Source organism: bacterium (assembly GCA_035380285.1).
In the GTDB taxonomy this organism is placed as follows: domain Bacteria; phylum Auribacterota; class Erginobacteria; order Erginobacterales; family DAOSXE01; genus DAOSXE01.
In genome coordinates this window covers 1-57,671 of record DAOSXE010000008.1, presented here as the reverse complement: position 1 = coordinate 57,671, position 57,671 = coordinate 1, and the positions used below count along the sequence as shown (strand labels likewise).

Genomic DNA, 57,671 nt, shown 5'->3' with positions numbered 1-57,671 from the left:
GCCCCAAAAAACAATTCCGGAATTCGATCCAGAGCCCGGTCCCGGATATGTCGGCGTTGGCGACGAAGGGGACGGCCAGACTGACGAAGTTGGGGACTCCCAGCGATTTTCCCGCCACCACCGTCTCCCAACCCGAGCCCGGATCGGAAACCCGCTGGGGCCGGGTCAGCCAGGAGTAGCTTTCCGCCGCGGGGAACAGAAGCGGCGCCGCCAGCAGCGCCGCCGCCGCCGCCAGCAGCGCCATCCGCCTCCAAATCCGTCCCGGCCGCGGGGCGTTTCCGGGAGCGGCGCCCGACGCCCACCCGGTCAGCCAGGCCGTCGCTCCCAGGAAAAAAGACATGGTCGGAAACCCCGCCGCCGCCAGGAGAGCGAACGAAACCGCTCCCAGACTCAAGGCGCTCCAGGAAAATCGGCGGGCGAGCCGCCGCGAGAAGAGCAGACAGAACGGGAGGAGGACCAGCGTGTTCACCTGAGGGAAGTAGGTGCCGTTGCCGACAAAAAATCCGCCCCCGGCGAACGAGACGGCGGAGACGGCGGCGCCGGCACGGCCCACACCGAACTCGCGGGCGCAGGCGAACATCCCCCAGCCCCCGATCAGGAAAAGGACCGTCATCTGGTATTGAAGGGCCAGGGCGGAATATCCCCCCAGCAGGATGACCGCCCAGTTCAGCGGCTGGTACAGCCCGGCCTGGAAATTGGAGCACCAGGGGCTGCCCCCGTATTGATAGGGGTTCCAGAGGGGGAAATATCCGGAAAGAACGGCATCCGAATCGAAGATCAGCCGCGGATACATAAAATCCTTCAAACCCCATTTGACGATGTTCCAACCGGGATAGCCTCCGTCCCGGGGAAGCAGCAGGCGGTGGTAGCAGGCGAACACGGCGGCCGCGATCAGCAGCAGCGCCAGCGCCGTCTTGACGGGCGCGCCCCGGGTCACGGTCCGGCTCCCTCCGGAATCCGGTCGGGTCGGGCGCGCTGCCCCTCCGGGAGGAGGACTCTGCGCTCCACCCGCCAACCCCGTTCCCGGGCCTTGGCCAGCATATAGTCGATCTGGCCGCCGCGCACCCACCAGAGCCGCTCCGGGTGCCGGTCGATATGCCGGCGGCCGTTCCAGCGGTCGCCGTAATACAGAGCTCCGGCGCCCTGCAGGAATACGGACCAGGCCAGAAGAACGGCGAAGAGCAGGCGAAACCCCGCCGAGCCGGAGAGAAGGCGCCAGGCCGGAACCATGAGCACGATCAGGATGGGGACGAGGTCCACCAGCATCCGGTATCCGTAGCAATGCCCCCCCCACCACATGAACCAGGCGGAGAGAAAAAGGACGTACGCCCCCGCCGCCGCCGCCAGAAAGCGGTAGAGCGTCCGGAAGGGGGAAGGCGCGCTCCAACCCCGCCAGGCCCCGTAAAAAGAAAAAACGAAGACCGGGGTGAAGAAGAGAAGCCCGCGGGCCGGCGAAAACAAGAGGCCGGCCAGGGCCCCGGGCGCGCCGGCCGGACTGAATTTTCCCAGGGCGTAGCCGATGATGGCGTTGCCGGGCGCGCCGAAATAATAGAAGTTGAACGCCAGGGTATAGCCCAAGGCGGGCAAAGACCAGAGAACGAACGGAAGCACCTGATCCCGGTATTCCAGGCAGAGGTAGAGGAAAAGAAACGCGGCCAGGGGGATGTTCATCCCCCTGACGACGGCGGCCCAGGCGAGGAAAAACCCGGAGAGGCCGGCCCGCGAGCGCCGTCCCGACGCGGAGAAGAGGCAGAGGAGAGCGGCCGTGAGCAGAAAGTGGCTGAGACCGTGCTGCCAGAGGTCCTGGGAACTCACCGACCAGACGCAGGTCCCGAAGGCGAAGACCGCGGTATAGAGAACGGCGCCCGCCGGGGGGAGGAGCCTCCAGAGGAGGAGCAGGCAGCAGGCGGCGGCCGCCGCGCTGCAAAGTGTGGCGGCACCTTTCCCCAGGTAGGCTATGTTCACCGGGGTGAAGGGGACCCCTAGCAGGTCGGCGGCGGCGAAGACGGGGACCGCGGCGATCCCGGCCACGACCGGCTGAAGCGGTATCCGGAACTTCCTCCCCCGGGTCCAGTCCCAAACCTGGAACTTCACTTCGGGAAATTCATTGAGGTCGAGGTTGCCCTCGCGCAGGATGCTGACGGGAACGTAGCGCACCGCCCAGCAGTCGCCGGCTCCCACCACCCGCATATTGGCGGAGTAGACTGCGGCGGAGACCAGAAAAAATATTCCCGCCCACACCCTGGGTTTCACGGCGCCGTGCCCTCCCCGGCATCTAAATACCGTTCCAACTCCCGGGCCAGAAACCGGGCGAGGGCCCTGCCGCCCCGGCTGGAAAGATGGGCGTGTTTGTAGAACTTGTGCCCGCGGGCCAGTTCGGCAGCGGGGTCGCATACCGGGACGCCCCGGGCGGCGAGTTCATCGAGCAGGTCGAGGTACGGGGGGCGCCGCCCGGCCTCGATCTCCTTCAGGGAAGGTTTGTCGGGGATATGCACTATCACCGGGACCGCCCCTTCCTCCCGGACCGAAGCGGCGAACGCCTCCAGGAGCGTCCGGGTGACCTCCCAACCTTCGGAGCCCTCGGCCTCGGGGAGGAGACCGGGGCCGTGGTCGTCGTCGCCGCCGGGGCGGCCGCCCGGAGCGAAGAGAGCGGAAACGATCAGGGCCGCCAGCCGGCTGCGGTAGAGCCGGCAGTCCCGGTAATGGTCCGGGCGGTACCAATATTCGTAGGCGCCCAGAGCGATCGAGGGCAGCCGCTCCAGGGCGGCGGGTACCTCTTCCAGGGGGAGGATGGGAAGGTTCACCGCCTCCAAGGTTCCGGATGACGTCAGGCGGAACCGCGGCTTGGAGAAGATCATCCCGGTGGACCGGCTGTACAGTTGCCGGAAGACGTTGACCGTCCGGCGCATGTTTTCGGGCTGAAAGCCGAACACCGCGATGTCGGGATGAAAGGCGGTACCGTCCCGGAGCCAGCGGAGATAAGCCTGCCCCACCCCGTACCCGGGAACCCCGAAATTGAGAACCTCGGCGCGGCGGCCGCTCGCGTTCAGCTCTTCTTCCAGAAACGCCCCCCAATACTTCTCCCAGGGTTCCTCGTCCCCGTGGGTGAAGGAATCCCCGAACAGCGCCACGCGGACGACGCCCGGCGGAGGGTGCGCGGCATACTCGCGGGGCGGCGAGCGCAGCCCGGCGGCGTTGGTCCGGTAGAGGCCGTCGCCACCGACGGCGTTCGGCGCCAAATCCCAGCCCAATTGGGGGTCGCGCACGATATACGCCTGATCCCGAAGCCGGAGATATCGCTCGATCGCTGCCCGGGTGGTGGCGGCGGGGAAACGGTACGGGAGCAGGGCAAACGAACCCAACCATGCCTGCCCGTCCTCGTCGGTCCGGGTCAGAAGCCGGGCGGCTCCTTCTCCCAGAAGCAGCGCGAACAGCAGCGATCCCAGCAACAACCGGAAGTTGGCGGGGAAACGGATCATTCCCCCCGCCCGGCGGTCATCCTTACGGCGCCGAGGTCGAGCCGCGCCGGAGCGCCGTCGTCCGAAAGAACTTCGAGTTCGAGACGGGCCGCGCCGACCTCGGCGGTGGCGGGCGGAACCGGAACGACCAGCTCGCGCCAATCCCCGGGACCGAGATCCACCGTCTCCAGAGGCTTCCCTTCGAGCGCGAGCGCGAGACGGGCCGCGCCCCCCCGGGGGCGGACCCGCAGGGAAACCGTCGCGCCCTCGCCCCGGAAGGGGGGAATCCTGACCGCCCCTTTCCCCGACAAGGTGCGCCACTGTTTTCCCCCCGGCTCCCGGAAAAAACCGTCGTCGAGCAGTTTCCAGTCCTCGATCCCTGAAGAAGAACCGAACGGGAGGGAGATGCTGCCGTCGGGTTCGAAACCGCGCAGAATACGGAAAGCGGGCAGGCCCCGGTCGGAGGCGAACTCGACCGCCGAACCCGCGGACGGGAATTTCAGGTAATTGTATCCGTCCAGAACCTCCCCCTCCAGGGGGGCGCCGTCGGCGGTCGCGCGGATATAGTCACGGTCTCCCGTCCACCAGGGGTAGCGGGCGTCGAAGACCGCCGCGCCGGAGGTTCCGGGTCCGGGCTGAAGAACCACCGGAACGGCGCTCCAGGGAAGCACGCGGAAGAGGGTGAGAAACTCCCGCTCCGAAAACTGGGGGTAGTCGATGTTGAGGTCGGCCGAACGCCAGCGATAGACCGGACGCAGATCGAAATAATCCCGCAACTGCTCGACGAACCGGGCCGCCTTGCGTTTTCCCTTGTTGTCGAGGGCGTAAACTTCGACGCCGTCCCGAATGAGGACACGGACCGCCTCGGCCGGAGTCAAACCGAAGGGGCTGCTGATCTGGTTGGGGTTGAGGGCCACGCAGTGGGAATATACGTCGATGTTCTGTTTCAGGTAACGGGCGCAGACGACCAGGGATCCGGGAGCGGTCCGGGCGTCGAACGCTTCCCCCAGGCGCCGGGCGTCGGAGATGGTGAAACGTTTTCCCCCGAAAACGGGGGGAACGGCCTGAACGAGCAGGGCGACGGACAACCCCGCCAGTAAAATCCCGGGCGCGACCTGAGACGGGTACGGGATCAAGACCGCGGGGACGACCGCCAGCGAGAGGGCGGCCAGCGCGGGGGAATAACCGGCGGCCAGGAAATAAACAGCGGCGCCGGCGGCGGCCAGCGCCGCCGCCAGGCGCAGCGGAACCGCGAACGCCCGGCGCTCGATCCGCCCCAGCGCGGACGGTAGAACGCGGCAGAGTTCCAGGCATCCCCAGGCGCCCAGACCGCTGAAAATGCAGTATACCGGCAGCAGGTAACGCGAGTGCTTGAACCGGAAAATCGCGAAGAGCCCCAGGTGCAGAATCAAGAGGGGGAGAAACAGCGACCAGACTTCCCGGCGGCGGATACCGAACCCGAGGCCGGCCAACACGAAGAAAATCCCCACCGGGGTATACACCCGAAGGAGAAAGTCGAAATACCAGGCGCCGCTTTCGTCCAGGTGGTCGAGGGAAAAGACTTCTCCCCGGGAATCCGAAGCGCCGACGTAGCTCCAGAGTGCCTTGGCCGTATCGAAGAGGTCGCCGGACCGGGCGAAATCCTTGACGATCACCGGCGAAAGCAGAACCAGCGCCGGAACGACCAACAGCAGAACCGCCGCCAACCACCGGGTCCAGGGCTCGCGCCGGGCCGCCAGGGAAACGCCCAGGTAAGCGCAGAAGGGGATCGCGTAGATGCAGAAGGTATATCGGATCAGGGCCGCCGCGCCGAAGGCGGCGGACGCGCCCAGCAGAACGCCCCACCGCCGCCGCGCACTCCGGGCGAACACGACCACCAGGTAGTAGGAGACGACCAGCGCGGTCAGGGGGGGGATGTCCCGCATGATCTTCATGCTCGACAGCAACACCCGGCCGGGGGGAAGCAGGAGAAAAACGAGCAGCCCCGCCAGCGCCGCCGGCCAGGCCCGGGGGTCGCCCGGCCCCACCGTGCGCCGGACGAGGAGCGCCAGAAAAACGGCCAGGACCAGGAGCAAGAGGGGGTTGACCAGGAAAACGGCGGGCAGACCGAAACCGCGGATCGCCAGGGCCAGGAGAAGAGGATAACCGACATCGATGTCGTAGAAGATCCTTCCCCCATCCATGTGGCGGTTTCCGGAGATGAGGCTGGAGCGTTCACGGGGCCAGTAGGAGCGGAAATGGGAATAGATCCCGGGATCGCCGAAGACCCCTCCTCGGGCCAGGCTCCGGGCGTAGCTTAAATACGTGTAGCTGTCGGAGTTCAGGAGCGCGTTGTAGTTGGTGGCCCCGTAGACCCCCACAACCACGACCACCGCGACCAGAAGAGCGGCGCAGATTCGGTTCATGGCAGGCGGCCGCCGTCTTCCGGAGCTCCCAGGCGGATCCAGTCCAGCATCACGCCCAATTCCCGGTCGTCGGCTCCTCCCCCGAAATCGGACGGTCGCCAGGTCGAAGATTCGAATTCCAGGACCGCCAACCGCGGGAAAAACCCGTCCGGAGAGAATGGGAACCGATACACCCCCTCCCCCGGCGGCGGCGACACCGTGCCCAGAACCCGGCCGGCGAGGCGGACCGTCACCGAAATCGGGCCCGCGGCCGGGGGGGCGAGGTTGAACGCCCGAAAACGTACTTCCCCGCCGGTTTCCATTCCCGAAAACAAGGGGACGACCAGGCGGGAAAGGCCGGAGGTCCAACGCACGGTCTCGGTCCCCAGATGACGCTCGGCCCCGTAAAACCCGGTCTCCGCGAAGGCCCAGTCGGCGTCTCCCCCGACGTCGATTTCAAATGCCGGCGCGGAAGGAACCAGCAGATACTCCGGCGAAAAGGGCACCCGGCACCCCCCCTGCCGCGAAAACGCCTCCAGAAACGCCCCGCCGCCCGGGCCGGGGGGGAGAAGGACGCGCTGAACGCCGGGGGCGGGCGCTTCCCCCAGCCGGTCGGAGTCGACGAAAAAGACGTAAGGGGGACGACAGACCGTCGCACCTTCTCCAGATTCGACCTGAAAAGCCAGAAACGAGGACTTCCCCGGGGGAAGGGCCATCCCCAACTGGAGAGGACAGCGTTCGACAACAAGACCGCCGGCCAGAAAAGCTCCTACTCTATTCTCGTCCGGAGAAATCGGGTTACCGGCGGGAACGAAGGGGGTCAATTCCAGGACCCCGCGGAGGCCGACAAGAGCCCGGGACGGAAGCGCCACCCGGTATTCCCGCCAGCCCCGGGCCAGGTCGGAAAGGTCGAGGTCCGCCACCGGGGTCCCGTTGAGGGCGACCCGGAGGAAGGCAGGCCGGGGCGCGCCGCGGACGTTGGCCAGTTTCAAGACGGCGAAGAGTTCGTATCCCGACCCTCCGGGGGTGGGAACGACGGCGCGGCCCGTCTGCCCCCACCAGAGGCGCACCGCGTCGGCGTCGCGCAAGCGGGCCTCGGAGAATCCGTCGCGGGCGTAGTCACCGGGGAAGTCGGGCTCGGCTCCCAGGTCCACCTCCCAGGGCCGATCGAGCGGCTGCAGCCGCGGGGCCAGATCCCGGGGGACGGGATCGGAAGCGTCAACCGTCAAAACCGCCTCCGGACCGGGAAGGGCGCCCCGGGGAACTACGAAAAAGTTCCGGCCGTTCTCCAGGGAGGAAGCGAGCCTCAGGCCCCCGAGGGCGACTTCGGCCCGGCGGGGGCCGGCGCGGTTGAATGCCCGCGCGTCCAGGGAAAAAAGCCACGGGCCGTCCCCCGCGGGCACCTTCAGCACCGAGCTTACGGGTCCCGGTCGCCAGGGGACCACCTCGAAGATCCGGCTCACCGGGCGCCCGAACCGTTTTTCCAGGTTATAGTCGGCGCCGCGCACGGCGCCGGCTTCCTTCAGGTCGAAGTGGTAGAGAAGAGACGGCTCGGCCTTACGGGCGTCTCGCTTCCAACCGGACGACTCGATCAGGAAAACGCCGGTGCCCCTCTCCAGGATCCGTTCGATGCCCGCCCTGGTCTCGACCCGCATCCGGGCCATCTCGAAGGGACGCAGGGAGTACGACCGGGTGAAGAGGTTGATGTATTCGGAAACCGGTTTGGTGGCGAAAATCACCGAGCCCGGGGGGACCAGGGCATCGATGTCGGCCCCCAGCCGGCGCGCCTGGGGAAGCTGAAAAGCTTCCTCGGCCTGGTCCCGGAGGACGGCGGGGTAGCGCCCCAGAAAGACGGCGGCGACGCCCGCCGCGAGAAACAGAACCCGCAGCCGCGCCCGACGCGGACGCGACGGCCAGGCGGCGGCGATCCAAAGAAAAACTCCGAAAATCAGGACCGGAGTATCCACATATTCCAGGCCGTAGGCGTGCGGAAGCCGGGAACGCGCCGCCCAATCGAGCAGGAGCACCGGGGGAAGAAGAACCACGGCCCAGCGGCGGGGCGCGGCCAGCAGGTAGCCGCACCCGGCGACGGCCAGCACCACCAGAAACGGCTGGGCGACCATCATGTACCTGATCATGAGGTGGACCCACATGCTGTAAAAAAGCACGAAGACCGCCGGGACGCCCAGACAGACGATCAGGGCGCCGGGGGAGCGGCGCAGCGCCGCCGCGCCGAGCAGGATCAGGCCCAGAAAAAAGGGGCCGTACAGACGCCAGAAGTACCCCAGGGTTTCCGGGGCGGTGGTCTTGAAGAACCCCAGCCAGAGCGGGGGGGGGTTGGTTTCTCCCTCCACCTGAACCGGGTTTCGGTCCACGATTTCGGGACGGGGGGGCTTGAGAAAATTCCCGGTCGATTCCAGATTCTGGTAGAGGGCGGGAACCAGGCCCAGGCCGAAACAGAGGACCGCCAACAAGACCGCGGCCGTTCCCCGGCGAAGCGTGCTCTTCCGCAACAGGCGCTCGAGGAGATAGACGAACGCGGGCACCGCGGCCAGGACATTGGGAAAGCGGACCGAGCCGGCGAAACCGAGACAGAAGGCCCCGGCCCCCACGGCACCCCAGCGAAGCCGCGGCGCCCGGCCCAGGCCCACGGCCCCCAGGTAAAACCCGAGAACCAGCAAGGCCAGGGCGGAAAGATCCCGGGCCGGGCGCAGAGCCAGGCCCCAGATCTTGTTGACCAGAACCATCAGGAGGATGGGAGCGATCAGGGCCAGCAGCCGATCGCCCGTAAAGTTCCGGAGGAAGGACCGGGCGAGGCCGTATTCCGCGGCCAACAGGATGACCAGCACCACCACGTTGGCGAAATATACCGATCCCGGCCCCAGTACCCGGATGAACCCGGCCAGGATGAGAGGGAACCCGATCGTGTACTTGCAGAAAAGCCGTTGCCCGTCGGCGATGTAGTTGCCGTGGAGGACGAAATGGGCTTCGCCCGGGGCCCAGTCGCGCTTGAACCAATCGTAGACGGGGAAATCGCTGAAGAGCATTCCCCTCGAGAGGTGGCCGGCGAAGTGAACGATCCCGAAAGGGTCGGAACCGAGGGCGGCGGAGTACGACGCCATCGCCCGGACGAAGACGAAGAGAAGAAACGCACCCAGGAGCAGGAGGGGGAAATAGGGGGAAGCTCCGGCCCGGGCCAGCCCCCGCAGCCAGCGATTACTCGAGAGTCTCACCAACCAGATACTCCCGTTCGTCTTCATCCCGCCCCATCGCCAGCATCTCGCCCAACAGCCCGGTGGAGATGAACTGGAATCCGATCAACATAAGCAGGATGCCGAGGAAGAGGAGCGGCCGGGTACGGATGGTTTCGCCGAACAGACTCCCGACCAGGAGCACGAAATCGATCGCGAAACCGGCGACGAAGAACATCAACCCCAACCCCCCGAAGAAATGCAGGGGTTTTTTGAAGTACCTGGTCAGGAAGAGAACGGTCACCAGATCGGCGAACCCGGCGAAAAACCGGTAGGGCCCGAATTTGCTTTCCCCATGGAGGCGGGGGTGGTGGCGGACTTTCTTCTCCGTGACCCGGAATCCGCGCCGGTGCGCAAGAACGGGGATGTAGCGGTGCAGCTCTCCGTGCACGGGAATCGACTCGATCACTTCCCGGCGGAAGGCCTTCAGGCCGCAGTTGAAGTCGTGTATCCGGATGCCGGTCAGGGTCGAAGTGGCCAGGTTATAGATCCGGGAAGTCTGCCGCTTGACGAAGCGGTCGCGCCGGTCGGCGCGCCACCCCCCGACCAGGTCGTAACCCTGGTCGAGCAGCTCCAGAAGTCCGGGAATCTCCTCGGGATCGTCCTGAAGGTCGGCATCCATGATCACCACCCGATCTCCCCGCGCCTGGCGGAAACCCGCCCTGAGGGCGGCGGACTTCCCGAAATTGCGCCGGAAGCGGACGGCTTTCAGCCCGGGACAACCGTCGCGAAGCCGACGCAGGCGCTCGAAGGACCCGTCGGTGGAACCGTCGTCGACGAAGATCACCTCCCAATCGGCGCCGAGGGAATCGAGCACCGGCCGGAGACGCCCGACCAGGGGCTCCAGGTTCTCCTCTTCGTTGTAGAGGGGGATAAGGACCGAAACCCGCGTTGACCGTTTCTCATTCATCCCGCTCTCCTGGGTCAATCCCGCCGAAAGAAACCGATCCGGCTGACGATGGACCGGGCGCTGGCGAGTACGCTTTTAAGATCATCCAGGCTGTGAATTCCGACCAGGGTGCGCAGAAGAAACGAGGGCCGGAAATAGAACTCCTTGTACGCCCGAATCCGGGCCGCCTCCACCTGATCCAGCGAGAGTTCGGGGGTTTCGATCATGCCGCGACAGGAAGAGAAATCCTCCCAGGAAGTGTACTTCAGGGAGCCGGCGGCTCGGGCGGAAGCGTACAGCTCGGTGCCGGGATGGGGGATGACCACCGCGAACTGGGCGCTGTCGGCGGGAAGCCGCTTGGCGAAGCGGATCGTTTCCTCGATCGTCTCCGCATTCTCTCCCGGAACCCCGAACAGGAAAAACGCCTGGGTCCTGATCCCCACCTTCCGGGCCAGGGCAAAGGCCCGGACGACCTGTTCGGTGGTGATCCCTTTCTTCATCAGCCGCAGCATCTTGGGCGATCCCGATTCCACGCCGAACCGGATATACCGGCAACCGGCACGCTTCATGGCCCGCAGCACTTCTTCGTCCATGCTCGAAACCCGGCATTGGGCGATCCATTCGAAACGCAGACCGCGCTCGACGATCAGGGAACATATCTTCAGCATCCGCTCCCGGTCCAGGGCCATGGAGTCGTCGTCGAAATAAACCTCGTCGATGCCGTAGCGCCGGACGCATTCCTCGAGTTCGTCCACCACGTTCCCGGCGGACCGGGCCCGGAACGTTCTCCCGTAAAGCGTTCGCGGCCAAAGGCAGTAGGTGCACCCGAAGGGGCATCCCCGGGACGTGACCACCGTGGTCGGCGTCTTCCCGCGAAAAGTCCCCTGCCGGTAATACTTGCTCGCCACCAGGTCCCGGGCGGGAAAGGGAATCTCGTCCAGATCGGCGATCAGCGGCCGCTCGGGGTTGACCCTGACGCCCCGGGGAGAACGCCAGGTGATCCCCTCGATCTCCTCCAGGCCCTTTCCCCCGGCCCGAGCCCGGGCCAGATCGCGGACGGTGAAATCGTATTCTCCCCGGCAGACGACGTCCACCTCCGGGTTCTCTTCCATGATCTCCCGGTGAAAAACGGTGGGGTGCGACCCGATCAGGACCACCATGGCCGCGGGGGCGGCGGCTTTCACGGCGGCGGCGGTCCGGAGATCGTAATCGATGGAGGGGGTGGAACATTCCAAAACGACCATATCCGGCGCCGCCGCGCCGGCCCGGCCGGCGAAATCCGCTATGGAGAGCTCCTCGAGAACGGCATCGATAAACTCGACGTCGTAGCCTTCGCCGCGGACGATCGCCACCAGATAAGCGAGGTAGATCGGGTATTCGATGAACTTGTCGCTGCGTTTGTGCGGCCACCGAACGTCGGAACGGGCCCCGAACCCTTCTCCGGGCCAGGGGGGGTTGGATATAAGCACTTTCACGGTCTCGTCGTCCTCAAGGTACGGGATAACGGGTATTGAACCATATCGCTCCGGCTTCGTCCACCTGAACTCGGACCGGGAACGCGGCCCGAAGCGAGGAACGTGACAACCGCAGCGATTTCCTGTAATCTCAAGCCAACCGGCACCTTGGAGGTCGCAATGAAGGAATACGCCCTCTGTTTTTTCTCGGGGACGGGAAACTCCCTGACCGTGGCCCGGTGGCTCGCCGAAGATCTGGGAGCCGAGGCCCCGGAGCCCATGACCGCTTTTGTCGGACCCCGAGCGACTCGCCTCAGCGCGGAAACCCTGCTTATGGTATTCCCGCTCTATTTCTGGGGCCTGCCCGAACTGGTCGCCCGGTTCGCCGCCGAGACGGACCTCGACGACGTGCGGCGGATCGTCGCCGTTTTCACCCGGGGAGGAGCCCCCGGAGGCCCCTCCGGCCAACTGCGAAAACTGCTGAACGCGCGGGGAAAATCCCTGGCCGGATGCCACCCGGTGAACATGCCCGCCAACTATACCCCCTTCTACGACATCCCCCCGGCCGCCAAACAGGAACGGATACGGGAACGGGCCCGGGCGCGCACCCGGGCCGCAGCCGCCCTGATCCGGGAGGGGAAGACGAAGATCGCCGACATCAACGCCTTTCTGAGCGTGCTCTGCCCCGCCGTCAACCGGCTCTGGCGGCGGCGGCTCCCGGACCGGGCGCGGCGGTTCCGGGTCTCCGCGGCCTGCACATCCTGCGGCCTCTGCGCGCGGATCTGCCCGGTGGAAAATATCTCCTACGAAAACGGCCGGCCGGTCTGGGGGAACCGTTGCCAAAACTGCCTGGCCTGCCTCCATTTCTGCCCGGTCGGGGCCATCGACTTCGGGGGGAAGACCGCCCGGCGCGGGCGGTACCGCTGCGCCGGGATCGGGGTCGACGATCTCGCCGTGCAGCAAACCGCCGGAAAAACTTCGGGACTTATCGACTGAGGTCCGGAGCGGATCGGGCGCGGGCGAGCGCGGCCACGCTGCGGGAGACGAACTCGTCGGCTAAACGGTCCCAGCGGTATTCTTCGCGCACCAGGCGCTGACCGGAAACCGCCAAGCGCCGGGAAAGACCGGGGTCCTCGATCAGGCGGTTGACGCAGTCCGCCATCCGTTCCGCGTCCCCGGGGGGGTAAAAAAGACCGTTCTCCTCCTCGGCAATCACCTCTTCCAGGGCCGGGAGGCGGGGAGCCACCACCGACAGACCGCAGGCCCAGTATTCGAACTCCTTGAGCGTCACCCGGCCCCGGGCGGAAAGGATATCGGGAAGAATAACCAGTCCGATGTCCCCCGCGCTCAGGTAGCGGGCGACTTCCCCCTGGGTGACCCACCCGGAAAAATAAAAACTGCCGGCGATCCCCGTCTCCCCCACCAGCTTCTTCAGCCCCGGGATGGCCGAGCCTTCGCCGATGACCCAGAATTTCGCGGACGGGTGGCGTTGGAGTACCCGCTCGGCGGCGGCGGCCAGGAGATCCGGGCCGTCCTGGGGATCGATGACGCCCTGGAACAGAACGACGGCTTCCGCTCCGGGGGCGTGGCGGGCTCGCAGGGCGGTCTCGTCGGTCTCCCGGAAAATATCGGGGTCCACCCCGTCGCAGACCACTTCGATCCGTCGCGGCGAAGCCCCGTACCCTTCGACGATCTCCTTCATGGAGTCGGAAATGGTGATGATGAGGTCCGAACCCCGAATGGCGGAGGTTTCCAGGCGCCGTCCCCCCCGCTGAACCGCCCGCAACCAACCGCCGGACCGGTAATCGTCCAGGTACTCGAACAGCACATCGGTCAGGTCGAGGACGAGAAAAGGGCGCCGGCGGGAGATCCCGGCCCCGAGGAGGGCGCCGTAACCGGCGATGGTATTATGCGAGACCACCAGGTCGGGAGCCAGCCGGCGGACGGCCCGCCCCACCCGGGCCAGGTTGACCGGGTGGGCGGTGAGATATTTCTTCATTTTCCCCGGATCGAGGCGGCTGACGCTCTTGAGCCGGACCAGCTCCCGGCAGCCCAGGTACTCCCTGACTTCCCGGTCGGAAGCGGCGAACCCTCCGGCGGCAATCACCTCGTGGCCGCCCCGGGCAAAGGCCCGGCAGAGGTTGGAGATGCGCGGCGAACCGCCCCCGCTGAGGGGATACAGTTCCTCGAAGATTGAGACCAGTACCCTCATGTCCCGGTCTCCCCCGCGGACGCGCGGGTTCCGATAACCCGGGCGGGAACCCCGACGGCGATGCTGTAGGGTGGAATGTCGCCGGTCACTACCGCCCCGGCGCCGACGATCGAGCCTTCCCCCAGGGAGACTCCTCCCAGGACCACCGCGTGGGTCCCCAACCAGCAATCCCTCCCGATCACGGTCCGGGTGGGGCGCCGTCCCTGGAAACGCATGGCCAGGTCCCGGCGGCCGTGTTCGTGGCCCCCGGTCACCACTTCCACCTGGTTGGCCAGGAGACAGTCGTCGCCGATTTCGATGTCTCCGTATCCATAGAGAAAGGACCCGGCGCCGATATTGACCCGGGACCCGACGACGACGCGGCCGTACTGGGTGCGGATGGACACATACCGGGAAACGTGGCTGTCGGACCCGATTTCGATCGACTCGCCGCCGCCGCCGACATCGAAAAACGCTCCCTCGCCGACGAAGACGCGCTCCCCCAACCGCACCCGGGAGGGGCGGTAGAAACGGATGTTCTTCTCCAGAAAGCACCCCGCCCCCACCGCACCCAGGATCAACCGGTATACCCGGGGCCGCAAGAGGCTCCCCCAGACGGTGGGGAAGCAGGAAAAAAGGGTCAGAACCGTCCCCTGGACGACGAACGAGCCCCACCCCCCCCGGCCGCAGACCCGGACCCGGTATGCTCCGGCCCGGTTCGAGCGGGGTATCGTTCCCTCTCCGTCATATCCAGCCATGGCCCTGCCTCCAGATCGCGTGCGGTTATTGTACTAAACTCGCCGAGCCTGGCCAGAGAAATACCCGACCGCCGCGGGCATTGACCGGGGGAGGGAATCGTCATATATACTGTTACCCGAGGGAGTACCTCGAAACGGCGTTTCGGAGCCGGGAAGTGCACGAATACTCGCCAAGAAAACGCTGGATATTCGCCTTCACCGCGTCCGTGCTCATACTGGTCGTGACCGTCGGCGGCGCGGGAGGGGTATATTTCTACTCGGTCTACCGGCGGGCTTACCCCCTCTATCAGTATCTCAAGAACGGAGTGCGCGGGTGGCGGGGGCGCGTCCACGCCCCCGATCAGGCGCTGGGGTTCGCCCCCCTCCCCTCTTCATCCGGCCTGCAGACCTTTTCGGAGGGGCCTCCCATTCCCACGCTCTGCGACGAAAACGGCTGCCGGATCCCCGCCGCCGCCTCCCGGTCGGCGGCGGCGACCCACCCCCTCCTGATGGCCCTGGGGTGTTCGTTCACCTACGGGGACGCCGTGGCCGAAGAGGACACCTATATCTGGAAAGCCGGGGAAATGCTCGGATGGGACACGGTCAACGCCGGGGTCTGCAGTTACGGGCTGACCCAGATGCTGCTGCGGGCCCGGACCCTGATCCCGCGCCTGAAACCGGAAGTCGTCATCGTGCAGTGGTCGCCGTGGCTGGTGGAGCGAGCCAAGCGGGCGTTGGGGCCGATCGGGTTCCTGGGAGCGGCTCCCATCCCCTATTTCTACGAAACCCCCGGGGGGCTCCGGGTTCACGGGCCGGTCTTTCAGAGCATCCTCTTCGACCTTCCCTTCGAGGAATTCCGGGAAACGGCCGCGGGCACGGCCGATTTCATCTCCTTCTTCTTCCGGGCCGGTCTCCCCCTCTATTTCCACGACGATTTGAATATGTTCCTCTTCAACCTCAAGAAACGCCTCGGCCTCGTTCCGGAACCGGGAGGGGACGACTGGGAAATAGAACGCGCCGTTTTCGGAGAAATCGCCGAACTCGCCCGGGCCAACGGCGGCCAGGCCTATATCCTCAACCTCCCCTGGGGAGAAGAACCCCAGCCCCCCCCGGACCGTTTCGCCGAATTGGGCATCCCCATCATCGACGCCCAGCCGCGGCTCCTGGAAAAGATACCCCCCCTGCCACCGCGCGGGCGCCGGGCCGCGTTCGGGAAACTCTACACCATCTACCGGGGAGAACCGCCTCACTGCGTCGACAAACATCCCAACCCGGAAGCTCACCGGCTGATCGCGGAAGAGATCGTGCGGGTTCTGCGGCGGGGCCCGGGGCCCGGCGCCGTGCCCGCGCCCCCTCCCGCAGAAGCAACGAACGGGACGGTTGCGCCCCCCGTTACCGCCCCCCCCCGACCCGGCGCGAGCCGATAACAGCCGACAGCCCCACGCAGATCAGATCGGCGATAACCGCCCAGATCCGGCAGAGAAACGCGAAAACGGCGCTGGACGAAGCGTCCAGCCCGAAAAGCGCCGGGAGCAGGAGGGCGATGGTCAGTTCGGCGATGCCCAGCCCGGCGGGGGTGAAGGGACTGACGACTCCGACGATCCAGGAGACCGCCATCACCCCCGAGAGTGAGAGCCAGGGGAGCGGGGGCACCCGGGGAAGCGGAAATATCGCCGCCAGCAGGATCCAGGTAGCGAGACCCTTGATCAGCCAGAGTCCGGTCCAATACAGGACCAAGAGCACCGTCCGGCCGTAATGCAGGTGCACGGGCGCGTCGACCCGTTCGATCCGGCGCAGGAACCAGTTGAGCACCGGATCGAAAACCCGGGGATGCAGCAGGATCAGAGCCGCCGGCAGGAGCAGGAACAACACCGGGAAAAACCCGGTGGATATGCCCGCCGCGTCCAGGGAAGGCCAGAACGGCAGGGAGAGGAGCGCAACCACCACTCCGGAAGCGGCCAGGACGATCAACATGATCCCCACGGTGGAGACGGTCACCGTTTTGGGGACCGACCACTTTTCCAGCATCACCGCCCGGCCGACCGCGGTCCAGATCTTTCCCGGAATGTATTTGGCCATCTCGCTGAGAAAGTAGATCCGGACGGCGGCGCGGTGGGGGACGAAGCTGCCCAGGGACCGCAGGATGAAACTCCACCCCCAGGCGACCAGAAGCCCCCCCAGCACGGTCAGGCCCATGGAAAGAACCAGGCCCCCGGGAGAAGCTCCCGACAGCTCCTTCCAGAACCGAGTCCAATCCAGCCGGTAAAGATAGCGGCCCAGGAAGAAGGCAACGGCCGCCAGGACCAGGATCTGAAGGGCCCGGAACAGCGGGCCGGACGGTTTCGATCTACTCCCCATCGACGTCCCCGCCCGTGATCCGGACCGTGAACGCGCCGGCGGGGAAGGCGATCTCTTTTTCGACGCGAACCTGCCGGCCGCGGACCAGCGCTCCGGGCAGGGACGCCGTCGGTTCCCCCGCGGGGCGCGCGATCAACACCCCCCGGGAATACACGGAGATTTCCGCCGCGGCTGCCCGGAGGGGTTCCGCGGACGCGCGTTCGAGGAGATCGCCGATCCGGACGCTTTGAGGGGTAAACTCCACTTTCCTCGTCAGCCCTCCCCGGGAACGGGCGCCGGACACTCGGGAAAGCTGCAGCGAAGCGCTCTTGCGCTTCCGAACCAGGTCCATCCCTTTCTTGATCAGCAGATAACCGCCCGGGACCGCGCTGATCAGGGAAACCATCATCCTCAGCCAGCGGCCGGGGAAGAAATACGAGACCTCCCGAAAGCCGGCCCGGACCCGGAACGCGGTCTCCGAGAGAACTTCCAGGCGCCCCGCCGGCGACCAGCCGCCGGTGGCCAGCGTCCGGCCGCCGGCGGTCAACCGATAACCCGCGTCCTTCCACAGTTGCGTCTCGGGGAGGGCATCGGGGTAGATCTTGACCGTGCCCCCGGCCCGGGCGGAGCAGAGTGCGTAATAAGCGCCGGTCCGCGCCGCGACCAAGCCGGCTTCGGGCCAGACCCGGATGAAGGGGGGGCCCTGACAGGGGAGCCGGGCCGCGGTCTCGTCGTAGAGACGGCACCAGCGCCGATAGTGGAGCACGGAGAGCAGCCCGTTGTAGAGATGATAGCAGGCGCTGAGGTCGTCCTGAGCGAGCTGGTCGAGAGCGTTGGAGCGGGAAGCGCCCTGGAGGAAAAGCTCCCGGGCCGCCGGTGAAAATTCGGCCATGATCGCCGCGCCCAGAAGCGACACGTAGGAATTGCCGCAGAGGTTGTATTCGCGGCCGGTGGTCAGGTCCGGCTGGACGAGGTCGAGCAGAAACCCGAGCGCCTTTTCCAGGGCCCCGGCCAGAGCCGGTGCGCGGGAGAAGGTCCAGCATTGGGCCAGGTACTCCAGGGTGAGAAACGAGTACCCGCTGTCCAGCCCCCCCAGCTCGGGGAACCAGCCTTCCCCGGTCTGGCGTTCCAGCACTTTTCGCGCCTTGTCGGAGGCGGCGGCGGCGAATCCGGGGACCTGGAGCGCCTCCCCCAGGGAGTACAGCGCGGCGGCCGCCACCGCCTCGTGGTTGAGCTTGTCCAGGTCGTCATGCCGGGAGAGCCAGGTCCCGGCGCGGGCGAAAGTTTTCTTCAGGCGTTCGCGGGAGTTCTCGTCCAGGTCCGGCTCCAACAGGCCGAAAGCGCGGGAGACGGCGAAGGCGGAAAAGGCGGTGGCGGCAAAGCCGTGTTCTCCGCGGTACCATTCGTCGAAAGAACCGTCCGGGTGCTGCAAGTCCGACCAGAAGAGCATCCCCGCGCGCGCCAGTTCGAAGATCTCCAGCCGGCCCCGCCAATCGTTTCCCGGGAATTCCTCCCGGTAGAGCAGCGCCAGGGAGTAGACCGCCTCCTGGAGGCGGGCGTTGACGTACGTCGCGGTCTTGCTCCGCCAGAAGGGATAATCGAAACAGGCGAAGGTGGGGGAGAGGGGGTCGCGGTCGGCCAGGCCCAGCAACCTCAGCGCGGCCGCCGTCATCCGCGTCTCGTAACCGTGAATTCTCCCGCAACCCTCCATCGTCTTCTTCTCCCGGCCGGCGGCCGCAATCCGCTTCCGATTCAGTTCATGTAGCCCAGGGTTTTAATCTTTTCGACCCGATCGGCGGAACTTTCCCCGTCCTCGCCCCCCGCGGCGGCGGGCCGCCCCGGGGCGCCGACCGGTTCGAAGCCGAAATACAGAATCGATGTCCAGTCCGGAGCCGGTTCCGGATAGACAAAGGCGCGGAAGACCCCCCCCTCGATCCGGCAGGGGCCCAGGTCCGCCAATCCGTCGGCCTCGTTCGCGGGATCGACGGGGACGGCCGCGGCCGGATCGTCGCGGCCGACGGCGACCCGGCAGCGGGTGAGGGCGCCGCCCCGGAAATCGGCGGCGTTCAACACCCCCATCCCCACCCGGTACTCCCCGTCGGGAACCGCGAAGGAAACCTGGAGCGGGCGGAGAAGGTCCCGGTTCCGGCCCAGGACATAGTAGCGGCCCGCGATCCGATTGTGTATCCAGACCGGTTCGGAGTCCGCCGCGGCGGCGATTTCACCGTCCGGCGAAGGGTAGCCGTAACGGCTTATCTCCAGAACCTTGGAAGCGGAGGAAAGCGTGAAGAAGTCGGCGGAGATGGCGAAGGGAAGGTTCGGCGGGGAAGTCGTGACCGCCGCCTCGTAACGCCGGCGGGAGGCGAACAGGAGCTTGGCTTTGAGAGCGGTCAGGCGCTCGACCTCGCCCGGAAGTTCCGAAGCCAGGTTCGTCTCCTCGCTCGGGTCGCGGGCGAGGTCGTACAGATGGGGGACGCCGTCGGGGTCGGTAAAGTATTTGAACCTGTCGTCGCGGAGGAAATCGCGGCCCAAAGCGCAGTCGGGGCCGGTCGAGGAGGCGAAGGCGTCTTTCCCGTCGAAGCGTTTTCCCGGGGGCACCTTCAGATTCAGAAGCCCCGCCAGCGTGGGGAGAATGTCGACCATCTCGGTGATTTTCTTCACTTCGGTTCCGGCGGGGATCCCGGCGGGGTAGCGGAGAATCAGGGGGACCCGAAGAACGGAATCCCAGGGAGGGCCGCCGTGTTCGGCCAGGCCGTGGTCCCCCAGATGCTCCCCGTGGTCGGCGGTGATCAGGAAAAGCGTGTCGTCGGCGCGGCCGCGGGCCTGCAGGAAATCGACGAGCCTCCCCACCCAGAAATCGCTGAAAGCCACGTCCCCGTCGTAGAGGGCATGAAGATAACGCCTGTCCTCCGGCCCGAAGTCGCCTGGAAGCCACCAAAGCCCCCACTTCCCCATCTCCTGGCCCCGGAAATAACCCCGCCAGTCGAACCGTTCCGGTTCCCCGGGATCCACCCCTTCCAGGAAACGTTCGGTCTCGGCGCGGCGGACGTGCGGGAAATGAGTGTCCATCATGTGAATGTAGAGGAAATAGGGACGGTGGTCCTCGCCGCGGGCGGCGATCCACTCCTCCACCCGTTTGACGACTTCGTCCGCTTCGCCGTGCGCGCTCTTCGCCCCTGAGACCCGATAAAACTCGTCGAAATCGCCGACCAGCTCGTGGCCCCTGATGAACCAGGGATGAGCCGAGAAAAGCACGGTATGGTACCCGTTGGCCTTGAAGAGGGCGGCCAGGGAGAGGGCTTGCGGGTCCAGAACCCGGAAAAGGTTCTCCGGACTTTCCAGGGGAAGCCGGCGATCGGCCGGGAAAAGCGACTTGATGTAATAACGGGAATAAAAATACGTCGGGACGGAGGCGCGGGTATAGGTCCCGTTGGCGAAGTGGTTGCGGAAAACCGCCCCCGACCGCGCCATCTCGTCCAAGCGGGGAGAGGTGCCGCCGCCGTATCCGTAGATCCCCAGGTGATCCGGGCGCAGGGCGTCGAGAAGGACGAAAACGACATCGGGCCGGCTTCCCTCCGGGGAACCGCAGGAAGACAAAACCGACACCGCCAGAAGGCAGGCGGCCGCCAAAGCTCCCGCGGAGACGATCCGTTGGTTTTTCATGCCCCTCCCCCCTCTCCCGTCAGGTCGTCGATGAGCCGGTAATATCTCCGCAAAAAGACTTCCGGCGTGTATTCCGCCCGGAACGCCGCCCGGGCCCGGTCGCCGAGCCGGCGGCGGAGATCCGGATCCCGAATCCGTTCCATGGCCTCGGTCAACTCCTCCGGGCCCTCGAACATCAGTCCGGCGCCGTGCTCGCCGACCAGTTCCGGGAGACACCCGGAGCGGGAAGCGAGCGCGGGCGTCCCGCACGAGGCCGCCTGCAGTACCGTCTGGTTGCCCATCTCCGGCCAGAGCGAGGGCGCCAGCAGAGCCGTCGCATGGGCATAGTACCATTCCAGGTCCCGGGGGGCGACATAATCGAGGAACTTCACCCTGCCGTCCGCGGCGGCCAGGGCCCGCAGCTCCCCCGCCATGCTGCCCGTCCCCACCACCACCAGTCCGACGTCGCCCGAGGTGCGCATGAAGGCTTCCACCGCCAATCGGGGCCCCTTGTAACGCTCCAGACGGGTCACGAGCAGAAAAAACGGGCCCGGCGGAGCTTCCCGCCCGGGGGCGGCATCCGCAGACGGGGCGACCGGGGCCACGAAGTAAGGAAGGCGGTCCATTCTTTCCCCGAAGCCCGCGGCGCGGTGCCGTTCCAGCATGTACCGGCAGGGCATGATCAGGGAATCGACTCCCTCCAAGAGCCGGCGCCAGCCGCCGCCCCAGCGCCAGGGAGCGGGGGGCTTGCCCGCCCGCAGCAGGCAGGAAAGACAGGACGGGCGGCGGCACGGTTCCCGGCCGTGCTTCCACAGGTAGTGAGACGGACAGAGCAGCCAGTAGGTGTGCTGGGTAAAGAGCTTGAGCCCGGAACCCCACCCCAGGGAGCGGATCCCCCCGAACAGCGAGATGTTGTGGTAATGAACGACGTCGTGCTCCCGTTCCAGCACTCCGCGCAGGGCCCGGGAAGCCTTCAACCCCCTGCCGGCCAGGTACGTGGCCAACGCTTCCCCCCTCCCCCCCTCGACTCTGACCACGCGCACCCCGGGGTGGTGGGGGTATTCGCCCGGCCGGCGTTCGGAGATTTTCACGGCGTGGGCGCCGGCCGACGCGGCCACGACCACCTCATGGCCGTCGGCGGCCAGAAGATTGGCGAGGTGGTAGACGTGGAGACCGCAGCCGCCCGGGTGGAAGGGCGGATAAAACGTGGTCACCAGGCAAAACCTGAGTTTCTTGCGGGGCACGGCTCTCCCTCTTTCCTTGTTGTAGACCGCGAAAACGCCGTATAATACTACAATAAATTTTTTTCTCGGAACATTCCCGTCGGCCGGCGGGCACAAGGCAAGATACTTATGAAACGTTCGACCGCGATCGCCGCGTTGCTTTTAGCGCTCTCGGGGCGGGGGGCACCGGCCCAAACCTGGTCCGTCGAAGTCGCCCGGGAACTTCCCGGAAACCCCGTCACCCTCCGACGCTGGGATCCGGCCGGCGCCGTCGAATACCCTTTCCCCCCCGCGGACCGTTTCGACCGCAACCACGCTCCGGCGGTGGCCGCGGCCCCCGACGGGACCGTCTGGGTGGTCTGGGCGGCCGAACAGGGAGACTCCCCCCCCGCGATCGTGGCGGCCCGGGGAGCCCCGGGAAGCTGGTCGGAACCGATGCGGGTCTCGTCCTCCCGGGGATGGGACATGACGCCGGCCCTGGGCATGGCCGGCAACGTCCCGGTCGTGGCCTGGGCTTCGGAACGGGAAACGGGGACGGGCATCTTCTGGTCGAGATGGGACGGCGACGGTTTCACCCCGGAAACCGGGATCAGCTCCAACCGGACCTCCCCCAACGTCAATCCGGCCCTGGGCGCGGATCGGGCCGGAACGATGTTCGCGGTCTGGCAGGGGTGGAACGGTTCCTTCTACCAGATTTATCGGCGCGACCCGGCAGGAGCGGCGCGGGCCGCGGCCGAAGAACCGGCGGAGACCGATCAGTTTTCCCCCTTCGTAGCCGGGGGCAGAGCGTATTGGCAAACCCGGCCCGGGAAAAGCGAACGGTCCCTCCCCGCGCCCGCGGCCTGGGGTTGGAAAGAGGGGAGCGAACCGGTTCCACCGGGAACGACCTGGATCTTCACCCCCGCGGGGGCTCTCAGGCCCTGGGCGGTCTCCCCTCCCCCGGTCGAAGCGGGCGCGGAGGGAGCGCGCCGCGGCGATCTCTCCACCACCTATATCGGCTACGGCAACAGCATCACCTACGGCACCGACGGCCCCCCCATGGGCAAGTGTTATATCCCCATCCTGGAGAACATTCTGGAAGCGCGGTTCCCCGGGTCGAACTACACCATCTACAACCACGGCTATCCCGGCTGCACCACCGCGCAGCTCCTCCACGGCGGCGGTTACCCCATCCGCTACTGTCCCGGAATCGACGACGTCCTCGACAACTACCCGGCCGCCCGCATCCTGATCATGGCGGGAACCAACGATATCAGCGACGGCGTCGGCTACGAAACCATCAGCACCAACCTGGAAGCCATGATCGATCGGTCCCGGGATAAAGGGGTCGAGCCGGTCATCGCCACCGTCATCCCCCGATGCGACGGGGACAATCTTTACGATCGGACCAAGTACCTGCGCAACTACATCATCGGGATCGCCACCACCATCAAGGACTGCGCCTACGCCGATCCCTTTCAGGCTTTCCGGGACTATGGGGACTGGGAGAGCCTTCTGGTCGAGGATTGCATCCACCCGGTCTGGACGGGAGGGTCTCAGGTGATCGCCGAAGCCTGGAACGACGGCCTGCCTTTTCCCTCCCCCTCCCCCTCTCCCTCCCCCATCCCCACGCCCGGCGCGGCGGACTACTCCCATGAAGACAGCGGCGATTTCGACGGCGACCGGACCTCCGACATCGCCGTCTTCCGCGAAAACAGCGGCCTGTGGGTGCTGCGGGGGCTGAGCCGGTTTTATTTCGGGGGCCCGGGCGCCCTCCCCGCCTGCGGCGATTTCAACGGCGACGGGACCACCGACGTCGCCGTCTTCCGCCCGGCGGATGGCCTGTGGTGGAGCCGGGGGGTGAGCCGGCTGTACTTCGGGCGCGAGGGGGATTGGCCGGTGCCGGGGGACTACAACGGCTGGGACCACGCCTGCGAGGCCGCCGTCTTCCGTCCCGACCAGGGTCTCTGGCTGATCCGGGGCCTGACCCGTTCCTTTTTCGGGCAGGCCGGGGATATTCCCGTACCGGGCTACTACCACCCCGACTACGTCGACGTCAAGTTCAGGGGAGTCTTCCGCCCCGGCTCCGGTCTGTGGGCGATCCAGGGGATCACCAAATTATATTTCGGGCGCAGGGACGACGCTCCGGTTCCTTCCAACTATTCCGGAACCGGTCTGCAGACGCCGGCGATCTTCCGCCCCTCCACCGGGCTCTGGGCCCTGGCCGACGGGGGCAAACACTATTTCGGGGCGGCCTCCGATCGGCCGGTTCCCGCGGATTTCAGCGGAAACGGCACGGGAGAGATCGGGATATTCCGGAGTTCCACGGGGTTGTGGTGGATACGGAACGTCAGCCGCTGCTACCTGGGTCGGACGGACGACATTCCCGTAACCGGACGTCTGGCCTTTAATCCTTCCGCCGCCGGTTCATGAAACCCCGCCGGGGCGCGAATCTGGCTCTGCTGGGCTTCGCCCTTATCGTCGGTTTCGGACTCTGCGAGCTGGCGGCCAGGCTGGTGACGGAAACCGATATCGACGGGCAGGCCTATTTCAAGGGCGTCCCGCTGCGGCCCTACCGTTTCCCCGCGGAACTGACCCGGGAGAAAATCCGGGTCTACGCCGAGCGGGAAAACGAAGCCTATGTGGTGGCGGATCCCCTCCTGGGCTGGACCATCGGGACTAACCGTTCCAGCCAGAACGGGCTCTACCGCTCCAACGCCCAAGGCATCCGTTCCGAGCCCCGGGAATACTCGCTCCTCAAACCCGCCGGGGTCGTGCGCATCGCCCTCTTCGGAGATTCCTTCACCCACGGGGACGAAGAACCGTTTCGGAAGACCTGGGGCCGGTTCCTGGAACAGGACCTGGCTCAAGCCGGGATCGACGCCGAAGTCCTCAATTTCGGGGTGCCGGCCTACGGGATGGGGCAGGCGTTCCTCCGCTGGCGCTTGGAAGGGAAACGGTACGGACCGGATATCGCGGTTTTCGGGTTCCAGCCGGAAAACATGCAGCGCGCGGTCAATATTTTCCGCATCTTTTACAGCCGCCGCACCGGCGTGGTCTTCTCCAAGCCCCGGTTCTACCTCGGAGAGAACGACGAACTGGAGCTCCTCAACTCCCCCGTCGTTCCTCCCGAACAAGTCGCCGATACCATCGCCGACCTTCCCTCCTCCCCGTTGGCCGCTTACGAGTTCTGGTACAACCCGGACAACTATTCCAATTCTCCGATCTACACCAGCCGTCTCCTCTGGCTTCTGCACACCGTTCTCGGCCCGAAAGCCCCCCGCCCAGGGAGCCGGCGGGACTACCGTCCCGGACGCCACTACTGGGATCCGGAAAGCGAACCCATGGCCGTTGCCCAGAAAATTCTCGAAGAGTTCGCCCGGGAGGCCCGGGAGGCCGGGGAGATCCCGATCGTGCTCCATATCCCCAAGGAGAACGACGTCGAGCTGGCGGAAGCAGGCAAGGAATTGGCACACTACCGGATTCTTCAGGCTTTGGAGAAAGAAGGCGTCATCGTGGTCGACCCCCTCCCGGCGATGAAGGGGAAAAGCCGCCTCTACAAAAAATCCCATTACTCCAGCAAGGGAGGGAGGATCGTGGCCCGGGCTCTGGCCGACCGGATTATTCGGGAGCTGAAGCCGGAACGGCCGCAGGCGCCCCTCCTTCCCGCTCCGGCACCGGGCCCTTGAAGCGGAGCAGGCGGGCGCGGCGCCCGTCGAATTCGGTTTCGTGGACCACTTCGAACTCGGGAGGGGGGGGACCCGTCAGCAGAAAGCGCAGCGAGGGGTGGATCATGTGCAGCTTATAGCTGTCGATGACCAGATACCATATGCCCCGGTCGCTCAGATACGAAACCAGCCCCGGATAATCGCCCCAGTAAAAGACGTTCCACTCGCAGCCGGCGTAGTAGCTGACGCCCAGCCGGAACATCATGACCCTCTCCCCCCCCATGTCCGGCAGGTGGCGCCGCATCCAGTCGCCGAGAAGACGGTATTCGTAGGGTATCCCCTTCTTGACCGCCTTGCGCCAGACCACGTAACCGCTTCCCCCGGCAAAGACCAGCAGACACCCGGCCAGAACCGGCGTTCCCCAACGCCGGAAACGGCCCGGCCACGCGGAAGCCAGGGGCCAGGAGAGGAGAATGAGCGCGCCGGGGATGAACGGATAGAAATACCGGTGTTCCACCTGCATGACCAAAAATACCGCCATGGGAAGAAAGACCAGGGCGAGGAAGAAGACCGCCCCCCTTCTCCGGCGCCGGACCAGCGCGTATCCCAGGATCGCCAACGGCAGCACCCCCCCGGCCCCCAGCGCCGCGAAGAAAAGCCAGGGGGGGAGCCCGAGGAACCGGGCGGTTTTCAGCGCTTCGGCGTATCCGTCCTCGAGGTTGAAACCCACGATGCGCAGGAACCGGCCGGGGTAACGGACGATCAGTTCCGCCATGCCCAGACTCTCCCGCTCCCCGCCGCCGGCGGGTTCGGGTGAGCCGGGCCCGAACAACTGTTCCATGTGCTCGAAGATGACCCGGCTTTCCGGGACCCCCCGGCCCTGCTCGTAGCGCAGCCCGAAGTCCCGGTAATGGCTGCTGCCGCTCAACTGCCATTCGCCGGTAACCCGGTGGAGGCGCGCCCAGAACGGCAGGGCGCAGGCGGCGAAGACCAGGACCATCAGCACGACGGAAAGCGCCGCCGTACCGGGACGGCGGCGCCGACAGCCCGCGGCGAAAACGTAGCCGGCAAAGAAAGGCACGAAGATGACCCCCATGGGATGGGTGAGAAAAGCCAGGGCGAAACCGGCTCCGGCTCCGGCGGCGGCGAGGAACCGACGCTCCCCCCGAGAGGCGCCCCAGGCGCCCCAGAGCCCCAGCCAGAGCATCAGGGTGTAGAGCGATTCGGAAAAGGTCTCCACGGATCCGTACACCAGCAGGGGGCAGAGAGCGGCCAGAAGCCCGGCGACGAGGCCGGCCCCGAGCCCGAACATGGACGCCGCCAGAAAAAACACGGGCACTATCAGCAGAACGCCGGCGAGGCAGGAAACGGTTTTGGCCGCGGCCGCCGGGCCCGGGACCAGGTAGCGGGCGGCGGCGATGGCCAGCGGATAGAGGGGGTGGTGGACGGTATGCGGCCGCCCGAACTCCGTGTACCCGCGCCCGGCGGAGAGGTTGTCCGCCAGGGCCAGGTAGGTTACGGAATCGCTGCCGCCCCCGGAGTCTATGAAATCGAAGGTGGCCAGGGAGACCAGCCGGGGAAAGGCCGCCGCCAGCAGCGCCGCCAGCAGGAGGAAAGCGGCCGAACGGCTGTTCATGAAAGTCCTCACCGGTTCAGCGGGGGCTGAAGAGAGGGATATCGCCCTCGACCCCGAAATAAACCCGGGTGTGGCCTTTAACCAGCCAAAGCCCGCTGGCGGCCCGGAACACCGCCACCGCGGAATAGTTCAGGCCGATGAAATTACCGGGGACGGGGACGTCCCGGGATCCTCCGAACTCCAACTCGTCCCCCCCGGCGTCGATCCAGAGGGAGGTCTCCGGGCGGTAGACCGCGGGGCCCGAAGACCCCCACCCCGAATAGTCCGCGGGAACTGGAATATCACCCGGCTGCCCGAGAAAGACCCGGGTCAGACCCCGCACCGTCCAGAGGCCTGTCCCGGGGCGGTAAACCGCGAAGTCGCTTCCTCCCCACCCGTTGTAGTCCGACGGGACCGGCAGCGCCGATTCGTCTCCGAACCAGAGACGGGTATAGCCACGGACCGCCCAGAAACCCTGGGCGCGCCGGTAGACGGCCGGATCGCAGATCCCGTCGCCGTCGTAATCCCGGGGGACCGGAATGTCCCCCGGGCGCCCGAAGGCGATTTCCCCGCCGCCGGCGAAGATCCATCTGCCCGTGGACGGACGGAAAACGACGGCCTCGGCGGAACCGTCCCCGTCGTAGTCTCCGGCAACCGGGATATCGCCGGGAAGACCCAGCTCCGTCTGCGTAATCCCCCGAACCAGCCATAACCCCAGTGCGGGCCGGAAGACCGCGAAATCGTCGGTGCCGTCGCCGTCGAAGTCGGTCGAGGCCATAACCGGGGGAGGCGTGGGCGAAGCCGAGGGGGTCGGGGAAGGCCGAGCGGCGCGGCCGTGGAGAAGAAGATCTCCGGGTTCGCCGTAAAAAAACGAGGTCGTTCCGAAGATGAGCCACCGGCTGCGGGCGGCTCGGAAGACGGCGGCCGGGGCGCAGCCGTCGCCGAGGTAGTCTCCGGGCACCGGGCTGTCCCCCGCTTCTCCGAAATACAGCGCCGGGCCGTCCCGCCTCGACCACAGCCCCGTCGCCGGTCGAAATACGGCGGGAGCCCAACCGACCCGGCCGGCACCGAAACCCGGAACCGGCACGTCCCCGGCGCTCCCGAAAAAACACCGGGTCCAACCCCGCACCGACCACCTCCCATCGCCGGGCCGGTACACGGCGAACCGTTTGGCGGCCCCGGGACCGTAGTACCCGGGGACCGGGTTCTCACCGGCGCTCCCGTAGTAGACCCGGGTAAGGCCCGCCACCGCCCAGAAAGCGCCGGCGGCGCGGTACACGGCGATCTCGCAGGTGCCGTCCCCGTCGTAATCCCCGGGAACGGGGCGATCGCCCGCGCCGCCGAAAAAACCCCGGGTCAGGCCCCGGACGAACCAGGCCCGGCTGGCGGGACGGAAAACGGCGGGATCGGTGGTGCCGTCCCCGTCGTAGTCGGCGCTGGCGGGAATATCGCCGGAACGGCCGAAGTGGAACTTGGTCACTCCCGAGATCGACCAGAGCCCCCCGTCCGGACGGAAAACTCCGGCTTCGGAAGTGCCGTCGCCGTCGTAATCGCTGGAGTCGAGAACGAGGCCCCCGGGGGAAGACGTCGGCGTCGGGGTGGCGCTGGGCCGGGGAGTCGGCGAAGGAGTGGGCGTGGGCGGCTCATACCCGATATCGAGGCGGTAAATGCGCGCGTCCTTGCCCCCCTCGACCCAGAGCTGCCCGTCGTCGTCGATGGAGAGCCCCCCGGTATCGTGGTCGTAGGTGGAGACCGGCATGTAGTAACGGCAGATTTCGTTTCCGTCCATATCGATCTTGATCAGGATCCCGGCGTCGCCGACCTCGCCGGAACGGGAGCACCAGATATAATCGCCGAGCCGGAGCACTCCCCGAACCTGAAACGAGGTATGGATCGTGCGCAGCAGCGCCCCGCTGCTCAGGGAGACCTTCTTGACCGAAGCGTCCTCGGTCCCCCCGATCCAGATCACGTCTTCTTCCAGCGGGTCGACGTAAATCCCGAAGGCATAGCCGTAGGTGGATACCTGGCGGAGGGGGCCGGCGCCGCTCTGGCTGTACTCCCAGGCCTCCTTCGCACCCTGGAGCTTCAGCCACCAGGTCCCGTTCCAGGGATCGTAGGAGATGCCCTGAATATCGGAAGGGACGTCGAAATTCTTGATCCCGGTCTGGGCGCCGGTCACGGCATCGCGGACGATGGCGTAGTTATAGGCGTCGGTGACTTCATAAATCACGCCGTCCAGCCAGCAGACGCTCCCCGACCAACCCGAAGCCGCCCGGGGAAGCTGGCGCGTGATTTCGGGGGCGGGCACGCATTCGGCCGCGGGGAGCGCCGGGACCAGGGCTCCCAGAACGGCCGCGGCCGCCAGCGCGAAGCTGCTCTTCACGAAACTTCTTCCCCTGCCGTCCATCGGCTCCGCGAACTTCAAACTCCGCCTCCGAAAGCGTACAGACCGCAACAGCGCGAACAGAGCGGGAACAGCCCATGATCCCGCAGGGCGCGCCGGAAACGGATCGCTTTTTCTCCGTTCCATAGTAATGGAAAAGAATCGGTATTGATATTGCCGATTGTGTAATCGGGAAAATCGGGGCAGAACGTGACGTCGCCGCCGGGCCGGATATCCGGGCTCAGCCAGGGCATATAGCAGGTCCGACGCCCCAGAAACGAAGCCGGGCGCGAATAATATTCTTCCACCTGCTCCGGCCGGACGGCGGGTATGAAGAACACCGGAAAACCGATCCGGGAAGCCCGGCGCATGAACTTCGCCACTTCCGCCGGATCGACCGTCCCCAGCACCCCGACGAAATCTTTCCACGACCTGGCCTCGCAGCCCAGGTGGCGGGAGAAATACCGTTCCGTCGCCCGGCCGACCTCCTCCGTGGCGAACCAACCCAGATTGAAGATGGCGGCATCGAAACCGCTGCGGGCGATTTCTTTCAGGGTTTGGTCGAGGGAGGGAAGAGAATCGGCCGTGATCACGGAGACGGCCTTGATCATCGGTTTCCGGCGGCGGCGGCGGACGACCGCTTCCACGCCTTTCATGACCCGGTCGTAGGTCCCCGGCACCCCCCTCACCCGGTCGTGGATCTCCCGGGGGCCGTCGATCGAAATATCGAGGCCGTCCACCCCCAGTTCGACGAGCCGGTCGGCGTGCCGCTCGAGCAGCACCCCGTTGGTGTTGACGACGGTGTAGAGGGAGCGGCTCTTGACGTAGCCGACGATCTCGTCGATCCGGGGATGGATCAGCGGTTCCCCCCCCCAGATATAGATCTTGGGCTTGGCGGGGGCGACGGCGTCGATCACCGGCCGCAGGGCCTCCGGCTCCAGCCGTTCCGGACGCGATCCGTCTTCGCGGCGCCATTGTCCGCACATGCGGCAGCGCAGGTTGCAGGCGTGGATCACGTTCAGGCTCAGGGTGACCGGAAGCGGGGCTTCCAGGCGCAGCGACCCGTCGGGGTCGCGGGGAAGGCGGCGGGGCGCCCGCCGGGCCCGGAACCGTTCCCCGAGCGTCTCCGGGAAGCGCAACCCCAGCCCGATCTTAGCCGGAAGGGACATCGGCGCTCTCCGGAGGTTTCCGGCAGACGAACAGGTAATCGGGGAGCGGGAGCCGACGGTGCACGGGGACGGTTTCCACCGCGAAGCCCAGACCCTGCAACAACCGGCGCCATTGCTCCCGGGTACGGAAATTCTGTCCCCTCCCCAGATTGAGGGTCCGGTCGATCAGATAATGGGAGACGAACTTCCACCGGGGGACCTCCCCGACGTCCTCGAGCAGGAGGAGCCCCCCCGGACGAACCATACGGTAACAATGCCCGAGAAAAGCCTCCTGGTCGGGATAGGTGAGGTGGTGGAGCATGTCGCTGAGAATGACGGTGTCGAAGACTTCGTCCCTCATCTCCCGGACGTCCTGGTTTCTGAAGGAGATATTGCTCCGGGAGCCGACGGTGGTCAGGGCCGCCCGGATCCGCTGGGCCTGGCGGTCGAGGCCGATCACCGAACGGGACGGGGAAGTCAGGGCCAGGTAATTGGCCAACATCCCCCGGCCGCAACCGATATCGGCGACCGATCCCGCCGCGGGGACCTGCGCGGCGATGGCACGGAACGGGCAGAGCTTCCACCGCAGCCAGATATGGGCCCGTTCCCACCAGGAAAGCCCGGCATAGAGGGCGAAGACCTCCGGCGGAATGTTCGGCAACAGCATTACAGATCCCGGGGAGAGGGGTTGTGCCCCCGGAGCAACCAGAAGCCTCCTTGGGCGATGCCGAAAACCCAGGCCATCTTGGTCAGGAACTCGAAGGGCAGCATCAGGGCGAACTTGAGCCCTTTGCTCATGCTCCAGACGGTCATGCGCAGGTGGCTGCCCAGGGCAGCGGCCAGCAAGACGCAGAAAATCCACGGGGTCCAGGGGAGGGTCGCCAGGGAAAGCACGAGCGCGGAATGAACGACGATCTTGGCGTACTCGGCCCCGGTCCCCCGCTGATCGGTGTAGCGTCCGGTGCGGCGCACGTAGAGAAACTTGTGCCGGGCGGTTTTGAAGTGGCGGCTGAGATGCTTGCCCAGGCTGTCCCGGAAATAATGCCAAACCTTGACCTCCCGGAGGATCTTGATCGTGTACCCCAGCGCCACGACCCGGTAGGCGTAGTCGACGTCTTCCACCAGGGGAAGATTTTCATCGAAGAAACCCGCCCGATCGAGCACCTCTTTCTTGATGGCGAAGCAGTACCCCCAGAAAAAATTGGGTTCGTCGAGACCGCGGGTGAAATATTCGTAGCCGCGGTAAATGAGGGAAGCCACCAGGTTATCGGGGTTGCTGATGTCCCACCACGCCATCACCACCCCGCGGCGGGGGTCGGCCGTCAGCGGTTCTACCAACCGGGAAAGAAGGTCCTTGGGCACCTTGAGGTCGGAATCGACCAGAACTATGATCTCCCCCTCGGCGGCCCGGATGGCGGCGTTGCGGGCGGCGGAGATGCCCAGGTGCCGGTTGACGATAAGCCGGACCGGATGTTTCCTGACCTCTTCCGCCGTTCCGTCGGTGCTGCCGTCGTCGACGACGATGACCTCGTAATCGGGATAATCCTGCGGGAGCAGGCTTTCCAGGCAGTCGGAGATCATCCGGGCGTTGTTGTAGATGGGCGTAACGACCGTGACCCGCGGACGGCGGGCGGAACTATTCATCGGCGGGTTCATGCGCTTGTTCGGGGACGGTTCGATCCTCGGTCCATCCCATCTCCTCCTTCATCCAGGCCCGCAACGACGGAGAAACCGTCATCGACTCCGCCGGACCCGTAACCGTCAAACCCAAAGACTCCGCGAAACTCCCCACCCGGAATCGGAAAGGAACGCTTCCGGAGAGCGCCCAGGGGGCTTCCTCGCTTCCATCACGGGAAAAGATCAGGCGGCCGTCCGTCCCCCCCGCGACGGAGACGGAGTATTCGCCCGGCGGGAGATGGAACGTTCCGGTGCGGAGTTCGCTCCCGGGCCGAGCCTTCCAGGTCCGGCCGGCCCGGGCTTCCAGCCACGCCACCTCGTACCCGGTCAACTCCCGGAAAAGACCGTCCCAATCGGCCGGGGCGGCCGCCCGGAGCCGTTCCAGCGCCTTCCGCTGTTCCGGGGGGATCGGTTCGCCCCAGAGCAGCAGCGCATACCAGTCGTTCGGGTAGAGACCGGCGGAACGGCCCAGATAGTGACGGGCCGCCGGGTCGCCGATCTTTTCCAACTCCCGGCCCAGCCTCAAGGGGTCGGGCAGAACCGCCGCCAGCACCGGAGAGTTCCAGGGAGAGATCACCTCCACCCGGTACGAGTTCCGGATCCAGGGAAAACAGCGGCTCGCGGGAACGCTGAGAAGACGGCTTTCCCCCGCCTCCAGCCTCTCGCGCCAGACGGTCGGGCCGGAGACGATCTTGACGAAGCCGGGCCGCGGACCGTTGACGATCTTCACCCCGAACACTTCCAGCGGCGTGGAGGTCACCATGAGGCGGGAAACGGAACTCTCCGGCGGGACCATGAAAGCGGTGTTGCCCTGGCACCGCCCCTGGTCGTCGAGAAAGAGAACATCGGGAGAAACCGTGGCATGTTCCCCCTGGAAGACGCGGAGAAACCCGGAGTCGATTCCGGAAACCGCCAGGTGGGCTTCCCGGCGCCGGGACCAGACCTTGGTCGTCCCTCCCCGGTAGGGAACCTCTCCGAGATCGAATTCCTTGATCAACTCGAACTTGGTCGGCAGTTCCAGGTAGAACCGGGAAAAGGGGTGGTCGGGGCCGAAGAGGCCGAACCGTTCCAGGGCCCGGTGCTCCTGCCGCCCGGAGGTGATGATATAATCGGCTCCCCCCTTGACCAGCTTCTCCAGGGGGACTCCCCAAAACGCCCGCACCTTCTGTTCCCGGTAACGCCCCGGCGCCAGGGGAATGGTCTTGGATTCCTTGACGATCAGGCTGCCCGGAGGGATGTTGCGTTGGGCCCAGCGCCCGGCGTAGTACTTGACCGAGTTCTGCCAATAGCCGTAATCGAGCCGGAGCGCGCTGCGGAGATAGGGCACCAGGATCGCCGCGGCGATCGCCCCCCCGATCAACCAGGAGCGGCGGCGGCCGGCCAGGGCGGCCGTTCTGACCACGAGCCAGGCCGCGCCCAAACTGAAGAACGGATACAGGGGGATGGTGTCCTGATAGCGGATCCCCGGGGAGGCCACGAGAATCGCCGAAACCAGGTACAGGACCGGGAACGCGGCCAAGAGCAGGCCGCGGCGCCCCGAAAACAGGCCGGCGAACAGGCCGGCCGCGCCCAGCAGCAGGACCGGCCACCCCATTCCCGAAACCATTCCCGAGGAGAAAAGCACGAAATTGACCAGGTTGTGGAACCTGATCTCCCAGAAACCGAGCTGGGCGTACGTCCCCACGTTGCCGAACATGCCCCGGCTCGAGGTGTCCCGGGAAACCCGGGCGACATTGTCGAACACGAAACCGGGGTCGAAGAGAAGCAGCGGCCAGGTGACGACGAACACCGCCGCGCCCAGCAGCGCGGCGGCGAACAGGCGCCCCGGGAAAAGACGCTTCCAGGCCGGGCGCCGGTCCGGGACCGCCGCCCGGAGCAGGTGGGCGACCGCGAACAGGCCGAAGACCGGAGCGTTGTACCATTTCACGTTGAAGGCCAGGACGGAGAAGACGGCGCCCAGCAGATAGTCCGACCAGCGCCCCTTCAGCCATATCCGAACGCAGAAGAAAAAGGCGACCGTCAGGAAGAATGCCGCGATGACGTCGTTCTTCATCCAATGGCAGTTGGCGATATGATAGCCGTTGAACGCCAGAAATGCGGCGGCGAGGGCCGCCCCCCACCTTCCCATCAAGTCGCGGCCGGCGCGGTAGAGCACGAGAACGGTCAGGGCCCCGAAGAGGGCGACGGCGACGCGGCCGACGGCGAGAGCCGTGGCCGGATCCAACAGGCATTTCGAGGACACCGTCACCAGGGCGCCGTTCGCTCCCCTGATGCCCATCAGTTCGGCGGCGGCGCCGGCCAGGGAAACGGCCCCCCCGCAGGCCGCCTGGACGGCCGCCAGAATCCCGGCGAAAATGTAGGCGCTCAGCCAGGGATAGTAGGCGTAACGGAAAATTTCCCCCTCCCAGATGGCGCGGGGGTTGAGTTCCCCGGCGGAGAAGGCGCGGGCGGTTTTAAGATGAATCTGTTCGTCGTGGTTGAGCGGAATCAGACCGTCGTAGCCGATGCCGGCGATCCTGACCAGAAGCCCGGCCAGAAAGATCAGGAACAAAACCCCGGCGACGACCTTCTTTTTTTCCCTCATGCCCCGGATACCTCGCTGGTATACTGTAGCGGTCGGATGCAGAGCGCCCGCGGGCGCTCGAACAGTAATACTATAAGAACAGCACCGCCGCGCGCAAGCGGACACCTGTTGCCATGAAAAAATCCCATCCGGTCGCGATCGCCCGCCTCGACAGCGAACGGTTCGGGGTCAGGGTCGGCAGAGCCTCGATCGCAAGCCCCGGGGAACTGGATCCGGTCATGAAGGCGTGCGGGGAATTGAAGGTCGGGCTCCTGGTCGCCCGCGTTCCCGCCGGGAGCTACCGCGCGGCCCAGGCCCTGGAAAAGGCCGGGTTCTTCCTGACCGACACCATCCTGGTCTATATCCGGAAGCTCGCCGCACCGCGGGAACTGCCTCCTTTCTCGGGCCGCTACCGGGTGGTCCGGGCCTCTGCGGGGCAGGAAGACGCCCTGGCGGAGGTCGCTCGGCTCGCCTTCGAGAACTACCGGGGCCATTACGGGGAAGACCCCAGGCTGGAGGGGTACGCCGCCGGGGATATCTATTCCTCCTGGGCGCTCAACTGCCTGCGCGGTCTGGACGGCTGTGGCGACGTCATGCTAGCCTGGGACGGCTCGAAGCCCGTCGGCCTGGTGACCTGCCGGAACATTTCCGCCGCCAGGGCCGATTTTCCCCTGGCGGGCGGCATTCCCGGAATCGGGCGACGCAGTCTGGTGATGCACGATCTGATCGTCGCCGGGCTTCGGTGGGCGCGGGACCAGGGGCGGACCATCGCCGAAGCCCATGTGCTCATGACCAACAGACCGATGCAAAAAAGCATGATCCGCGCCGGCTTCGAACCGGAGTCGGCGGCGTATACCTTTCACCGCTGGTTCGATTCCTGAAATGGGAACAAATGCGATTTCCTGGGCGATCCCCTTCAACCGCGCCGGGCTGGCGGGACCGGAACTGGACTACATCGGGGAGGCGATCCGGCGGGGACACATTTCCGGCAACGGCGAGTTCACGGCGCGCTGCGAACGGATACTGGAGGAAGAAACCGGCTCCCCCCGGGTCCTGCTCACCACCTCCTGTACCCACGCCCTGGAGATGGCGGCGCTGCTGTTCGGCGTCGGCCCCGGGGACGAGGTCATCGTCCCCTCCTTCACCTTCGTCTCCACCGTGAACGCCTTTATACTCCGGGGAGCGAAACCCCGGTTCGTCGACATCAGGCCCGACACCCTCAACCTCGACGAACGTCTCCTGGAAGACGCCGCGGGACCGCGGGTCAAGGCGGTGGTTCCCGTCCACTACGGGGGGGTGGGCTGCGAGATGGACGCGATCATGGGGCTGGCGGGCGAGCGGGGGTGGGCGGTCCTGGAAGACAACGCCCACGGGATCTTCGGCGGCTGGAGGGGAAAACCCCTGGGCAGCTTCGGGGACTTGGGCGCCCTCAGTTTTCACGAGACCAAGAATATCTCCTGCGGGGAAGGGGGAGCGCTGATCATCAACCGCGCCGATCTGATCGAGCGGGCCGAAATCATCCGGGAGAAAGGGACCAACCGCAGTCAACTCTTCCGCGGGCAGACGGATAAATACACCTGGCTGGACCTGGGCAGCAGTTACGTGCTCTCCGATATCCTGGCCGGATTTCTCCTGGCCCAGCTGGAAGCCCGGGAACGGATCCAGGACCGGCGGCGGGCGATCTGGTTCCGGTACCGCGACGGCCTCCGGGACTGGGCGGCGGCGGCAGGGGCCCGGCTCCCCGTCGTCCCGGACCATTGCCGGAGTTCCTACCACCTTTTTCATCTCCTGCTTCCCTCGGCGGCCGCCCGGGACGCCCTGATCGGGCATCTGCGTTCGCGCCGGATCTGCAGCGTCTTCCACTATCTGCCCCTGCACCTCTCTCCCATGGGGCGGCGGTACGGAGGACGGGAAGGAGACTGCCCGGTAACCGAAGACGTGAGCGCGCGGCTGCTCCGGCTCCCCTTCTTTACCGGGCTGGAAGAACGGGAGCAGAAACTGGTAATCGCAGCGGTCAGGGAGTTCAAGCCATGAACGTATCGGTGGTTGTCCCGGTTTATAACAGCGAAGCTACCATTGCCCCCTTGGTGGACCGGCTTCGGCGCGTACTCGCCGAAGCCGCGGAAGATTACGAAATCATCCTGGTCAACGACGGCAGCACCGACCGCAGCTGGGATACCATAAGAACCCTGGCGGCGGACGGCGACAAGGTAGTCGGCGTGGACCTGATGCGGAACTATGGACAGCACAACGCCCTGCTCCAGGGGATCAACATCGCCCGCCACGAGGCCATCGTCACCATCGACGACGATCTCCAGAACCCCCCCGAGGAGATCCCGCGGCTGCTGCGGGAACTGGAGGCCGGCGCCGACGTGGTCTACGGCATCCCGGCGGAAATCCGCCAAAGTTTCTGGAGGCGCCGCGGCTCGGCCCTGTTGCGGCTCATGGTTCAGAGCGCGCTGGGGCCGGAACTGGCCCGCAGCGTCAGCTCCTTTCGGGCCATGCGCTCCGAACTCAAACAGGCGTTTCGGGAATACCGGGGCCCGTTCATCATCATCGACGTCCCGCTTTCCTGGGGCACATCGCGCTTCGGGGCCGTCCGGGTCCGCCACGAGCCGCGCCGGGAAGGAACGTCGAACTACGGCTTCATCAAGCTTCTGGCTCAAGCCGTCAACGTCATCACCGGGTTCAGCGCCTGGCCGCTGAAGGTCGTCAGCTTCCTGGGGTTCGGCTTCACCGTTTTCGGGGTGGGGATCCTGGTCTACGTAGTCGGCCGCTACCTGGTTCTCGGCTACAGTTTCCCCGGTTTCCCGTTCCTGGCCTCGATTATCGCCATCTTCTCGGGCGCCCAGTTCCTGGTGCTGGGGATCATCGGGAGTTATCTCGCCCGGCTCCATTTCCGGAACATGGGCCGCCCTGCCGGACTGGTGCGCGAGACCACCCGCGGGGGGCAGCGGGCATAGAGTAAGACCCCACCGCCCGCTCCCCCCAGGGTTCAGGGTTCGGGGTTCAGGAGGAAGGCCTCCGCCACGGCCCCTGGAGATTTCTGCACCTGATTACTCTGATTAACTCTGACGGGGGGAGGAATACAGGGTTCAGGGTTCAGGGTTCGGGGGAGCAGAGAGCAAGGCCTCCGCCACGGCCCCTGGAGATTTCTGCACCTGATTTCTCTGATTAACTCTGATTGGGGAAAATTTTAGATGGGCAAATCAAAGCCCACATCCTAAACCCCCTTCACCATCCACCCTACATTACCTACATGTCTATATGTGAGAAGCACAGAGCATAGAGCATCGGGCATGGAGTGGTCCCCCTGAACCCCGAACCCTGAACCCTTTCTCCCCCCCGGGGGTCAGCGACAGGGGGAACCGGTGAGGGGGATATCTCCCGCGCTCCCCAGATAAAAGGCGGTCCGGCCGTAAATCTTCCACAACCCGGCGGAGGCGCGGAAGACGGCGGCATAGACCGTATCCGGGCGGCCGTCATAGCTGGCCGGAACCGGCACGTCTCCGGAACGGCCGAAATAGCCCTTGAGGCCGCCGCGCACCGCCCAATACCCGGACGAGGGGCGGAAGACCGCGGGCCGCCAGGCGCCGCGGGCGCCCCCCAGGGAAGGGACGGGGACGTCTCCGGATTGCCCGAACCAGCAAGCGGTCGAGCCCCGGATCAGCCATTTGCCCGAGGCAGGCCGGAAAACGGCGCCCAGGCAGGCGGAACCGGAATAGTAACCCGGGACCGGAGCGTCTCCGGAGGCGCCGAAGAAAAACCGGGTCAGGGCCCTGACCGCCCAGAAACCGGTGCCGGACCGGTAAATCGCGGGGCGGCACGTCCCGCTTCCGTCGTAGTCCCCGGGGACGGGGACGTCTCCGGAAGCCCCGAAGTAGCAGCGCGCGCCGCCGAGCCGGATCCAAAGCCCCTCCGAACTCCGGAAAAGAGCGGGATCGGTGGTCCCGTCGCCGTCGTAGTCGGCGCAGGCGGGACGGTCGCCGTCACGGCCGAAGTAGAACCGGGAGATTCCCCGGATCGCCCAGAGTCCGTTGCCGGGCCTGAAGACGGCGGCGTCGCTGGTTCCGTCGCCGTCGAAATCTCCGGAATCGCAGGAAGCCTCCCCGGTCGAAGCCGGGGTGGGGGCCGGCGTCTCCCCCGTCCAGATCCGGTAGATCGCGGTGTTCTTCCCCCCATGGACCCAGAGGCAGCCCGCGTCGTCCAGGGACATCCCCCCGGCATCGTGACAGTACTCCCCGGCGGGCAGCTCGAAAGTGCAGAGGATCGCGCCCGTAGCGTCGGTCTTGACGATCAGCCCCGGGTCACCGGTCTCTCCGCCGTAGGTGCACCAGAGGTAGTTCCCCGCGCGCACCACCCCCCGGGCCTGAAAGTCCAGATCGATGGTGTCGAGCACCGCCCCGTCGGGGAGCCTGACTTTATAGAGACGGGGCGAGACATGGCTGGCCATCCACATGACGTCGGGGGTCTGGGGATCGCAGTATAGGCCGAAGATATAGCGGTTGATGCCGCTGTGGTCGAAGGACCCCAGCACGTCCCCGTCGGCGTTGATGCGGTAGACGCTCTGGACCCCTTCCCCGGGTTTGACCCAGAAGGAGTCCCTCCGGGAGTCGTAGGTTATGTCCTTGATGTCGTCCCAGGGAAGGGAGATGGACCCTACTACCGAACCGCTGTCGGCATCCTTGATCAGGACCCCGGCGAGTTTGTCGGTGACCTCGTAGATCCTCCCCTCCCGCCAGCAGACGCCCCCCGACCAGCCCAGCCCGTAGCGGGGAATGGTGTCCACGATCCGGGGTTCGGGAGAACAGGCGCCCCCGGCCCGCCCCGGGCCGAGCAAGGGCGCGGATGCGGCCAGAAGGGCGAGAAGGCGCTTCCCGGTGCAAAAAGAAAAAGCCCCCGCCGGGAACCGGCGGGGGCTTTTTTCCTTCACGGTCGGGTTTATATGCCGGCGGGAGCCGCGGCCGAGGGGTTGAAGCAGAGACGCCCGGTGGCGGGCAGATCGCCCGCGGTGCCGTAGAAGTAGGTCCCTACTCCGTTCAGCTGCCACTTGCCCGAGGCCGCCCGGAAAATCCCGATGTCGGCGGTGCCGTCGCCGAGGTAATCGGCGGGAACCGCCTCGTCCTCTTCCTGGCCGAAGTAGCTGCGGGTGACGCTCCTGACGACCCAGAGGCCGGCGTCCTCGCGGAAGATCCCGATGTCGTCGACCCAGTCGCCGTTGTAGTCGGCCACCACGGGAGTATCGCCGCGCTCGCCGAAGTAGTAGTTGCCCAGGTTGCGGATCAGCCAGAGGCCGGAGGAGCCGCGGAAGAGGGCGGGGAACTTGACGCTTTTATAGGTGGAATGGAAGTACCCGGGTATGGGCAGGTCCGTCTCCTCCCCATAGTAGAAGCGCGAAAGCCCGCGCAGGGCCCACAGCCCGGTGGAAGGACGGTAGACCGCGGCCCGGACCGACAGGCTCCCGTTGTAGTCGCCCGGCACCGGGTAGTCGTCCTCGACCCCGTAGTAGAACTTGGTGTAGCCCCGCACCGACCAGCGGCTGTTGGTCTTGTCGTAGGTGGCGATGTCGGAAGTACCGTCGCCGTTGTAATCGCCCGAGACCGGAACGCTGGAAGCCGTTCCGTAGTAGCAGCGGGTGACCCCGCGAACGGCCCAGAGAGAGGTGGCCGGCCGGAAGAGGGCGATGTCCGAGGTGCCGTCGCCGTCGTAATCCCCGGAATCGATATGCCCGGTCACTTCGGCCACGAAGGGGCTGTAGCCGACATCCAGGCGGTAGATGTGCGTACCCTTGCCGCCCTCGACCCAGAGCTGGCCCTCGTCGTCGATGGAGAGGCCGCCGGTGTCGTGGTCGTACTTGCTCACCGGCATGTAGTACCGGCAGATCTCGTTTCCGTCCATGTCGATCTTGATCAGGATACCCGCGTCCCCGACTTCTCCGGAACGCGCGCACCAGATATAATCGCCGACCCGGACCACCCCGCGGACCTGGAAGGTCGTGCGGATCGTCTGCAGGAGGGCGCCCGTGGAAAGGTCGACCTTCTTCACCGAAGCGTCCTCGGTGCCGGCGATCCAGATGACGTCTTCCTCGTCGGGGTCGACGTAGAGCCCGAAGGCGTACCCGTAGGTGGAGACTTTGCGCAGGGGCCCGGTCCCGTTGGGGTTGTACTCCCAGGCTTCTTTCGCCCCCTGGAGCTTCAGCCACCAGGTGTCGTTCCAGGGATCGTAGGATATCCCCTGAATGTCGGAAGGAACGTTGAAGTTCTGAACCCCGATCTGGGCGCCGGTTTCGGCATCGCGCATGATGGCGTAAGCGTAAGCGTCGGTGACTTCGTAGATAACGCCGTCAAGCCAGCAGACGCTCCCGGACCAGCCGGAAGAAGCCCGCGGCAGCTGCCTGGTGATTTCGGGTTCCGGCACGCAATCGGCCGCCCGGACCGCGGTTCCGCCCGCGAGGACGGTCCCCGCCAGCAGCGCCATGATACTTTTCAACACTCTTGCTCCTGTCATCCCATCTCCTCCGTTGTGGTACGGTGTCGGTTGATGTATCGAAAGTTGGGTCAATGTACTAGACGCATGCGTTGCCCGGCAAGAAAAATATGCCCGGTCTTACCCTGCGGTCCCGTTCCTCCAAAAACCGACAATGAAAAATGAACATATTTTTTTTAATTTACTCTATCTTAACCGGGTCCGCAATGCCTTTCGTACCGGTCGGCGCTGGACGCCCTTCTCCGGTTTCCACCACTGCCAACGCGTCGCAGACCTCCCGGCCGCCCGTCACCAGGTCTTCGCCGCCCGCCCACAGCCCCACCGAACGGCCGCCGTCGAAACTCATGGCGTCGGCGGCGCCCAGGGCCTGGAGCAGGGCGGCGAATTCGTCCAGTTTCATGCCCTCGCTGGCCTCGGTTCTCCCTTCCACCGCCACCAGCAACAGCTTGCTTCCATCGGCGGAGACCCCCACCGCGCTGCGGGGATGACGGCCCAGCACCATGTACGCGCCTTGGCCCGAAACGAACCCTTCCCGAGCGTGTTCGAAGCTGATCCTTCCTTCACGTACCAGACGGGGGCCGCCGCCGAGGGCCCAGACGATTCCGGAGGGCGACGCCACGGCGAGGACGGCCCGGGAGCCCAGTTCGAAACCCGCAAGCGCCTCTTGCTTCCCGGGAACGACGAGTACGCAACCGTCCGGGGGGATCGGGACCCGAACCGGCATCCGCAACCGCCCCACCACGGTCAGGTCCGAGTCGGCGCCGCAGCGCGGGGGGGCTCCCGAAAAAACCAGCGCCTGGCCTCGGGAGAACTCCGGGGTGGAGGCGCCCCAGCGCGGCGTATAGAGATAAGCCGAGCCGGCCGCGGAGGGGGGTTGATTGACGCCTTCGACGGGCAGACTTCCCCCGCCTTCGGCCGGGGACAACGTCGCCCGCAGGGTAAAAACGTCTATCCCGGCCTTGCCGTCGGCGCCGACGTACAAAGCCGAGCGCCGGGAGGGGGAGTAGGCCAGTTCCCCGTTCAAAACCAATATTCCCCAGGGAAAGATGGTCCCGTCGTCGATCTGATCGAAATAATCTCCGTTGATGCAGGCCACCAGGGGCTGCCCTTCCCGGAGAACGCGCCGGGCCAGCCCGGAGACGGTCTCCCCCCGGCCCCGCGCCTCCAAGGCCCTGACCGCCGGCCCCAGGCTCAAGTCCACCTCCACCAGATGGTAGACGAGCTTACGCTCGGGAAGGTTCACCGTCCCGTAGGCGCAACCGGGAACGACCGGGCGCATGTGAGCCGGAGGGGGATATTCCTCCCCCGGTGAGGTTCCGGAGAAGATCAGGAGCGCGCATGCCGTCGCCGCCCAGCGGATCATGGCGCTATCCCTCCCGCCCCGGACTCCCCTGCAAGCGTAGCCGCGACGTTTCGTTCCGGCGGAACCAAGCCCTCGGCGCTGACGCGCCCGCCTTGATCGCTGATCCGGTAAAACCGGGCCGGACAGGAAGGGGCGATATGAAATTCGGCGTTTTTGAGAGGGTAGGAGCTGGGGTTGCGGCAGACGATCTCCAACGTTTCCCCCCGGACCCCGGCGGCAACCGTCACCTCCCGGCGGGGTATCCACCACCGGGAGAATTCGCGCAGGGTCGTGTTCCACCCCTTTCCCCCCGCGAGCACCGCCGCGCGCCGATCGAGGCGGTCGAGTCCCTCGGTCCCTTCGGGCAGCCCGGAAAGATCGACGGTCTCGATAAGTATCCCCCCGTCTTCCCGGGCAAGCGCCGCCCGGGCCGCGAATTCTTCGAGCTCTTCCCCGGTCGAATCCGGCAGCTCCACCGTGATGCTTCCCCTCCCGCCGGGCCGAAAGGCGACGCGGGGCTGCGCCGCGCCCGGCAGCGCCCGATACGCCAATGCTTCATCGGGCGGCCGGCCTTCCTCCCCGGTCTCCAACATTCCCGCCGGATCGTAGCCCGCCCGAGCCAAGCGCGACAGGGCTTCCCTCCAACCGGGACCGGATACCAAAGCCAGCTCGAACCCGCCGATACCCGCGGGGGGGGGGAGCTGTTCGGCGACGGCGGGGTCGAGAAACACGGTGGCCGTAAGCCCCGCCTGGTGAAGGCGGTTGCAGACCGTCCTGGCGGACTCGGCCGAGTCCGCCCCCAGCACGACCACGATGCTGGCGTGGGAATTGCCTTGGGGGTAGAGACCCAGTTCGACGCAGGTATCCGCCGAAAACCGGACCGCGGGGGGAGCCGCCACCGCCAACGCGACCGAAGAGATCAGGCCCGGAGCCGGCGATCGTCTTTTCCGCCTGCCGCTCCCCGCGCCCGTTCCGTCGGACATCACGCTCTTCTTTCCCGGGAAGATGGGCATATCGTTTTCTTATAGCATCATACCCGAAACGACAAAAGACCGAAGTCCGGTCCCGCGGGCGTCAAGGGCTCAGGGACCGGGCAGCCGAGGAAGAATTCTCCGGGGCCAGCTCCCGGCAGATTTCCGAGGCGATCAGGCGGTGCGCCAGGGGGTTGGGGTGGGAATCGACCAGCCGGGGCGGATCGCCCCGGTAGTGAGCGAACATTCCCCGAAAAGAGCCCTCCCCGGGATGAGCCGCCCGATATTCCGCCAACGGTTTCATGGCGTTGACGACGGGGAGGCCCAGCGCCCTGAGTTCGGGCGGCACTCCGGGGGGGCCGGATTGCCAGGGGAGATAGAGAATCACCGCCTTCCCTCCGTATTCCCGGGCCAGCCGGTCGATCTCGGAATACACCGCGCGCACGATCTCGAGATTTTTCGTTCCCCGGGGAGGAACGAGCCCCGCCAGCTTTTTCAGCCGGTAGACGAGCATGTGAAAATCGTCGTGCACCAGCAGTGGGATGGCTCCCCGCCAGAGAAAAGATAGGAAATCCGGCCAGGAGGCGGGGGTGCGGCGCCATTCCCAGAAAGGTATCTCCGGCAGAACCGCCCGGAAAACGGGGGAATGGATGGCCACCCCTTCCGGCGTATCGTAAAAATACGCCTGGGGGACGACTCCGAAATAGACGGCGGCAAAAGGAGATTTGGCGCGGGACAACAACCAGGGCGACCACTGCACCAGCACGATTTCGGGCCGGAGGCGGGGGATGAGCTCGCGGGCCCGAAGCAACATGGTCGCCAGTCCGTAGCTGCAGACTCCTCCGTTCACGGTACGAAGCCCGAGGGTGCTCCCCACCACGTCGGTAAAGGTATCCTCGGCCCGGCACCCGTCGCCGTAGGTATACGAACACCCCAGCGAAAGCAGAAACACGCGGTCGGACCCGGCGCGGGGATCGCCCCCGGCGGGGATCCGGCACCCGTCGGCGTCGTAGCGCATGGGGATATCGGGGCCGACGGGAAAGATATGGGCCCCCGAAGATCCGGGGATCGGAGCGAAACCGATCCGGGGATCGGCGGCGTGCACCTTCCCTTCCCATCCCCGCCGGTCGGCTTTGATATAGTTATAGATAGGCCGGGCGCGGACCGCCACCGAGACCAGGTAGACCGCCGTCGCGCCCAGGAAGGTCGCGCCCCCCAGGCAGAGCACCGCCATCAGAACCAGGAGACGTCTTCTTTTCGGAGGAACCGGTTCCATGGCTCGGCGGCGCCCTAACAACCGGGAGACGCCGGCCGGCGCGGAACCGGGAGTGCCGGCCGCACCGGTTCAACCCCCGCGCGCCGCGCGCGCGGCCGCTTCTTCGCGGAAAAATTCCCGGTACCAGGCGATCGTCTCCCCCAACCCCTGCTCGATGGAGAAGAGCGGCTTCCACCCCAAAACCCGGCGCGCCTTGGCCGCGCTCAGGTATTGATGCCGAATCTCGCCGGAGGCCCGATCGAGAACCACCGGTTGGAGCGGGGAATCCATCAGGCGCAGGACCGTCTTCACCAGCTCCGCCACCGGAATCTGGATCTCGTTGCTGAAGTTGAAGGCTTCGCCGGCGACCCCGTCTTCCGGAAGCTTCTCCGCCAGAAGAAGGTACGCCGCGGCGGCGTCGCGGACATAGAAATAATCGCGGATGAAGGTGCCGTCGCTGCGGATCACCGGCGCCTCCCCGAGAAGAACGCTCCTGATGGTCCCCGGGACGATCCGGTTCCAGTTCAGATCGCCGCCGCCGAAAAGATTGCCGCAGCGCGTGACGGCCACGGGCAGGCCGTAGGTCAGGTAGTAGCTGCGGGCGAGCAGATCGGCGCAGCTCTTGGAGACGTCGTAAGGGTGTTCGCCCCGCAGCGGAGCCTCCTCGTCGTACGGCAGGCGGTCATGGCTGCCGTAGGCTTTGTCGCTGGAAGCGACCACCACCCCGCGCACGGTCGGAACGCGCCGACAGGCCTCGAGCACGTTCCATGTCCCCTTGATGTTCGATTCGAAGGTGCCCAGGGGGGCGCGGTTGGCGGTGCCCACGATGGTCTGGGCGGCCAGATGGAAGACGGTGTCGATCTCGTACTCGTTGAGCGCCCGTTCCAAAACCCCGTAGTCGGCCACGTCGCCGCGGACGACGTTGATCTTCCGCAGCCAGCCGTCCCGGTTGAGGATCGACCCCGGCACCCAGTCCCGGACCAACCCGGTGACCGCCGCGCCGCGGCGGTAGAGATCTTCGGTCAGCCACGCGCCCAGCAATCCGGTGCAGCCGGTGACAAAGACGTTTTTCCCCGTCCACGGCGAGTTACTCATGGCCGACCCTCCCGCCGGAGGCGGCGGGCTTCGCCCAGGGAGGGCTGCCTTCCGCCCAGTAACGGTTGAGCTTCTCCATATCCCGGAAGGTGTCCATGCAGTGCCAGAACCCCCGGTGTTCGTAGATCGCCAGTTGCCCGTCCCGGGCCAACCGTTCCAGCGGTTCCCGTTCCAGGGCCCCGTCGAAGTCGAGATACTCGAAGACCCCCTGTTCGAAGACGAAAAAGCCCCCGTTGATCAGGCCCTGTTCGGTCTGAGGTTTTTCCCGGAACTCCCCGACCAGCCCCCCGGAGACGGTCAATTCCCCGAACCGATTGATGGGTCTGACGCCGGTGACGGTGGCGAGCTTTCCCATCCGCCGATGGGCGGCCAGGAGCTCGGCCAGATCGATGTCCGCCACTCCGTCGCCGTAGGTGACCATGAACGTCCGGTCATCGCCGAGGTACTTGCGGATACGCTTGATCCTGCCCCCGGTCAGGGTATCTTCCCCGGTCCGGGCCATGGTGATTCTCCATCCGGGGTGACGGCTGGTATGGGGAATGATTTTTTTCGGCCCGTCTCCCAGTTCCAGGGTGAAATCGTTGGTGTAGAGGTCGAAATTGAGAAAATAATCCATGATCATCTCCCCTTTATACCCCAGGGGGAGGATGAATTCCCGGTATCCGGCGGCGGAATAGATTTCCATGATATGCTGCAGTATGGGGCGGTCGCCGATCATCACCATCGGCTTGGGCCGATAGGTCGTCTCTTCGGCCAACCTGGTCCCCCGGCCGCCGCAGAGGATGACTACCTTAATCCCGTCTTTTTTCTCCATATCCTTAATGTTCCTCCCCAGCGATAGCGCGCGATATTGCCGAGAAATTCCCCGACCGTGCCTACCCTGACGTTGGACAGGCCCTGTTTCCGCTTGAGGAAGGCCGCCTTGATCTCGCCGACGGTCATCCCCAATTCCCGGGCCTTGATCAGCATCTCGGCGTCCAGAAACCAGTCCTTCGAGTTCAGATCCAGTTTTTCCAGCCATTCCCGGCGCATCAGGCGCGGCTTGGCGTTGACGTCGTAAAACGGAAGATCGAACAGCAGACATACCACCATGACGTAAACGTCCGAAACCACGCCCCGCAGCCACCCGTCCTGACGGCCGGCCCTTCTGATTTTGACCATATCATACCCGGCGCCGCGGAAGCGGGCCAGCCGTAAAAACGCTTCGGGCTCGATCTGGCCGTCGCCGTCCATGTACCCGATCCACTCCCCGTCCGCGGCGGCCAGCCCCTTGATGATGCCCCAGCCGTAACCGCGGTTTTTCTCGACCGTAACCACCTTGATCCGGGGATCGTCCGCCGCCAGTTCGGCGATGATCCCGGGGGTGGCGTCGGTGGAACCGTTGTCGACGGGCAGCAGCTGAAAATCCAGCCCTTCCTCCGACAGGGCTTTCCTCATCGCTTCCACGACGCGGCGGACGCACTCCTCCTCGTTGTAAAAGAGCATGGCCAGAGAGACCGCGGGACGTCGGACGCGCTCGCTCATCGCCCCCCCCTTTTCCAGAACAAGCAGCCGCCGGCCACGACATCCGCCGACCCCAAGGCGCCGAGCAGATAGCCCCAACCGGGCTCCCCCTCTCCCGACACCGCCCGGGCGACGCCCAGCTGCAGCAGCAGGAACAGCCCCATCCAGCCCGGGCCGGTCAGAAAACCGGCGTTTCCCGGAACGCGCCGCCAGGCGGCCGCGGTCAGGAGGAAGAGGATCGGGGCGAGCGCCCCCACCCCGATCAGCACCGGGAGCGCGACGAAGCCGTCGCGATACACGATCATGACCAGGGAGAGCGCGAGCATGACCGCGGCCCCGGCCCCGTGCAGCGCCAGGTCGACCGTCCGGGCCAGGTTCCTCGATCCGGCCAGGGCGGCCACGCCCCGGCCCAGGGCCCAAAGATAGGGATAGAGGAAAACCAGGGCGAAACCGACCGCCAGATAGGAGGCGGGGAAAACCCGGGGGGGGGCGCCGGCGTCCAGCCACCAGAGAAACTGGCGGAAGGGGGAGAGGTACGAACCCGGGAAAAAGAAAAAGCTGGCGGCCACGAGAAGATAGCCTGCCGTCGCCGGCGGTAAACCCCCGGCCGGCGGTCGTTGCCCCCCCCCGCGGGCGTCGGCTCCCCTGATCGACCGGGCGGCTTTCATCGGCGGTCGTACCGGTACCGGCGGCCTCAGACGAATATCCCGGCGATCGTGCCGGTCATGAACGCCGCCAGCGTGCCCCCGATCATCGCCCGGAACCCGATCCGGGCCAGATCGTGGCGCCGGTCGGGGGCGATGCCGCCGATTCCCCCCAGCTGGATGGCGATGGAACTGAAGTTGGCGAAGCCGCACAGAGCGTAGGTGGCGATGATGACGCTGCGCTCCTGGAGCATGGGCCGGAGCCCTTCCCGGGCCTGGGCCAGAATCTGGGTCAGATTGAAATATGCCACGAATTCGTTGATCGCCATCTTCTCCCCCAGCAGCCTGCCGATCACCTGGCAATCGCTCCAGGGGACGCCCATGATCCAGGCCACCGGAGCGAAAATCCACCCCAGGATGATCTCCAGGCTGAGGTGAAACGCCGAACGGCCCGAGGCACCGCGGCCTTGCCCGGTCACGGCCCCGGTATCGCCGTCGATCAACCGGTAGGAGCACCCCGAAAAATCCTCGGGGATATCCGTCTCCACCGAAATCTCTTTTCCCTCGACTTCCGCGATCCGCCATTCGCCGACTTCGCGGTCCCCGTCGGAGACGACGACGATATCCCCGGGCCGAGCGTCGACCCCCGGGGGCAGCCCTTCGGCCAGGCTGATCCGGGCCCCTCCTCTCCCCGTCAGGGCCCCGATCCCTTCACCCGCCAGGCCGATCATGAAATTGAGGAGGGCGATAAGCGCGATGAAGGCCAGAAGCATGGCTCCGACGTTGAGGGCGAGCTGCAGGCCGGTGGAGGCGCCCGACGCCGCGGCGTCGATGATGTTGACGTTGGTCTTGGGAAGCTTGATCCGGATCCCCCCCATGGTCTTGGGTTCTCCGGTTTCGGGGATCATCAGCTTGGCCATGACGATGCCGGCCGGCGCCGACATGATGCTGGCGGAGATGAGATGGCCGGCGATGCTGGGAAAATAATCCTTGAGCATCCCCACGTAGGCCGCCATCACCCCCCCGGCCACGGTGGCGAATCCCCCGACCATGACCACCATCAATTCGGACAAGGTCATCTCGTTGACGTAGGGCCGCACCACCAGAGGCGCTTCGGTCTGGCCCACGAAAATGTTGGCCGACGCCGACAGGGTCTCGGCGCCGCTGGTGCCCAGGGTCTTTTCCATGATCCGGGCGAAGAACGCGACCACCTTCTGCATGATCCCCAGGTAGTAGAGCACGGACATGAGCGAGGAGAAGAAAATGATGGTGGGAAGCACGTTGAAGGCGAAATACGACCCCACCACCGCCACCCGGCCGACGACGGCGGAGGCGGGGCCGTTGCCGACCTCGCCGGAGGCCACGGGCACGTTATTGTTGACCAGGTTCCCGAAGAGAAACCGGGCGCCTTCCTCGGCGAAACCCAGAAGGCGGATGACGACGTCGTTCATCTTGGCGAAGAACCATTCTCCGGGGGCCTCCCGCATCCCCAAGCCCGCTTTGAACCAATGGTTGAGCGGGCTGTTGGGGAGGATGACGAAGGCGAAGGCGACCTGGAGCATGATCCCGAGAACGACGATGCGGAAGCTGATCCGGCGTTTGTTGTCGGACATGAAGAATGCCACCAGAACCAGGACCAGCATTCCGATCAAACTGATTATTCTTTCCATGGCTCCATCCTTCTGTTCAGATTTCCCCGGAATAACGGCAGATGCCCCGCTGGGAGGCTTTGATGAATTCGACCATGTGCCGGGCGTGGGGGCCCAGGTTTTCCTTCTCCAATTTTTCCAGCGCGGCGCCGACGGCGAGACCGATCAGATAAACCGTCCGGAATACGCGCTTTATTTCGCCGCGCTCGGCGGGGCTGAACCCGGCGCGGCGCAGGCCCACGACATTGAGGCCCGCCACCTGGTTGAGGACCCCGGAGTGCCCCGTGCAGAACGGAGGGACGTCCTTGCTGTAGGCGGAAAGGCCCCCGAGCATGGCGTGACGGCCGATCCGGACGAACTGGTGGATGGTGACGTTCCCGGAAACGAAAACCCCGTCGGCGATATGAACATGGCCGGCGACCAGCGCGCCGTTGGCCAGAATAACACGGTCCCCGAAACGGCAGTCGTGCCCGATATGGGAATAACCCATAATGAAATTGTCGTTGCCGATGACCGTCCCGCCGCCGGGGGTGCCCCGGTGGATGGAGGCGCCTTCGCGGATGGTGTTGCGCGCGCCGATGACGAGGGTGGTATCTTCGCCCCGGTAGGAAAGGTCCTGGGGAGCATGGCCGACGACCGCGAAAGGATGAATGGCGTTGTCCGGCCCGATACTGGTACGGCCGGTGAGGAAAGCATGGGGGAAAACCCTGGTTCCCGAGGCGATGGAAACTCCCGCTTCCACTACGGCATAGGGACCGATCTCCACTCCGGAGTCGATCTCGGCGTCGGCGGAGACGATCGCGGTTGGGTGAATGTTCATACTTTCTCCTCCCGGAAATCCGGGTCGAAAACATGGCGTTAGTTTACATCATCCGCGCGGGGATCGGTCAAGTCTTCGCCGCCCGGTTCGAACAGCCGCTCGTCGCCGATGGTGTAGCCCGTATTTTCGCCGGAGGCCGGGAGACGGTCGATATCCGTCAGGGGTCCGTTCGAAGAGGGGAAACGGGGATCGAAAACGACCTCCGCGCGCCAATCCGCCTCCCCGAGCGGCGGCTCTCCCGCGCGGCTCTTAAGGCGGGCGTAAAAGCGCCCCGACTTTACGGGAACGGCGTTGGAGAAAGCCGGCGGTCCGTTGGGGACGCGGGCGGCGGCGGCGGTGAGAAGAACCCCCTCCGGAAGATTGGTCCCCCCGAAAAGAACGAGTTCCCCCTCCTCCTTCCTGACGTCGAGGGAGAGATAATAATCCGAAAACCGACGGCGGGAGGAGGCGGACGACGCCGAGGACGCTTCCCGGGGAAGGTCGGCGGAGACCCGGAGCGCGGGGAGAACCGTCCCGGGACCGGAAGAGCGACGGGCCAGCGCCTCTCCCCGTTCACCCAGGGTCTCCGTAACCGGGTAGAGCTGCTCGGCCCAGGTCGAGACGGAGACCAGCAGCTTTTTCCCCTCGTACCCCTGGGGCACGGGGAGCTGTTGCCGGAATCCGTCCCGGTCGATCCGCGCCCGCAGACGGTACAGCGAAGCCCGGTCCACGGGGTCGGCCACCTGCATGTACACCACGGTTCCGTCCGGGAGCGAAGCCCGGCCCGCCACCTCCAGTCCCGAAGCCGTCGGGTCGACGGCCGTTATCTCCAGCGACGGTTGCGGGGGCAGAGGAGAACCCGCGGTCCGGAAAGAAATCGCGCGGCTCCAGGGGCTGGCCTTGTTCCCGCGCGCGCTGCGCACCCTCCACCACAGTTCGGCGCCGGAAGGAAAAGCCTCCCTGATTTTGAGCTTGTTTTCGGGCGTGCCCTTCCATTCATAGAGCAGGTTCTGAAAACGGGCGGAGGTTCCGTCGACCTGAACGTCGTAACGGACCGATTCTCCGGGGACCGGGTTCCAATAGAGGAAGAGGCTGGTGTCGGTCACGGCCCCCGCCAGAGGCTTTATCGGAATCGGGATCTTCAGCCCGCTCTCCAGCCAGTACAGCCGGAGAAGAAATCCGACCAGAAAGACGATCGGCAGCGCCATCAGGAAGGGGTGGCGGCCGCGGTCGCGGCGCTGGAGTTCCGGCGCGTTCACCGCCGACGCCTCCGGGCCAGAGAAACGATCCCGCCCAGCAGGGCCAGACCCGAAACCAGGTAGCCCAGGCCGGCATGGTTGGCTCCGGCATACGCGAATACCAGTTCGGACGCGCCGGGCCCCACCCTGACCGCGTCATAACCGGGACTGAGACAGAAGACCGGGGCGCGCTGCCCGTTCAGAGAGGCGCGCCACCCCCGATAGTAGGCGGTTTTAAGGTAGAGCCAGCCGGGACCGGCGCAGTCGAAGGCGACAAGATGCCGCTCGCGCTCTTCCTCGACCCGTTCCCGGTTCCAGGCTACCGGGGGCGCCTCGAACCGGGCGAAGGGGATGCCGTCGGGGTCGGTTGCCGTTACGCCGGCCGGATCGCCCGGAATCGGGGACAAGGCGAAGATTTCCAACCCGTTGTCCCGGGCGCGAGCCAGCAGACCGCGGGCGGCGGGCGTATCCCAGGCCGTGCCGCCCGCCACCAGCAGAGCCGAAAATTCCCCCACGGGGACCCCCTCGACCTCGCCGGGATCGGCCCCCGCGGGGGCGCGGAGAACGTACGCCGCCCGCTCCGGCCGGGGAAGGTCGCGGAAATAGCGGATCCAACTCTCCATGGTCCGTTCCCAATCGCGGTACCCCAGGTAAGCCAGGACCGGCCGGGACCCGGTGAACCCGAATGCTCCCGGGGGGTCGGTCACGTTCCGCGCCACCCAGATATTCCCGGAAAACGCGGTTTCCATGAATTCCGGTTCGGGCTCGAATTTTTCCAGGTTGTCCCGATGGGTAAGCGTCATCTGGATATTGAGCAGGTCGACCAGGTTGCGGCTGCTCCAGAGGTCCCGGCGGATGGTGGAGCCGATGATCCGGTTCCACCCCCCCATCAACCCGCTGAAGAGCGGAGAAATGACGTCGGTGCGCCCCGACAGGGCCGGAGCGACCGTGAAATAAAAGATCTCCTGTCCGGACCGGATCGAGGTGGGGGAAGCGTAAAACCGGCTGAAGGGCGCGGTTCCCCCCAGAAGATCGAGACAGCGCTGGAACTCCAGGTTGGGGGGGGACCGCAGGCTGAAGGGTGTCTGCACGCCGCCTCTGGTCTCGAAATCCCGGGTCCGGACCTTGCGCCCCCCCCACTCCAGCCGATCCTTCCAGACCGGTCCCGCGAAGACTCCCACCAGAACCGCCCCCGAAACCCAGAACACGGCGCTCGGCCATCGTCCCCGCCCCCCCGCCAGGGCCCGCGCCCCGGCAGCGCCCAGAGCGGCCAGAGAGTAGAGCCCGAAACCGGCGCTGCAGACGCAGAACAACTCCGGGACCGGGATCCAGTGAATGTACTGAAACTGCTCCTGGAAAGGGATCGACCGCAGCACCGGAAGGTCGTCCGGCCCCATGAACACCAGCAGGGAAAAAACGAACCCGCACAGGAAAAAGAGGTTCCCGAAATAGCGGAAGCCGAGGAGGAGGAAAACCAGGCCGACGAGACAGGCCCAGGTCAGCGCCGGCCAGCGCCCGGTGCCGGAGTTGTCCCTCCAGGCCCAGACCGAGCCCGCACCGAACGGTTCCGGGTTGGGGGAATCGAAGAGCGACCCGTCGAAAAAATGATCGAGAACTCCCGCCGCCGTGTCCGTCATGACCGAAAATCCGTGACGACTCTGGGAGAGGTAGCCGGTCGTGGGGTGGATTTCGGGCGAGGAATAAAAGGGGACGAGCCAGAACGAGATCAGCAGCAGGCCCACCGCCATCATGACCGCGGCCCGCGCCGCGGCCCGGACCGTCTCCCGCAGGGAAAAGGAGAAGAGATGGAGGACGAGGTACAAGCCGATCAGCCAGGCGACGCTCATGGCCATGTAGGGGTGGTTGAGGAAGGTAATGCCGAAGAGGACGGAGCCCGTAAAGACGGCGTCGCCGCGACGCATGACCCCGTGAGCCTTCCCCAGGGTGAAGGGCACGAACAGCAGCGCCAACGCCTGTTTGGCCAGGCCCAGATCGAAATAGGCATCGATGGTGTGGCCCCAGGTGCTGACCGGGCCCAGGGAAAAAAGCGCGGCGCCGGCGCAGGCCAGGGGGGGGAAATCGAACCGGCGCATAAGGTAAAAAACCGCCACGGGGAAGAGGGCCAGGGCCAGCAGATAGACGGCCTTGTGGCCCGTCTCCAGCGGGATCATTCCCAGCGATCCCTCGTGGAGAAGGACCGAAGCCAGGTAAAAACCGGGGGGGCGGAAGATGAAGATGGGGGCGCCCGTTCCATAAAGATAGGACCATCCGAAGACTTTCCCCTCCTCCTCCAGGATCTTTTTCAACTCCAGATCGTAGGAGATATGGACCGGATCGTCCCCCCCCGCGCTGTACCCGGGATCCAGAATCGGGGAGAGAATGTAGAGGGAGAAAATCACCGCCGCCGCCACCATAAGAACGGCGATCGGGTAACGCAGTCGGTCCATCTTGTTTCTTCCGTCCCCCGCCGGCAGGCGGCACGAATTCCTCAATCCCGCTTGACCGTCGGGATCAGTCCTGGCGGCCGCGGCGGCGGCCGATCAATTCTCCGAGAAGACCCAGGGCGAAGAACTGGATCCCGGTTACCAGCAGGAGAATGGCCAACAACAGCAGGGGGCGGTCTCCGATCTTCTGCCCGAGGAAATGCAGGTAAGAGAGGTAGACGGAAAGAGCCATTCCGATGCCGATGAAAATCAGGCCGAGGTTTCCGAACAAAACCATCGGCTTCTGGCTGAATTTAACCACGAAGAGCACCACCACGAAATCCCAGAACGCGCGCAATACCCTATCGGACTTGAACTTGGAGCTGCCGTGACGGCGGGGGTAGAGGGGAACCTTGACCTCGCTGACCGTCCACCCCCGGGAAGCGGCCAACACCACCAGGTACCGGTGCCAATCCGGTTGAAACTGGAGATCGGCGACAACCTCGCGGCGGAAGGCCTTGACTCCGTTGAGGTCGTGGACGGAGACCTTGAAGAAGATCCGGGAGAGCCGGTTGTATATCGAGGAGACCACCCGTTTTTTCCCGTATTTCCCCTGCCTCCAGCCGGTGACGATATCGTAGCCTTCGTCCACCCGAGCCACCAGGGAGGGTATGTCCCGGGGGTGATACTGCAGATCGGCGGGGTAGAAGACCAGAACCTCGCCCCGGGCGGCGGCGAAACCGGTCTCGAGAGCGGCGGTAATGCCCCGGCGACGGAGGTGACGCACCACCCGGAGGAAGGGCCGGTTCCGGCCGCCTTCCTCCAAACGCTGCAGCGTGGCGTCGGTGGACCCGTCGTCGATGACGATCGTTTCCCCTTCGAGCCCCGACTCGGCGAACATGGACTCGAGGGCTTCCAGAAGAGGAACGATATTCTCTTCCTCGTTATGCGCGGGGATGATGACCGACAACTTCATCGCGTTATCCGTCATGATTATGGGATGCTGGCATATTTTCGGCGGCGCAGTCAATCCCAACCCCGGAACGGCGGCCGACGAGAAAGGAACAACCGAAGAGGAGCGCTTCCAGAACCGTGGACCAGAGGCGGGCATAGACGCCGACGGCCGCGGCCAGGGCCGGGGAAACGAGCCCCTTCAAGCCCAGGGCCAGCAGGCCTTCCCTGACGCCCACCCCTCCCGGGGCCGGGAACGCCAGAACCCCTCCGGCATACGCGAAGGCGTACGCGGAGGCGGACGCGGCGGGAGCGGGGGAGAGACCGATTCCCCGCAGAGAGAAAACGAACCCGGCGCCGAGCCCGATCCAGAAGATGAGGTAGAAGGGCACGGCGGACCCCAGGGCTCCATAGCGGTAGGAAACGCCGCACCCGCCCCGGCCGGCGGCCCGGCTCAGCCGGTCGACGGCGGCGGCCAGGACACGGGGATGAAGAAGCGCCGCCGCCAGGAAGAAGGCCGCGGCCGGCAGCAGAACGTTCCAGGGAGCGGGGACCAGGGGCAGAAAACGCGGGAGGGAACAGATCAGCCCCGCCATGACCACCAGAACCGTGGAGATAACCGCGCCGGCGGCGCCGGCGGCGACGGGCACGCCCCGGCGACGGCCCAGATAGACCAGACCCGCCGCCGCCCAGATCTTTCCCGGGATATACCGGCCCATCGACGACTGGACCACCACCCGGAACGCCCCCGGATAACCGATCTCCGCGCCCAGGGCCCGGACCACGAGGCGCCATCCCTGGACGAGCGCCGCGAACCCGAGAACGAAGCACGCACCCGACAACGCCAGGTCGGTAGGGGAAAACCGCAGATTCCCCTCCGCCGCGTACTTCCGCAGCTCTTCCCAGTTGGAAGCGATGTTCGCGGCCAGCAAAACGACGATACCGGCGACGAGCAGCCCGGAGAACAGGCGCCCGAGCCGGATCCGATCAGACACCGGAGGCGCCCTTCCCCGCTCTCCCGGCGCGGCGGACGATCACGATCAGGAAGATCAGGACCGCCCCCAGCACCGCCGCCGAAGCCGCCCAGAAGAACAAACGGCCGCCCCCCCGGGGTGAATGGACGATCACGCGGCCCCGGGCGTCGGCGCAGTAATGGAAACCGTTTTCCTCGTATTCCGCGGTGAGGTAGTACGGATAAACGCTTCCGGGAAGGGCGGACATAGTGCGCACGGGGAATTCGAGCAGCGCCTCTTCACCGGAGGGAAGCTCGATCTCCCGGACCGGGGATTCGACCCCGAACTCCGGAGCCAGGGCCAACTCCACCCGGAAGCGGCGTGGGGCACTGCCCCGGTTGGCGAGCCGGACCTGGATCTCCCCGGCGCCGGCCAGATCGAGGGACGAACCGGAAAGGTAGACGCTGGAATCCCTTCTCCCCTCTCCGGTCTGAACCAGCTCCTGGATGAGAGCGGCGAAAGGGTACCCGTTGGCGTCCGAATAACGGATGCGGGCGAGAATGGGGTACATTCCGGGGAGCGGGGCGGCGGCGGCGGCGAAATCGAACCGTTCCTTGATCCCCTCTCCGGAAGGGAGCGACGGCACGAGCTTCCCGAACCGGTTCACCCCCAGGCAGGAAACCTCCACCTGCAGATTGCGGGCTTCTTCGTCGCCCCGGTTGACCACCGTAACCACGGCTTCTCCGTCCCGATATTCGAGATCGCCGACGATGCTGATGGTCGACGCCGCGGCCTTCCCGGCGGCGGAAACGGCGAAAATCGAACAGAAAATCAGCGCTGTCGATCTGACATGTTTCATAACGTACCGGAAATAATAAGACAAAACCCCGGCGAAGAAAACTCGAATTGACACCGGGGCCGGTTCCTCCCTAAAGTTACCGGCTTATGAAAGGCCCGGTTTCGATAATCCTTCCCACCTACAACGAACGCGAAAACATCGGCCCGCTGATCCAGGAGATCGCGCGGCATCTTTACCGCGAATCGGAGATCATCGTGGTCGACGACGACTCCCCGGACGGCACCTGGCGGGAAGTCTCCCGAATCGAGCTGGCGGCCCCGAAGCTGCGGCTCCTGCGCCGGATGAGAGACCACGGCCTGACCGCCTCCCTGAGGGCCGGGATCGACATGGCCAGGCACTCCACCGTGGTCTGGATGGACGCGGATTTTTCCCACCCGCCTTCCCTGCTCCCCCGGCTCCTGGCCGCACCGGAAAGCAGCGACATCGTGCTCGCTTCCCGTTATATCCCGGGCGGAAGCGACGGACGCCGCTCCCGCCTGCGCAAAGCCGTCAGCGTCACCCTCAACCGGACCGCCGGCAGTCTGCTCGGCTGCCGGACCCGCGATCTCTCCAGCGGCTACCTCCGGGTCCGCAAATCCGTCTTTAAGACCATACCCCTGCGGGGGAGCTACGGGGATTACTGCATCGATTTTCTGGTCCGGGCCGAGTTGGCCGGCCATTCCGTCCTGGAGATACCGTTTTCCAACACCGAACGCGAACACGGCAGCTCCAAGACCACCCATAACCCTTTGATTTTTCTACGCTATGCCTTACTCTATTGCCGGACCGTACTCAGGCTGAGGTACGAAACCCGGTGCAAACCCGGTCGTGAACGACCCCGTCGATAAATTGGACGATCTCCGCGAAACGGCCCTGGCCAAGGCGCGGGCGATGGCGGGCCCGGAGCCGGTGCTGGCGCCGGGGC

At 65.8% G+C, this 57,671-nt stretch carries 43 protein-coding genes (1 of these 43 running past the window's edge); 8 read left to right on the top strand and 35 right to left on the bottom strand.

Annotated elements, in window-relative coordinates; translation table 11 throughout:
• The 7 genes in view from PLZ73_04415 to PLZ73_04385 are tightly spaced (at most 14 nt apart) and all read right to left on the bottom strand, a layout consistent with a single transcriptional unit that may run on beyond the window.
• Nucleotides 1-937 carry the 5' portion of a hypothetical protein gene (locus tag PLZ73_04415; protein HOO77113.1) on the bottom strand. 1,199 nt of this gene lie to the left of the window's left edge, so 937 of the gene's 2,136 nt are visible here — the first part of the coding sequence; the start codon lies at nucleotides 935-937; the stop codon falls past the left edge of the window.
• On the bottom strand, nucleotides 934-2,253 hold the full coding sequence (locus PLZ73_04410; GenBank protein HOO77112.1) for a hypothetical protein: 1,320 nt from the start codon (nucleotides 2,251-2,253) through the stop codon (nucleotides 934-936). Before PLZ73_04410 ends, PLZ73_04415 begins: the two co-directional genes overlap by 4 nt.
• Nucleotides 2,250-3,479, bottom strand: coding sequence for an SGNH/GDSL hydrolase family protein (locus PLZ73_04405; GenBank protein ID HOO77111.1), 1,230 nt, complete (start codon nucleotides 3,477-3,479; stop codon nucleotides 2,250-2,252). The genes PLZ73_04410 and PLZ73_04405 overlap by 4 nt, the downstream gene beginning before the upstream one ends.
• Nucleotides 3,476-5,863 carry a glycosyltransferase family 39 protein gene (locus tag PLZ73_04400; GenBank protein HOO77110.1) on the bottom strand — a complete coding sequence of 796 codons (2,388 nt, stop codon included), beginning with the start codon at nucleotides 5,861-5,863 and terminating at the stop codon, nucleotides 3,476-3,478. The genes PLZ73_04405 and PLZ73_04400 overlap by 4 nt, the downstream gene beginning before the upstream one ends.
• The gene (locus tag PLZ73_04395) at nucleotides 5,860-9,075 is read right to left on the bottom strand and encodes a hypothetical protein (protein ID HOO77109.1); all 3,216 of its coding nucleotides are present in this window, start codon (nucleotides 9,073-9,075) and stop codon (nucleotides 5,860-5,862) included. Before PLZ73_04395 ends, PLZ73_04400 begins: the two co-directional genes overlap by 4 nt.
• Nucleotides 9,059-10,003, bottom strand: coding sequence for a glycosyltransferase family 2 protein (locus tag PLZ73_04390; protein ID HOO77108.1), 945 nt, complete (start codon nucleotides 10,001-10,003; stop codon nucleotides 9,059-9,061). The genes PLZ73_04395 and PLZ73_04390 overlap by 17 nt, the downstream gene beginning before the upstream one ends.
• Nucleotides 10,004-10,017: 14 nt before the next feature.
• Nucleotides 10,018-11,457 (bottom strand): radical SAM protein, encoded by a 1,440-nt coding sequence (locus tag PLZ73_04385; protein ID HOO77107.1) that lies wholly within the window; start codon nucleotides 11,455-11,457, stop codon nucleotides 10,018-10,020.
• Nucleotides 11,458-11,616: 159 nt separating this feature from the next.
• Between PLZ73_04385 and PLZ73_04380 the strand changes: the two genes are divergently transcribed.
• Entirely contained in the window at nucleotides 11,617-12,432 is an 816-nt protein-coding gene (locus tag PLZ73_04380; GenBank protein ID HOO77106.1) for an EFR1 family ferrodoxin, read from the top strand.
• Here PLZ73_04380 and PLZ73_04375 read toward each other — a convergent pair.
• Both PLZ73_04375 and PLZ73_04370 read right to left on the bottom strand, forming a co-directional pair.
• Nucleotides 12,422-13,648 (bottom strand): glycosyltransferase family 4 protein, encoded by a 1,227-nt coding sequence (locus PLZ73_04375; protein HOO77105.1) that lies wholly within the window; start codon nucleotides 13,646-13,648, stop codon nucleotides 12,422-12,424. The genes PLZ73_04380 and PLZ73_04375 overlap by 11 nt on opposite strands.
• Entirely contained in the window at nucleotides 13,645-14,385 is a 741-nt protein-coding gene (locus PLZ73_04370; GenBank protein ID HOO77104.1) for an acyltransferase, read from the bottom strand. Before PLZ73_04370 ends, PLZ73_04375 begins: the two co-directional genes overlap by 4 nt.
• A 155-nt stretch (nucleotides 14,386-14,540) precedes the next feature.
• Here PLZ73_04370 and PLZ73_04365 point away from each other — a divergent pair, with 155 nt between their 5' ends.
• Nucleotides 14,541-15,791 (top strand): hypothetical protein, encoded by a 1,251-nt coding sequence (locus PLZ73_04365; GenBank protein HOO77103.1) that lies wholly within the window; start codon nucleotides 14,541-14,543, stop codon nucleotides 15,789-15,791.
• Here the strand turns inward: PLZ73_04365 and PLZ73_04360 are convergent.
• The 4 genes from PLZ73_04360 to PLZ73_04345 form a co-directional block, all read right to left on the bottom strand.
• Nucleotides 15,757-16,722, bottom strand: coding sequence for a lysylphosphatidylglycerol synthase transmembrane domain-containing protein (locus PLZ73_04360; GenBank protein ID HOO77102.1), 966 nt, complete (start codon nucleotides 16,720-16,722; stop codon nucleotides 15,757-15,759). The two genes, PLZ73_04365 and PLZ73_04360, sit on opposite strands and share 35 nt — an antisense overlap.
• Nucleotides 16,712-18,373, bottom strand: coding sequence for a hypothetical protein (locus PLZ73_04355; protein ID HOO77101.1), 1,662 nt, complete (start codon nucleotides 18,371-18,373; stop codon nucleotides 16,712-16,714). The genes PLZ73_04360 and PLZ73_04355 overlap by 11 nt, the downstream gene beginning before the upstream one ends.
• Before the next feature lie 80 nt (nucleotides 18,374-18,453).
• Nucleotides 18,454-20,364: a sulfatase gene (locus PLZ73_04350; GenBank protein HOO77100.1), complete on the bottom strand. Its 1,911-nt coding sequence runs from the start codon at nucleotides 20,362-20,364 to the stop codon at nucleotides 18,454-18,456.
• Entirely contained in the window at nucleotides 20,361-21,587 is a 1,227-nt protein-coding gene (locus tag PLZ73_04345) for a glycosyltransferase family 4 protein (GenBank protein HOO77099.1), read from the bottom strand. Before PLZ73_04345 ends, PLZ73_04350 begins: the two co-directional genes overlap by 4 nt.
• 108 nt (nucleotides 21,588-21,695) lie before the next feature.
• Between PLZ73_04345 and PLZ73_04340 the strand changes: the two genes are divergently transcribed.
• Both PLZ73_04340 and PLZ73_04335 read left to right on the top strand, forming a co-directional pair.
• Nucleotides 21,696-23,978 carry a GDSL-type esterase/lipase family protein gene (locus PLZ73_04340; GenBank protein ID HOO77098.1) on the top strand — a complete coding sequence of 761 codons (2,283 nt, stop codon included), beginning with the start codon at nucleotides 21,696-21,698 and terminating at the stop codon, nucleotides 23,976-23,978.
• Complete coding sequence (locus PLZ73_04335; GenBank protein ID HOO77097.1) at nucleotides 23,975-25,234, top strand: SGNH/GDSL hydrolase family protein; 1,260 nt, start codon at nucleotides 23,975-23,977, stop codon at nucleotides 25,232-25,234. The genes PLZ73_04340 and PLZ73_04335 overlap by 4 nt, the downstream gene beginning before the upstream one ends.
• Here PLZ73_04335 and PLZ73_04330 read toward each other — a convergent pair.
• The 6 genes from PLZ73_04330 to PLZ73_04305 are packed head-to-tail and all read right to left on the bottom strand — an operon-like array spanning nucleotide 25,167 to nucleotide 34,620.
• On the bottom strand, nucleotides 25,167-26,849 hold the full coding sequence (locus PLZ73_04330; GenBank protein HOO77096.1) for a glycosyltransferase family 39 protein: 1,683 nt from the start codon (nucleotides 26,847-26,849) through the stop codon (nucleotides 25,167-25,169). The genes PLZ73_04335 and PLZ73_04330 overlap by 68 nt on opposite strands.
• A 16-nt stretch (nucleotides 26,850-26,865) precedes the next feature.
• Nucleotides 26,866-29,211, bottom strand: coding sequence for a hypothetical protein (locus PLZ73_04325; GenBank protein ID HOO77095.1), 2,346 nt, complete (start codon nucleotides 29,209-29,211; stop codon nucleotides 26,866-26,868).
• 38 nt (nucleotides 29,212-29,249) lie between these two features.
• Entirely contained in the window at nucleotides 29,250-30,380 is a 1,131-nt protein-coding gene (locus tag PLZ73_04320) for a radical SAM protein (protein ID HOO77094.1), read from the bottom strand.
• A complete protein-coding gene (locus PLZ73_04315; protein ID HOO77093.1) occupies nucleotides 30,364-31,026 on the bottom strand; it encodes a class I SAM-dependent methyltransferase in 663 nt (220 codons plus the stop codon). Before PLZ73_04315 ends, PLZ73_04320 begins: the two co-directional genes overlap by 17 nt.
• The gene (locus PLZ73_04310; GenBank protein ID HOO77092.1) at nucleotides 31,026-32,003 is read right to left on the bottom strand and encodes a glycosyltransferase; all 978 of its coding nucleotides are present in this window, start codon (nucleotides 32,001-32,003) and stop codon (nucleotides 31,026-31,028) included. The genes PLZ73_04315 and PLZ73_04310 overlap by 1 nt, the downstream gene beginning before the upstream one ends.
• Nucleotides 31,996-34,620 (bottom strand): glycosyltransferase family 39 protein, encoded by a 2,625-nt coding sequence (locus PLZ73_04305; protein HOO77091.1) that lies wholly within the window; start codon nucleotides 34,618-34,620, stop codon nucleotides 31,996-31,998. Before PLZ73_04305 ends, PLZ73_04310 begins: the two co-directional genes overlap by 8 nt.
• 113 nt (nucleotides 34,621-34,733) lie before the next feature.
• On the opposite strand from PLZ73_04305, the gene PLZ73_04300 reads away from it, so the two are divergent.
• Genes PLZ73_04300 through PLZ73_04290 form a run of 3 tightly spaced genes read left to right on the top strand, consistent with a single transcriptional unit; the run spans nucleotide 34,734 to nucleotide 37,562 of the window.
• Nucleotides 34,734-35,480: a hypothetical protein gene (locus PLZ73_04300; GenBank protein HOO77090.1), complete on the top strand. Its 747-nt coding sequence runs from the start codon at nucleotides 34,734-34,736 to the stop codon at nucleotides 35,478-35,480.
• A 1-nt stretch (nucleotide 35,481) separates the two neighbouring features.
• Entirely contained in the window at nucleotides 35,482-36,633 is a 1,152-nt protein-coding gene (gene rffA, locus PLZ73_04295) for a dTDP-4-amino-4,6-dideoxygalactose transaminase (GenBank protein HOO77089.1), read from the top strand.
• Complete coding sequence (locus tag PLZ73_04290) at nucleotides 36,630-37,562, top strand: glycosyltransferase family 2 protein (GenBank protein ID HOO77088.1); 933 nt, start codon at nucleotides 36,630-36,632, stop codon at nucleotides 37,560-37,562. The genes rffA and PLZ73_04290 overlap by 4 nt, the downstream gene beginning before the upstream one ends.
• Before the next feature lie 389 nt (nucleotides 37,563-37,951).
• On the opposite strand, the gene PLZ73_04285 is transcribed toward PLZ73_04290, so the two are convergent.
• From PLZ73_04285 to PLZ73_04210, 16 genes are all read right to left on the bottom strand, one after another.
• Complete coding sequence (locus PLZ73_04285; protein ID HOO77087.1) at nucleotides 37,952-39,532, bottom strand: VCBS repeat-containing protein; 1,581 nt, start codon at nucleotides 39,530-39,532, stop codon at nucleotides 37,952-37,954.
• A gap of 8 nt (nucleotides 39,533-39,540) precedes the next feature.
• The gene (locus PLZ73_04280; protein ID HOO77086.1) at nucleotides 39,541-41,106 is read right to left on the bottom strand and encodes a hypothetical protein; all 1,566 of its coding nucleotides are present in this window, start codon (nucleotides 41,104-41,106) and stop codon (nucleotides 39,541-39,543) included.
• Between the two features lie 160 nt (nucleotides 41,107-41,266).
• Nucleotides 41,267-42,448 carry a phosphodiester glycosidase family protein gene (locus PLZ73_04275; protein HOO77085.1) on the bottom strand — a complete coding sequence of 394 codons (1,182 nt, stop codon included), beginning with the start codon at nucleotides 42,446-42,448 and terminating at the stop codon, nucleotides 41,267-41,269.
• On the bottom strand, nucleotides 42,445-43,413 hold the full coding sequence (locus tag PLZ73_04270; GenBank protein ID HOO77084.1) for a hypothetical protein: 969 nt from the start codon (nucleotides 43,411-43,413) through the stop codon (nucleotides 42,445-42,447). Before PLZ73_04270 ends, PLZ73_04275 begins: the two co-directional genes overlap by 4 nt.
• An 88-nt stretch (nucleotides 43,414-43,501) precedes the next feature.
• On the bottom strand, nucleotides 43,502-44,674 hold the full coding sequence (locus tag PLZ73_04265; GenBank protein HOO77083.1) for a hypothetical protein: 1,173 nt from the start codon (nucleotides 44,672-44,674) through the stop codon (nucleotides 43,502-43,504).
• Nucleotides 44,675-44,743: 69 nt separating this feature from the next.
• Entirely contained in the window at nucleotides 44,744-45,748 is a 1,005-nt protein-coding gene (locus PLZ73_04260) for a GDP-mannose 4,6-dehydratase (protein ID HOO77082.1), read from the bottom strand.
• Nucleotides 45,741-46,544, bottom strand: a complete 804-nt coding sequence (gene rfbF / locus PLZ73_04255; protein HOO77081.1) for a glucose-1-phosphate cytidylyltransferase — start codon at nucleotides 46,542-46,544, stop codon at nucleotides 45,741-45,743. Before rfbF ends, PLZ73_04260 begins: the two co-directional genes overlap by 8 nt.
• Nucleotides 46,535-47,272 (bottom strand): glycosyltransferase family 2 protein, encoded by a 738-nt coding sequence (locus PLZ73_04250; protein HOO77080.1) that lies wholly within the window; start codon nucleotides 47,270-47,272, stop codon nucleotides 46,535-46,537. Before PLZ73_04250 ends, rfbF begins: the two co-directional genes overlap by 10 nt.
• On the bottom strand, nucleotides 47,269-47,919 hold the full coding sequence (locus tag PLZ73_04245; protein HOO77079.1) for a hypothetical protein: 651 nt from the start codon (nucleotides 47,917-47,919) through the stop codon (nucleotides 47,269-47,271). The genes PLZ73_04250 and PLZ73_04245 overlap by 4 nt, the downstream gene beginning before the upstream one ends.
• Nucleotides 47,920-47,945: 26 nt before the next feature.
• Nucleotides 47,946-49,565: a nucleoside transporter C-terminal domain-containing protein gene (locus PLZ73_04240; protein ID HOO77078.1), complete on the bottom strand. Its 1,620-nt coding sequence runs from the start codon at nucleotides 49,563-49,565 to the stop codon at nucleotides 47,946-47,948.
• Between the two features lie 16 nt (nucleotides 49,566-49,581).
• Nucleotides 49,582-50,364 (bottom strand): acyl-ACP--UDP-N-acetylglucosamine O-acyltransferase, encoded by a 783-nt coding sequence (gene lpxA / locus PLZ73_04235; protein HOO77077.1) that lies wholly within the window; start codon nucleotides 50,362-50,364, stop codon nucleotides 49,582-49,584.
• Between the two features lie 38 nt (nucleotides 50,365-50,402).
• Nucleotides 50,403-51,602 (bottom strand): hypothetical protein, encoded by a 1,200-nt coding sequence (locus PLZ73_04230; protein HOO77076.1) that lies wholly within the window; start codon nucleotides 51,600-51,602, stop codon nucleotides 50,403-50,405.
• Nucleotides 51,599-54,028, bottom strand: a complete 2,430-nt coding sequence (locus tag PLZ73_04225) for a 6-pyruvoyl-tetrahydropterin synthase-related protein (GenBank protein HOO77075.1) — start codon at nucleotides 54,026-54,028, stop codon at nucleotides 51,599-51,601. The genes PLZ73_04230 and PLZ73_04225 overlap by 4 nt, the downstream gene beginning before the upstream one ends.
• A 64-nt stretch (nucleotides 54,029-54,092) precedes the next feature.
• Entirely contained in the window at nucleotides 54,093-54,980 is an 888-nt protein-coding gene (locus tag PLZ73_04220; GenBank protein HOO77074.1) for a glycosyltransferase family 2 protein, read from the bottom strand.
• A 4-nt stretch (nucleotides 54,981-54,984) separates the two neighbouring features.
• Nucleotides 54,985-55,950, bottom strand: a complete 966-nt coding sequence (locus PLZ73_04215; protein HOO77073.1) for a lysylphosphatidylglycerol synthase domain-containing protein — start codon at nucleotides 55,948-55,950, stop codon at nucleotides 54,985-54,987.
• Nucleotides 55,943-56,767, bottom strand: coding sequence for a hypothetical protein (locus PLZ73_04210; GenBank protein HOO77072.1), 825 nt, complete (start codon nucleotides 56,765-56,767; stop codon nucleotides 55,943-55,945). The genes PLZ73_04215 and PLZ73_04210 overlap by 8 nt, the downstream gene beginning before the upstream one ends.
• 86 nt (nucleotides 56,768-56,853) lie before the next feature.
• Between PLZ73_04210 and PLZ73_04205 the strand changes: the two genes are divergently transcribed.
• Nucleotides 56,854-57,594, top strand: a complete 741-nt coding sequence (locus tag PLZ73_04205) for a glycosyltransferase (protein ID HOO77071.1) — start codon at nucleotides 56,854-56,856, stop codon at nucleotides 57,592-57,594.
• Nucleotides 57,595-57,671 lie beyond the last annotated feature (77 nt).

What these genes read in the sequence shown, in the direction of transcription:
- PLZ73_04405 (HOO77111.1), bottom strand. Translation starts at nt 3,479, where the DNA reads ATGATCCGTTTCCCCGCCAACTTCCGGTTGTTGCTGGGATCGCTGCTG.
- PLZ73_04400 (HOO77110.1), bottom strand. Translation starts at nt 5,863, where the DNA reads ATGAACCGAATCTGCGCCGCTCTTCTGGTCGCGGTGGTCGTGGTTGTG.
- PLZ73_04390 (HOO77108.1), bottom strand. Translation starts at nt 10,003, where the DNA reads ATGAATGAGAAACGGTCAACGCGGGTTTCGGTCCTTATCCCCCTCTAC.
- PLZ73_04380 (HOO77106.1), top strand. Translation starts at nt 11,617, where the DNA reads ATGAAGGAATACGCCCTCTGTTTTTTCTCGGGGACGGGAAACTCCCTG.
- PLZ73_04375 (HOO77105.1), bottom strand. Translation starts at nt 13,648, where the DNA reads ATGAGGGTACTGGTCTCAATCTTCGAGGAACTGTATCCCCTCAGCGGG.
- PLZ73_04370 (HOO77104.1), bottom strand. Translation starts at nt 14,385, where the DNA reads ATGGCTGGATATGACGGAGAGGGAACGATACCCCGCTCGAACCGGGCC.
- PLZ73_04360 (HOO77102.1), bottom strand. Translation starts at nt 16,722, where the DNA reads ATGGGGAGTAGATCGAAACCGTCCGGCCCGCTGTTCCGGGCCCTTCAG.
- PLZ73_04355 (HOO77101.1), bottom strand. Translation starts at nt 18,373, where the DNA reads ATGACGGCGGCCGCGCTGAGGTTGCTGGGCCTGGCCGACCGCGACCCC.
- PLZ73_04350 (HOO77100.1), bottom strand. Translation starts at nt 20,364, where the DNA reads ATGAAAAACCAACGGATCGTCTCCGCGGGAGCTTTGGCGGCCGCCTGC.
- PLZ73_04340 (HOO77098.1), top strand. Translation starts at nt 21,696, where the DNA reads ATGAAACGTTCGACCGCGATCGCCGCGTTGCTTTTAGCGCTCTCGGGG.
- PLZ73_04335 (HOO77097.1), top strand. Translation starts at nt 23,975, where the DNA reads ATGAAACCCCGCCGGGGCGCGAATCTGGCTCTGCTGGGCTTCGCCCTT.
- PLZ73_04330 (HOO77096.1), bottom strand. Translation starts at nt 26,849, where the DNA reads ATGAACAGCCGTTCGGCCGCTTTCCTCCTGCTGGCGGCGCTGCTGGCG.
- PLZ73_04320 (HOO77094.1), bottom strand. Translation starts at nt 30,380, where the DNA reads ATGTCCCTTCCGGCTAAGATCGGGCTGGGGTTGCGCTTCCCGGAGACG.
- PLZ73_04315 (HOO77093.1), bottom strand. Translation starts at nt 31,026, where the DNA reads ATGCTGTTGCCGAACATTCCGCCGGAGGTCTTCGCCCTCTATGCCGGG.
- PLZ73_04310 (HOO77092.1), bottom strand. Translation starts at nt 32,003, where the DNA reads ATGAATAGTTCCGCCCGCCGTCCGCGGGTCACGGTCGTTACGCCCATC.
- PLZ73_04305 (HOO77091.1), bottom strand. Translation starts at nt 34,620, where the DNA reads ATGAGGGAAAAAAAGAAGGTCGTCGCCGGGGTTTTGTTCCTGATCTTT.
- PLZ73_04300 (HOO77090.1), top strand. Translation starts at nt 34,734, where the DNA reads ATGAAAAAATCCCATCCGGTCGCGATCGCCCGCCTCGACAGCGAACGG.
- rffA (HOO77089.1), top strand. Translation starts at nt 35,482, where the DNA reads ATGGGAACAAATGCGATTTCCTGGGCGATCCCCTTCAACCGCGCCGGG.
- PLZ73_04290 (HOO77088.1), top strand. Translation starts at nt 36,630, where the DNA reads ATGAACGTATCGGTGGTTGTCCCGGTTTATAACAGCGAAGCTACCATT.
- PLZ73_04280 (HOO77086.1), bottom strand. Translation starts at nt 41,106, where the DNA reads ATGACAGGAGCAAGAGTGTTGAAAAGTATCATGGCGCTGCTGGCGGGG.
- PLZ73_04275 (HOO77085.1), bottom strand. Translation starts at nt 42,448, where the DNA reads ATGATCCGCTGGGCGGCGACGGCATGCGCGCTCCTGATCTTCTCCGGA.
- PLZ73_04265 (HOO77083.1), bottom strand. Translation starts at nt 44,674, where the DNA reads ATGGAACCGGTTCCTCCGAAAAGAAGACGTCTCCTGGTTCTGATGGCG.
- PLZ73_04260 (HOO77082.1), bottom strand. Translation starts at nt 45,748, where the DNA reads ATGAGTAACTCGCCGTGGACGGGGAAAAACGTCTTTGTCACCGGCTGC.
- PLZ73_04250 (HOO77080.1), bottom strand. Translation starts at nt 47,272, where the DNA reads ATGAGCGAGCGCGTCCGACGTCCCGCGGTCTCTCTGGCCATGCTCTTT.
- PLZ73_04245 (HOO77079.1), bottom strand. Translation starts at nt 47,919, where the DNA reads ATGAAAGCCGCCCGGTCGATCAGGGGAGCCGACGCCCGCGGGGGGGGG.
- PLZ73_04240 (HOO77078.1), bottom strand. Translation starts at nt 49,565, where the DNA reads ATGGAAAGAATAATCAGTTTGATCGGAATGCTGGTCCTGGTTCTGGTG.
- lpxA (HOO77077.1), bottom strand. Translation starts at nt 50,364, where the DNA reads ATGAACATTCACCCAACCGCGATCGTCTCCGCCGACGCCGAGATCGAC.
- PLZ73_04225 (HOO77075.1), bottom strand. Translation starts at nt 54,028, where the DNA reads ATGGACCGACTGCGTTACCCGATCGCCGTTCTTATGGTGGCGGCGGCG.
- PLZ73_04220 (HOO77074.1), bottom strand. Translation starts at nt 54,980, where the DNA reads ATGAAGTTGTCGGTCATCATCCCCGCGCATAACGAGGAAGAGAATATC.
- PLZ73_04210 (HOO77072.1), bottom strand. Translation starts at nt 56,767, where the DNA reads ATGAAACATGTCAGATCGACAGCGCTGATTTTCTGTTCGATTTTCGCC.
- PLZ73_04205 (HOO77071.1), top strand. Translation starts at nt 56,854, where the DNA reads ATGAAAGGCCCGGTTTCGATAATCCTTCCCACCTACAACGAACGCGAA.